We start from the raw sequence: 56,086 nt of genomic DNA, 5'->3' as shown, positions 1-56,086 counted from the left end.
GCACGTTTGGCCAGACGCTGTAACTGGTGGGGCAGCATGGGCGCATCGGTGGCGAGCACCACGATAATCGAGCCTTTTTCCTTGTTGTTGTGCAGGCTGTCGCCCGGCATCGCCTGACCGACAGGCACGCCGAGTACTTTCAGCCATGGACGCAGACCATGATTGGCCTGTACCAGTGCGCCGATGGTATAGGTCCGGCCGTCAACTTCGATCAGGCGCGAGGATGTGCCTGTGCCACCCTTGAATTCATACGCGATCATGCCGGTGCCACCACCAACGCACCCCTCTTCGGGTATGCCTGTGTCGGCCGCATCAATGGCGGCACGGGCATCTTCGGCGGTTACATGTTGGCCGTCGATGTCATTGAGCACGCCGTCGTAGGTCTCGGCGACGACCGGCATCGCCCAGAGATGGGTTCTCTGCCAGGCGTCGGCGTACTGATCGATCATCCAGCGCGTTGCGGCATGATGCGCCATGCCGACGCTGTGTGAATTGGTAATCATCATCGGGCCGACAAAGTAACCGCCGTCGCGTATCCAGTGGCTGCCGGTCATCTCGCCATTGCCGTTGAGTGCATGAATACCTGCCCAGACAGGTTTGGGGTCGTTGTCCCGTCCTCGGGGAAGGATGGCGGTGACGCCGGTATTCACCGGTTTACCCTCACGGACTTCGCGCAGGGTGCGATAACCCACAAGCAAGCCGGCCACATCGGTGATGGCGTTGTGCGGCCCGGGGGTGCCCGGGAAGGGCAGTCCAAGATCTCGCGCGCGGGGCTTGCGACGGGCGTTCGGATCGAGTGTGTGAGAGGCGTTTTTCATAGCAGCATCCGTTAAAACAGTGGCAAAGTCAGAGTCGTTTCTCACTGCGCGCACGCAGATATATTCCGAGAGAGGCAACGATGATCGAGAACATCAGCAGCATGCTGGCGATGGCATTGATTTCCGGTTTTACCCCGCGGCGAATCATGCTGAGGATGAAAACAGGCAAGGTGGTCGCGTCGACACCGCTGATGAAGTAGGTGATCACCAGATCATCCATCGAGATGATGAACGCGAGCATCAGGCCACCCATCACGCCGGGCAGTATTCGAGGCAAGGTGATGCGCCGGAATGTTGTGAAGGGTGTAGCGCCGAGGTCGGCTGAGGCTTCTTCGAGCGACGGGTCCATGCCGGCGAGCCGTGCGCTGACGATGATGAACACGTAGCTGATCAGGAAGGTGCAGTGGCCGATCATGATCGTGGTCACGCCCAGATCGATACCGATACTGACGAAAAATATCAGCAGTGCGATACCGAGCACGATGTCCGGCATCATCATTGGCGTCATCATCAGGGCCCGATAAAACCCCTCCAGACGCACGCGAAAACGGTAGAGTGCCAGCGCTGCGGCTGTGCCGAGCAGCGTGGACAGACTGGCGGCGACACTGGCCACGATCAGACTGTTCTGTACAGCTCCAATCAGTTGATCGGTGGATTCAACATAGAGAGTGGCTTCGGTCACCTCGGCGGAGAAGCCGAAAATGGTGCGGTACCAGTCGAAGGTAAAGCTCTGCCACACCATCATGTTGATCGGATTGCTGTTAAACGAGTAGACGAAAATCAGCCCGATCGGCAGGTAGATGAAAAGGAAAAACAGAACGCCGTAGAGGCTAAGTAGCCGTGTTGAAAAGGTAGAGTGCATGGTCAGACTCCTTCGCCGCGGCTTGCGCCGATACTGCGGGATTGCACACGAACATAAATCAGCAGAAGGAACAGCATCGCGGCCATTATCATGAACGAGAGCGCGGCGCCGAACGGCCAGTTGCGGGCATATAGGAACTGCTGCTCGATCAGGTTGCCCACCATCATCACCTTGGCGCCACCCAGCAGGCCGGGCACGATGAAGTTACCGAGGCTTGGAATAAACACGATGATCGCGCCAGAGATTACCCCTGGCAGCGTGAGCGGAAGAATCACCCGGAAGAAGGTGCGCACAGGGCTGGCGCCAAGGTCCTGAGACGCCTCGATGAGGCTGCCTGGCAGCTTCTCGATGCTGGCGTAGATCGGCAGGAACATGAAGGGCAGAAAGATGTAGGTCATGCCCACGATTACGGCGCCTTCGGTGTACATCATCTCCAGCGGCTCACTGATAAGGCCCAGCGACATCAGCAACTGATTGATCACGCCGGTGGGTCTTAAAATCAGCAGCCAGGCGTAGAGACGCACGATCATGCTGACAAAGAAGGGCAGCGTAATCAGGAACATGCAGATAGAGCGGGTGCGCGAGGGCAGTCGGCTGATCCAGAACGCGGCCGGATAGCAGATCAGCAGTGTAGTGGCGACCGTGATCAAAGCCAGGCGCACGGATTTGGCGAAGGTCTCGAGATAGATCGGGTCGAACTCTTCATACAGACCGTCTGCCCAGCCAAAGATGCGGCCGTAGTTCTGATCATAAAAAGTCCACTCGACACCGCCGTAGATACCCGGCTCCAGCAGGCTGTAGGTCACCATGATCGCCAGCGGGCCGCAAAAGAACACAAGCAGGAACAGTGTCGTGGGCGAGAGCAGCATGAGCGGTTGCAGCCACCGGGGCCGTGGGAGGTTTGACTTGATCATGCTGCGCCTCGCAGGGGGGTACTGCCGGCAATCAGGTGCAGCTGCTCGGGCGCGTAACTCAGACCGATGTTTTGTCCCACGCTCAGCGGTGTGTTGACGTCGGTAACCCGCACTTTGATCAGGCTTTGATCGTTCAGCGTGCAGATCAGCTGGTACTCCGTGCCGAGGAAGATCACCTCTGTAATGCGGGCATTGAGCTGCGCTTGAGGTGCTTCGGGCGCGCACAGGTGGAGATGTTCCGGGCGGATTACCGCTGTTACCTGACGGCCGTTGTCGAAGTTGCGAAGATCGAGTTGTTTGCTGCACAGGGGCAGCGGATTACCCGTCGAGCTGATCAGCGTCGCGTCGGCGATCTTGCCCGAGAACAGGTTGCTTTCGCCGATAAAGCGCGCAACGAACTCGCTGGCCGGGTGGTCGTATATCTCCCGCGGTGAGGCTAGTTGTTCGATGCGCCCGCCGTTGAAAATGGCGATGCGGTCGGACATGGTCAACGCCTCCTCCTGATCATGGGTGACGAACACGAAGGCGATGCCGAGTTCATGCTGGAGGCGCTTGAGTTCTATCTGCATCTGCTGACGCAGATTCCGATCCAGCGCGGAAAGCGGTTCGTCGAGCAGCAATAATCGTGGGCGGTTGACGATGGCGCGTGCCAGCGCGACGCGCTGCTGCTGACCGCCGGAAAGCTGTTCCGGGCGTCGCTGACCCATATCACCAAGGCCGACCATCTCCAGTGCCTCTTCTGAGCGGGCGATGCGTTCACGTCGGCCGACACCGGCAGCCTCAAGACCGTATCCTATGTTTTGCAAAACGGTCATGTGTGGGAAGAGAGCGTAGGACTGGAAGACAGTATTCACCGGCCGTTTGTGTGCCGGTCGGCGTGCCATGGACTCGCCACCGATGGCGATATCGCCGGAGTCCAGTCGTTCGAACCCGGATATGCAACGTAGAAGTGTGGTTTTGCCGCAGCCTGATGGGCCGAGCAGCGTGACGAATTCATTTTCGAAAATATCGAGATCGACCCCGCGCAGGGCGTGGACCTGCCCACCTTCGGGGGTTTTGAAACTACGATGAGCGCATTGAATGCTCAATACCACATCGTTGGTCGTGTTCGTCCTTGAGGCAGTTTGTTGTGCAGCTGGCATGGGTTTTCTCCAGGTCTTGATTGCCGGATCGGTAAAAATGAGGGGCACTGCTGCTGTTATTATGAGCGACGAACTTCCAGCGGCTACTGGCTGGTTTTGAAGCGGGTCCAAACGCGGTCGTACAGGCGAAGCCCCTTGCCCAAGTCGGTGAACATCTGCAACCGGGACATGGTGTCGGCCGCAGGGTTCACGTTGGGGTTGTTCTTCAAAGCGTCCGGCAGCAGTTCGATGGCGTCTTTGTTGGCAGTGCCGTTCATCTGCTGAGCCGTATTCAGTGCGGCTATCTCGGGTTGAGTGAAAAACTCCAGGAAGCGGATCGCGTTCTCCTTATTAGGCGCGGTTTTCAGAACGCACATGTTTTCCTGGTACTTGGTCGCGCCTTCGGCGGGGATCACATAGTCCAGCGTGTCCGGTGCCTGAGTGACATACATCATCGCGCCCACATACCAATGAGCAGCAGCGATATCGCCCGACTGGACCATCGGAATACTGTCGTATGTGAATGCGGCGATTCCCTGTTTGTAGGGTTCCAGGAAGGCGGCAGCTGCTTTTAGCTCGTCAGGATCGGTGCTATTGACCGAGTTGCCGTTCATGATCAGACCCACGCCGAGTGTTTCGCGCATGTCATCGAGCATCGTGACCTTCTGTCCCTTTTCCGTCAGTGCGAAAAAGTCCTTCCAGGAGGTCACCTTGCCGGCAAGCTTTTTGTTGTAGACGATGCCAACACTGCCCCACGCATAGGGCAGGCAATACTCGCCCTTGGGGTCGGTTGTGGCTGTCAGGAACGCCGGGTCCACATGGGAGAATCCGGTGTATTGGTTGATGTCGGTCTTCTCGAGCATGCCAAGGTGTGCCATGACATCCTGCATATGCACCGAAGGGAAGATGATGTCATACCCTTTGGCTCCCGCCTGCAGTTTTGCCAGCATCTCCTCGTTGGAACCGTAGGTGTCTAGGGTCACTTCGATACCGGTTTCAGCTGTAAATCGGGTGAGGACTTCCGGGTTTATATAGTCGCCCCAGTTGTACAGGTTGAGGCTTTCCTGAGCGGATACATGGGTGGGTAGAATAGTGACGGCAGAAGCTGCCATTACCGAGAGAGCAAGGCGTTTCAGGTCGCCACCCCTTGATGAGTTTTTCATCGTGGTTTACTCCTCTACAGCGCCTCCTGATGAGGCGATATTGGGTCGTTGAGTCCTCCTTAAATGTCGATGCGTGGTAATAATCTGTCAATAACAAAATATGGTACAAAAATACCATTGATGGTTTTGGGGGACGATAATGTCCGTTCTGCGTGATTATGGAAGAGGCATAAAAAAAGGCGCCGTCGGGCGCCTTTTTGAATAAGAACAGTAACTTATGCGAAGTTCTGGTTAACGAATTCCCAGTTAACCAGCGCCCAGAAACCTTTCAGGTAATCCGGACGTACGTTGCGGTAGTCGATGTAGTAAGCGTGTTCCCACAGGTCAACGGTCAGCAGTGCAGTCTGGCCGCTGGTCATCGGGGTGCCGGCGTTGCTGGTGTTGACGATCTCCAGAGAGCCGTCGGCGTTCTTGACCAGCCAGGTCCAGCTGGAACCGAAGTTGTTCACAGCCTTGTCGTTAAACTCTTCCTGGAACTTCTCGAAAGAGCCCCACTTGGCGTTGATCGCGTCAGCGATAGCACCAGTCGGCGCGCCGCCGGCGTTCGGTGCCAGGCAGTGCCAGTAGAAGGTGTGGTTCCAGATTTGGGCTGCGTTGTTGAATACGCCGCCTGCCGGAGCAGTCTTGATGATCTCTTCCAGAGACTTGCCTTCGAACTCAGTGCCCGGTACCAGACCGTTCAGCTTCACAACGTAGGTGTTGTGATGCTTGCCGTGATGGTATTCCAGAGTTTCTGCAGAGATGTGCGGCTCCAGGGCATCCTTTGCGTAAGGCAGTGCTGGCAGTTCAAAGCTCATAGTAATTCACCTTAAATGTTTGACAGGTTTCGAAAGCGCCGGGCTTTTGACCCACGGGCTTTCAAGCATAAAACCGGGTTGTTCTTCGCTCACCCTCGGCGGTCTGCTGATCATAGCACCCTTTTTGGGTCGGAATCATGGCACAGTCTGTACTGTTATTCCGACCTCGAGTGCGACTAATAGTTAGCTGAAACGCCGCCTCAGTGTACATAGAATGGGGGCTCTTATAACGATTACAAGGCTGGATGCAATGGGTAAAGTGTTTCTGTGGATGGGGGTGGTGCTGCTGGCAATCTATCTGGTGAAGTCCCAGTACCTGAGTTCGAAAACCTGGGGTCCCTTCCGTGATGGCTGTCTGGCCTCGGGCGGCGCCACAGAGGAGCAGTGCAGCTGTCTCTCCGATTATGTCCACGAGCGCTTCAGCGATCAGGAGGTGCAACGAATCATGGATACCCGCATCACTGATCCGGTATTCGCTGAAAAGGTCAACAAGACCGTAGTGGCCGGCACGCTGGCGTGCCGTAACCCCTGATCCTGTTTAGCAGTTTTCGTTTTCCAGCCAGTGCCGGGCCAGGTAGAGCGCGGCAATGGCCCGGCCTTCGGAAAAGTCATCGCGCAGGATAAGTTCCTCCAGTCGACTCAGCGGCCAGGGAACCCGTTCCAGCGGCTCTGGCTCGTCACCTTCGAGTTTGCTGGGATATAGGTCGCGGGCGAGAATCACATCGATGCTATGCCCCATGTAGTTTGGGGCCGATGACAGGTTCTTCAGCATTACCATCTCGCGGGCGCCGAACCCGACCTCTTCCTGAAGCTCTCGATTGGCCGCTTGCAGCGAATCTTCGCCAGGGTCGATCAGACCCTTGGGCAGGGTCAGCACGTAGTCATGCAGCCCGGCGGCGTACTCCCGGATCAGCTGGACATTCATCTCCTCGTCCAGTGCCACCACCATGACGGCACCCCGGCCGCGCAGTGCCAGACGTTCGAAGCGTCGTTCTGCGCCGTTGCTGAAGCGCAGGTCCAGCGCTTCGACATGGAACAGCCGACTCTCGGCTACCTTGGTTACCTTCAAAATCTCGGGCTTTCGCGGCATACTCACGTTCCGTTATTCGTCTCCATCCAAGCTGAGTGTTCCCTGATTATGGTGGATTGGCAAGCCGTGGATACCGTTCTGCTTGATATGGACGGTACTCTGCTCGACCTGCACTTCGACTCCCACTTCTGGCTCGAGTTTCTGCCGTTGCGATATGCACAGCGGCATGGGCTTGATGTGGAAACCTCACGCGACCCGCTGATCGAACGGATCATGGCGCAGCGTGGATCGCTGAACTGGTACTGTCTGGATTACTGGAGTCGCGAACTGGAGTTGCCGATTGCGGAGCTCAAACGCGAGGTTGCCGATCGCATCGCGTATCGAGCCGGTGTAGAGGCCTTTCTGGCCGCGCTGCGCCGCAGCGGCCGACGCACACTGATCGTGACCAATGCACACCGCGACAGTCTGAATTTGAAGATAGAGCGCACCGATATCGATCAACAGGTGGATCGGGTGCTGTGTTCCCACGATTTCGGTCTGCCCAAGGAGGATGTCGGCTTCTGGGCTAAGCTGAAAGAGGTGGAGCCCTTCGATGAGCAACGCACGCTGCTGATTGACGACAGTCTCCCGGTGCTGCACTCGGCGCAACGCTATGGCATTCGGCACCTGCTCTGCATTGCGCAGCCGGACAGCCGTCAACCTGCACGGGAGATCGAAGGGTTCGATGCAATAACCGATTTTGCCGAGGTGATGCCACCGAATGAGTAAACACGCCGATAAACACGAAGACCAGGACCACAAGATCCGTCTCGATAAGTGGCTTTGGGCAGCGCGTTTCTACAAGACCCGGGCGATTGCCAAGGCGATGATCGAGGGCGGTAAGGTGCACTATGACGGACAGCGCACCAAGTGCAGCAAGGTTGTCGAGATCGGGGCCAAGCTGCAGATCAGGCAGGGCAACGAGGAGAAAACCGTCGAGGTGCTGGCGTTGTCGGACCAGCGCCGTGGCGCACCGGAAGCGCAGAAATTGTATCGTGAAACACCCGAAAGCATCCGAGCCCGCGAAGAGTGGGCGGCCCAGCGCAAAGAGCTGGGCAGTGGCCCCGATCATCGCCCGAACAAGAAAAGTCGTCGTGAGTTACTGCGTATCAAGGGCCATTTCTGATTCAGCTGTGCTCAATCCTGGCGGCAGAAAAACGGCAGTCTGCCGAGTAGCGGAATGCGTCCGGCCAGACGGAACAGGGGGCCGGCCAGTTTAAGCAGCCCGCGGTTGATCCATTCCGCAACTGGTGAAGCGAATGCCCAGCTCAGCGTGATCAATGCCATCACCATTCCGCCAACGGCCACGTCGGCAAGCCAGTGGGCGCCCCCGATCAGCCGCGGCAGCACAAGCCATAGGGTGACGGCTGCCAACACCGATACCTTCAGCCAGCGGCGGGCGTTGAACGCCAGAAAGCCGAACCAGATCAGCAGTACGCTGGCGTGATCGCCGGGAAAACTGGTCGAGGCACTGTCCTTGGCGGGAATGTCGGGACGCAACTCGGAAAAGCGGTAGGCTGGCTCCAGCACGAGGGATGGGCTCTGCCCACTTAGCCCGTACGCCTGTGTGATCTCGCTCAACAGCTCGCGTGCCGGCAGCATCAGGATCATCAGACTGATAAACCCGCACAGCGCCGCCTGCAGACGCTCGCGCGGCAGCACCAGAGGGAAGGTCAGGAAAAGCAGCAGCAATACGCCTGTGGCCGCATCGACTTCGCGGGAGTTCATCCATGCCCAGAACCAGGTCCAGGCTCCGTTACCGGCCAGTGTACCGTTGAGGGCGTAAAACAGCGTGGCTCCCATCGACTGCCATGCCGCGTGCCCTGCGGGCAACACATAGCTGAGCAGCAGAAGAAGGGCTGCAACATGACCGGCAATCAGGCCGGACCAGTGCCAGCGAGTGGAAAAAAGAGGGCGCGGGGTGATCATTGAATACTCTATCGGTTAAAATCGGCTATTCATTCTAAACACCCGCGGGCTCCGGCTCCATAGTACAAGTGACCGGTGCCGATCCGAACCGGCACAACCGCCTGTTTTTCAGGCTTTTTAATAGGTGATACGTGAGTAACAGCGATCAGATTCAGCGCATCCTTTTCGACGAGATCGATGTCCGTGGCGTCGTGGCACGGGTGGAAGAGAGCTATGCGGAGGTGTTGTCCAGAGCCAGCTATCCGCCGGCGATTCAGCGCATACTGGGCGAGATGCTCGCGGCGGTCAGCCTGCTGAGCTCGAACCTGAAGTTTGAAGGACGTCTGATACTGCAGGCGCAGGGTGACGGCGCTTTGCGTGTTCTGATGGCCGAGTGCCGCCACCACCACGAGCTGCGTGCGATTGCGAGACTCGACGGCGAAATCGATGACGCCGCTGCATTTAACGAGTTGCTGGTCAACGGCCGACTGGCGATTACGATCGAACCGGATGTGGGGCAGCGTTATCAGGGCGTCGTACCATTGGAAGGCGCTACACTGGCGGCTTGTCTGGAGGCTTACTTCCGCCAGTCGGAACAGCTGGGCACATCGATCCGTCTGAGTGCCGACGGACAGCGTGCCGCTGGTATGTTGTTGCAGGTTCTGCCGGCGGCCGGAACCGGTGAAGACGACTGGCAGCGCATCAGCATGCTGGCGTCGACCCTTAGTGATGCTGAGCTGTTGGGGCTGGATAACGAGACTATGCTGTTCCGCCTGTTTCACGAGGAGCAGTGCCGTCTTTACGAGCCCGAGACGCTGGAGTTCAAATGCGACTGTACCCGTGCGCGCAGTGCCCATGCATTGCAGATGATGACGGAAGAGGAGCTGCTGAGTCTGGCCGAAGAGCATGACGGTGTAGTGGAAGTGAGTTGTCACTTCTGCAATATGCTATACAGCTTCGATACGGCGGATATAAAAGCGCTGTTCAGCAACGGCGGCCCGCTTGAGTCTCCGGGGCAGGTGCACTGAGTGCAGGCTAATCCGAAATGAGAAATCTTTCGGGTTATCCTGTTGGGCAAGATGTGCGATAATGCGCCTCCCCATAATAACGATTAACGTGGGTCGGACCCGGCTCGCGACAGAACTTATTGCTTTCAGGTAAATTTGGCGCGCAGCCAAGGGAATCAGGTAATGACCACAGAAAACGTCAATCGCGTACACGTGAATCCGTCCCCGGCCGAGTTGGTTGAACTGGCGATCTCACGCAACGAAGGTGTTCTGGCGGACACCGGCGCATTAGTCGTAACAACCGGCAAACGCACCGGCCGCTCCCCGATGGACCGTTATATCGTGGAAGAGCCGAGCACGGCCGATTCCATCGATTGGGGCAGCATCAACCGTCCGTTCGACGCGGACAAGTTCGATGATCTGTGGGATCGTGTGGAAGCCTATCTGGCCGATCAGGAGCATTATGTCTCCCATGTTCACGTTGGCTCCGATCCGAGTCACTACCTGCCGGTTAAAATGTCGACCCAGACTGCGTGGCAGAACCTGTTTGGTCTGAACCTGTTTATCCGCCCGCACGAGTATAACCCGAAGGGTAAAGAGGAGTGGCAGATCCTCAACGTGGCGGGCTTCGAGTGTGTTCCCGAGCGTGACGGCACCAACTCCGATGGCTGTGTCATCCTGAACTTCGCCAAACGCAAGGTGCTGATCGCTGGTATGCGTTACGCCGGTGAGATGAAAAAGGCGATGTTCTCCGTACAGAACTTCCTGCTGCCGGAAAAAGACGTGCTGCCGATGCACTGCTCTGCCAACATCGGTGAAGACGGCTCTACCACGCTGTTCTTCGGTCTCTCCGGTACCGGCAAGACCACCCTGTCTGCAGACCCGACCCGTTACCTGATCGGTGACGATGAGCACGGCTGGGGCAAGGGTGTAGTGTTCAACATTGAAGGTGGCTGCTATGCCAAGACCATCAATCTGAGCAAGAAGAACGAACCGATCATTTGGGACGCGATCCGTTTCGGTGCCATCGTTGAGAACGTTCACCTGGACGCCAAGCGTCACGCTGATTACAACGACACGCACCTGACCGAGAACGGTCGCTGCGCCTACCCGCTTGAGCATGTCGAGAAGCGCTCCGCTACCAACATGGGTGGCGAGCCGGATTCCATCGTGTTCCTGACCTGCGACCTGACAGGCGTGCTGCCGCCGGTATCGGTGCTGACCAAGGAAGCGGCCGCTTACCACTTCCTGTCCGGTTACACGGCGCTGGTTGGTTCCACCGAGATGGGCTCCGGCGGTGGTATCAAATCCACCTTCTCCACCTGCTTCGGCGCGCCTTTCTTCCCGCGTCCGGCCCATGTATACGCTGATCTGCTGATCAAGCGTATCGAAGAGTTCGGCTCCCGCGTATACCTGGTTAACACCGGTTGGACCGGCGGTTCTTACGGTACAGGTGAGCGTTTCAGCATTCCGACCACTCGCGGCATTATCAGCGCTATTCAGAGCGGAGCACTGAAAGACTGCGAAACCGAGTATCTGCCGGGTATCAACCTGTCTGTGCCCGTCGAGGTGCCGGGTGTTGACACGGCTCTGCTGAACCCGCGCAAAACCTGGGCTGATCCGGCAGCATACGATGCGGCAGCAGCCAAGCTGGTCGAGCAGTTCGTCACCAACTTCAAGAAGTTCGATGGTGTTTCTGAGGCGATTGTAGACGCGGGTCCGAAGTTCTAAGTCTATCCGTTTCAACATACAAACAACGCCCCGTGAGAACGGGGCGTTTTTGTTTGTGCAGGCAGTGGCGTTGGCTTAATGAATCTGCAGTTCGAAACTGATTGCGCGCAGGTATTCAGCTTCGTTCTCAAGGTCTGCACGGGTGAGGGGGTGATGCTCGAGCCAGCCGGCAGGGAAGCTCAGGTTTAGAGACTTCTCATCCACCTTCAGATGGATGCCCGGCAAGCGCGCGCCGCTGCGACTGCGATGCAGGACAACGGCCAGTCTCAGCAGAATGCAGAGCTTGCGATACGCGCTTTGACGATCCTCCGGAAGCAGTTTGAACTCATCCTTGGGGAACTTGCGACGGTGCCCGCGTGCCAGAAATGCCAGCAGCTGTTGCTCGGTATTGGTGAACCCGGGCAGGTCGGAGTGCTGTAGCAGATAGGCGCTGTGTTTGTGGAACTGGGTATGGGCGATAGTCAGGCCGATCTCGTGGGTGCGGGCGGCCCAGCTCAGCATGTCATGGTATTCGGTGTCCTCCAGCCCCCAGGCCTGCCGTGCCTGAGCCAGCAGATAGAGCGCCGTGGCCTCGATGCGCTGAGACTGTCCGGCATCGACGTGGTAACGCTTTTTCAGCGCTTTGATGGTCCGCTCACGCACGTCCTCGTGTCGTAACCGACCGGCCATGTCATACAGCAGTCCTTCACGCAGAGCGCCTTCGGAATAGTCCATCGCCTCGATGCCCAGCGATTCAAAAATCGCCAGCATGATTGCGACCCCGGAGGGGAGAACGGCACGTCGAGCAGGTTTTATCCCTTCGATTTCAATCTTATCCGCATGTCCGAATTCGATCAGTCGCTCTTTTAGTGCTGTCAGCCCCTTGTGAGTGATCTGATCGCCGAAGCCCATCGACAGGCACGCCTGGCGGATCGCTTTGGCGGTACCCGATGAGCCGATGGTGCTTTGCCAGCTAAGGCGTCGGTAATCCCGTCGAATGGACAGTAACTCGCGAGCCGCAGCGGTGCGGGCCCGGTTGAGGGCGTCCGAGGCGATCTTGCCGTCGGCAAAAAAGCGCTGGGTATAGCTGACACAGCCCATATGAAGGCTTTCAAGTTTCTGTGGTTCGAACCGCGACCCGATGATGAACTCGGTGCTGCCGCCGCCGATGTCGACGACCAGGCGCCGGTCATTGTCGTCCGAGAGGGTATGGGCGACGCCCAGATAGACAAGACGGGCCTCTTCGCGCCCTGCGATCACCTCTATCGGTTTTCCCAGAATCTGTTGTGCCCGGAGGATGAAGACATCTCGGTTCTTGGCCTCACGCAAGGCATTGGTGCCGACGATGCGTATCGCGCTTCGGGGCAGGTCTGCCACCCGTTGGGCGAAGCGGGCCAGGCACTCAAGCCCTCTTTGTTGGGCCTCTTCACTGAGGTGGCTATGTTCATCGAGGCCGGCTCCGAGCTGAACTTTTTCCGACATTACATCGATTGGCTTCAGCTCGCCGTCGGCGACGCGCGCCACTACAATATGAAAACTGTTGGAGCCCAAGTCGATTGCGGCCAACAGTTTGCCCTGTTGACCGCTATCCGCTGATTTGTCCTGTTCGAGCATGCTGAGGCGGCTCTCCGTTCGGTACTTCATCACCGGCACCGTGCCGGACCTGCGCTATACAGCCGCGGAAGAGGGGTCGCCGTGGTTGTGTGCGCACTTCGTGAGAGCGAAAGAGTACCAGAACTTGATAGTGGGTGCAGGCGCAAAAACCCCGCAGGGAGTGGGTTTAACAGGCTGTTCACATTGGTTTGATGCTGGTGGTATTATCACTGGTCAGATTTTTCAACGCACCAGGTGCACTGGAGAGCAGAGCTAATGAGCGAAAATATCGTAAGCGTCACCGATGCCAGCTTCGAAGAAGAGGTATTGAAAGCGGAAGGCGCGGTCCTGGTTGATTACTGGGCTGAGTGGTGCGGTCCATGCAAGATGATCGCGCCGGTACTGGAAGAGATCGCCAAGGAGTACGCGGGCCGCCTGAAGGTTTGCAAGCTCAACATCGATGAGAACAACGAAACTCCGCCGAAATTCGGTATCCGCGGTATCCCGACCCTGATGCTGTTCAAAGGCGGTAACGTGGAAGCCACCAAGGTGGGCGCGCTGTCCAAGTCCCAGCTGGCTGCCTTTGTAGACGCCAATCTCTGATCGATTGGCGGACAGACGCGATGGGCCGGACTCCGGCCATTGCGTTTTCTTAGTTCCCGTGCTGGACAGCTCTTTCCTTAGGCTTTATAGTGTTTTTCACTTATCTGTCCGGCCTCAGGGCCTGCTTCAGGCGTTGTAGCCTAAGCACTTAATATTTCTTCCGACTAACCTTTCCGGTCTCCATCCTGACTATCGGCCATCTTTGGGCTGTTTCCAAAAAACTATGAATCTAACCGAACTTAAAACGAAAAGTGTTCCGGAACTTCTGGATATCGCTACCGAAATGGGCCTTGAAAACATGGCTCGCTCCCGCAAACAGGACGTGATCTTCGCCATTCTGAAGAAACACGCCAAAAGCGGGGAGGATATCTATGGCGACGGTGTTCTCGAGATCTTGCAGGACGGCTTCGGTTTCCTCCGCTCTGCAGACTCCTCCTACCTCGCCGGTCCCGACGACATCTACGTTTCCCCCAGCCAGATCCGCCGCTTTAATCTCCGCACCGGGGATACCATTGCCGGTAAGATTCGCCCGCCGAAGGATGGCGAACGCTACTTCGCACTGCTGAAGGTCAACGAGATCAACTATGATCGACCTGAAAACGCGAAGAACAAGATTCTGTTTGAGAACCTGACGCCGCTGTTTGCGCAGAAACGCCTGCGCATGGAGATCGGTAACGGCAGTACCGAAGATATCACGGCGCGTGTCATCGACCTGGTCTGCCCGATGGGTAAAGGCCAGCGCGCACTGATCGTGTCACCGCCGAAGGCCGGTAAGACACTGATGCTGCAGAACATCGCCAACAGCATCACCCGCAACAACCCGGAGTGCTACCTGATCGTACTGCTGATCGACGAGCGCCCGGAGGAGGTGACCGACATGCAGCGCACGGTGCGCGGCGAAGTGGTTGCCTCCACCTTTGACGAGCCGCCCTCACGCCATGTACAGGTGGCCGAAATGGTGCTGGAGAAGGCCAAGCGCCTGACCGAGCACAAGAAGGACGTGGTGATCCTGCTCGACTCCATCACCCGTCTGGCGCGTGCCTACAACACCGTGATCCCGTCCTCCGGCAAGGTGCTGACCGGTGGTGTCGATGCCCATGCGCTGGAGCGTCCGAAGCGTTTCTTCGGTGCCGCACGTAACATCGAAGAGGGCGGCAGCCTGACCATCATCGCCACCGCGCTGGTCGATACCGGCTCGAAGATGGACGAGGTGATCTTCGAGGAGTTCAAGGGTACCGGTAACTCCGAGGTGCATCTGGATCGCAAGATCGCTGAACGCCGTGTGTTCCCGGCGATCAATATCCGTCGTTCAAGCACCCGTCGCGAAGACCTGCTGACCACCGAGGAGGAGCTGCAGCGGATGTGGATTCTGCGCAAGCTGCTCGACTCGATGGAAGATACCGCAGCAACCGAGTTCGTCATCGACAAGCTGAAGGACTTCAAGACCAACGACGAGTTCTTCATGTCGATGAAGCGCAAGTAACGTCGGCGGTCGACCCGTTCGTCAAGAGGGTGAGTAAGGGAGCCTGCAGCAGCGCTTCACTACTCGCCCTTTTTTATTTCTATTCCGGCAAAGAGTTTGATTGCTGATGAGTAACCCCAAGTACAAGGACCTGCGCGACTTCATCAAAATGCTGGAAGCGCGCGGTGAGCTTAAACGGATCAAGGTCGAGGTCGATCCCTATCTGGAGATGACCGAGATCAGCGATCGTACCCTGCGTGCCAAGGGACCTGCGCTACTGTTTGAAAACCCCAAGGGCTACAACTACCCGGTGCTGACCAACCTGTTTGGCACCCCCGAGCGCGTGGCGCTGGGCATGGGGGAAGAGTCGGTGACGGCGCTGCGTGAAGTCGGCAAGCTATTGGCCCAGCTGAAAGAGCCTGAGCCGCCCAAGGGGATGAAAGACGCCTGGGAGAAGCTGCCGATCTTCAAACAGGTGCTGAATATGGGGCCCAAGGTGGTCAAGAATGCGCCCTGTCAGCACACGCTGATCGAGGGTGATGATGTGGATCTGTACAAGCTGCCGATCCAAACCTGCTGGCCCGGCGATGCCGGTCCCCTGGTGACCTGGCCGCTGGTGGTGACGCGGGGGCCGGAGAAGCCGCGGCAGAATCTGGGCATCTACCGTCAGCAACTGCTCGGCCGCAACAAGCTGATCATGCGCTGGCTCTCCCACCGTGGTGGCGCGCTGGATTTTCGTGAGTGGAAGCTGGCCCATCCGGGCGAGCGTTTTCCCGTTGCGGTGGCGCTCGGAGCAGATCCTGCGACTATCCTCGGTGCCGTGACCCCGGTGCCCGATACCCTGTCGGAATATGCTTTTGCTGGCCTCTTGCGTGGCGGCAAGACCGAGGTGGTGAAGTGTCTGGGCAACGATCTTCAGGTGCCGGCCAGCGCGGAGATTATCCTCGAGGGCTATATCGACCCGGAAGAGATGGCCGATGAGGGGCCCTTTGGCGACCATACCGGCTACTACAACGAGGTGGACCGCTTCCCGGTATTCACTGTCGAGCGGATCACCCAGCGTGAGGTGCCGATCTACCACAGCACCTACACAGGTCGTCCGCCGGATGAGCCAGCGGTGCTCGGTGTGGCGCTGAACGAGGTGTTCGTGCCGATCCTGCAGAAGCAGTTCCCCGAAATCGTCGACTTCTATCTGCCGCCCGAGGGCTGCTCCTACCGCATGGCGGTGGTGACGATGAAGAAGCAGTATCCCGGGCACGCCAAGCGGGTGATGATGGGGGTCTGGTCGTTCCTGAGGCAGTTCATGTACACCAAGTTTGTGATCGTCTGTGACGACGATGTGAACGCGCGCGACTGGAACGATGTGATCTGGGCGATTACCACGCGTATGGATCCCAGCCGTGACACCCTGCTGATCGACAACACCCCGATCGATTATCTCGATTTTGCTTCGCCGGTGTCCGGGCTCGGGTCGAAGATGGGCATGGATGCCACCAACAAATGGCCGGGCGAGACCGACCGTGAATGGGGTGTGCCGATCGAAATGGATGCGCAGGTGAAGAGTCGCGTCGATCAGCTCTGGGATGAGCTGGGTATCTTCGATGACCGTTGAGCACTGGACGGTGTCGCTGCCGGAGGATGGCCTGGCGCTGACGCTGGCGGCGGATATTACCCTGTTGCAGGGGCTGCTCGACGCCGGGGTGGCCCTGCGCCATGCTTGCCGCAACGGGGTATGCGAGATCTGCGCAGCCTGGCTTATAAGCGGTGAGGTAGAGCAGCGTTATCCACAGGGGCAATTCAGTGGTTGCAAGCTGGATCCGCCGAGGATCCAGCTATGTACCGCGCAGGCACGCAGTGCTCTGGTATTGCGCCTGGCGCCTTACGCGCGGCTTAAGCGCGACGCTTGAGCAGGGCTGCTATTTACCACCAGGCAAAGGGCGCAGCCTAAGCATTCAACGGCGTCGCATCCGGCTCAGTGGTGCTTCTTGGTCAGCTTGTCCAGTATGCCCATGGCGAAGGCGGAGAGCACGAAGGTCAGGTGGATGATGACGTACCACATCAGTTGGTCGTTATCGTAGTTCTTGGCATCCATGAAGATCTTCAGCAGATGGATCGAAGAGATCGCCACGATCGAGGCGGCGACCTTGTTCTTCAGGCTGTTGGTGTCCAGTGTGCCCAGCCAGCTCAGCTTCTCGGCGCCCTCGTCGAGGTCGATACGGGACACGAAGTTCTCGTAGCCGGAGAACATCACCATAACCAGCAGTCCGCCGACCAGGGTCAGGTCGATCAGCGACAGCACCACCAGGACGATATCCGCTTCCCCGATCTCCAACACGTGGGGGAGAAGGTGGAACACCTCCTGAAAGAATTTGATGCCCAGTGCGATCAGCGCCAGGCTGAGCCCGAGATAGATGGGCGCCAGTATCCAGCGCGACAGGTACATCAGGCGCTCAAGCTGTTTTTCCATATTCTGTAAACCTCGAACTCTTGCTCATGGATCAGCCGATATGCGGCCGATTGAGCTCGAATTCAATCCCTTAATCGGTGCTGTTTTGCAAAGGCTTCGCCTCGGCCTCCGGTAATGGCAGGCTCGGCAGCGAACCGTTGACCAGCTCGAAGCCCCGGGTGGATGCGGCAGCGGCACGCTCCCGTTCGCCGAGGTGGCTGAGCAAGCGGCCCAGTTCGGCATAGGCTTCGGCGCTGGGCTGCAGCTCGAGGCTGCGTTCGAAGTGCTTGATTGCCGCGCCCCAGTGCTGGTTCTGCATCGACAGGCGGCCGAGCGTGAGTTCCAGCGCCGGGCTGTCATCATGCTTCTTCAGCCAGCCTTTGGCGACCTCCAACTGCTTGTGCGGTGAGCTGCCGGCGATTCGACCGTAGAGCGCGACCAGTTTCTCATCCCAGTTGCGCTTGATCTGCTCACGCAACATCTTTTCGGCTTCGTCTGCGCTGCCGGCCTGAATCATCAACTCGGAGTATTGCTCGATCAGCTGCTGGTTGTGGGTGCAGTTCGGCGGCAGTGACTGCCAGGTATGGGCCACCGCCTGCAGTCGGGTTTTGCTGTCCGCTTCCGCCGGTTGGTTGTTCAGGCTCTGCTTGAGGAGGTTTTCGGCAGCCGTCGACTCCAGCTTGCCGATTTGCTCATCCGGCAGCACCTGGTGGCGCTTTAGGTCGGGCATCAACTGGCTCAGGCTTGCCCAATCGTTCAGGCGGACATACACCTCTTTGAGCAGCTTAAGGACATAGCTGTGCTTGGGTGCCAGGTGCTTGAGGTGCAGCAGAGTCGCCAGCGCCGGTTCGTTCTGGCCCCGGGCGAGCTGAATCTGGGCCTGCACAATGCCGATGGCGACCTCCGCCTGGGGTGTGGATTCGCGGGCTTTCTGCAACAGGCTGTCGGCGGCAGAGGCATCGCCCTGTTCATGGGCGGCCTTGGCGGCGGCCAGATAGTTGATCAGCGGCTGTTCGCTGCGCTCGGCGGCCTGGCTCAGATAACGCTGGGCTTTCCACCAGTTGCCTTCTGACAGTGCCATCAGCCCTTTGAGGGTCTTCTTCTGGGCGATGCGATGGTTACGCTGTCCGCGCCAACTGCGCATGCGTCGCGCCGGGACGCGGGCCCGGCTGATCAGGTTGATCAGGGTATGCAGCACGGCAAAGGCGATGATCGCCATGAGCAGCAGCACCCACAGGCTGGTCTCGATGGTGGTTTCCTTGTAGGCCACCAGCACATAACCGGGATCCTGCACCATCAGCTGGCCGAGCCATGCGCCGGCCAGCAGCAGGATCAGCAGCAGGATAAAAAAGCGTTTCATTGCCCGGCCTCCTGTTTCAGCCGCGCCATCTCACGCAGGTGTTCCTTGAGTGCTTTCAGCGATCCGGAGATGTCCGGGAGTTCCGGTGCAATGTTCAGCGCCGAGAGTTCCTTCAGGGCGCGTAGCAGTGCTTGACTGGTCGCATCTTTTTCGTCGAAGTAGGTGTCAATCCAGCGGGACGCCTTGTCGAGGCTGGCGTCGAACGCCTGCTGCTTGCGTTGCAACAGTGCCAGCTGGGCCTGTTCCAGCATCAGGTGCAGGTTCTGTTGCAGGTAGTAGGTCTGCTCAGGCGACATTAGCGGTTCGATAGGCTCGTCGCGGTGCTGGATAACGACCAGCTTCTCGAACTTGTCCACAGCCCTGTTCCAGGCTGCGGCAGCGCCTTCGGTCCAGCTCTGTTCAACGGACTCGGGCGTGATCTCCTCCAGCATGGAGGGCAATTTGCGCTTGTCGGTGATCGGCGTGACGCGCAGATCGTCGACCTGACGGTTGAGGGCCGCGAGTTTCAGGTAGGTGCCTTCGGTATCCAGTAACGGCACCGCTTCCAGTGCCGCGATGTCCTCGGCCAGTGCCTGACGTACGTTGTACAGGGCAACATCATCGGACTCGCGCAGGATATTGTCGGTGGCCTTGAGGAGGCTCAGGGCGCCATTGGCTGTTTGCTCCATCAATACGCGCTGGTTTGCCAGACGCAGCAGGTACTCCGCCTCGGCCAGTAACCAGTCCTCCCGCGAGGTTTCACGGGTTGCGTTGACCTGCTTGATCGCATCGGTCAGGCGCTGCTGGAGTTGATCGATATTCTGTTTTTCCGCCTCGGCCTGGGCCTGTAGGCTGCCCAGTTGACGGGATACACCGCCAACACGGTCGGCAACGTCGGCGCGGGCATTGGCCAGAGCGGTCTCGACCTGCTGTGTCAGACTGCTCTGGTTGCTGGCATTGGTCTGTTTGAGCTGCCAGCCCTGCCAGAACAGATAGGCAACCCCCGCCAGTGCGACGATAGAACAGAATAGCGCCAGTTTACCTGCCCAGCCTGAACCCTGTCGGGGCGGGGTGGGGGGCTTTTTCGCCGGAGGGGATGGCTCACTGACCGGCTTGGTGCTGGTGGCGGGAGCGCTTTGGGTATCGGGTTTCTTGGTTGAATCCGTACTCGACTGGCTCGGTTCGCTAGTGCTAGCGGTCGCCGCAGCCGGCGGGGCGTCGGCGGTGCTGCCGACATCCTTTTCCGTATCGGTGGGCTGCTGGTCGGGCGTGTTGTCCTGGGTTTGTTCTTCGGGCTTGCGGGTATCGTTCATGCCATCAGTTCCAGTCAGTCGGCAGGTCGTATTGCGCGGATCATGGACGTGTCATCCGGTCCGTCCGCTATCCTGATTCGAGAAAAACCCCGCGCTTCGGCGATCCCTGCGATGCGCCGGCTCGGGACAATGAGTTCAGTGCTCAGTAGATCAGGCACCGGGCCTGCCAGTTCCAGCAGGTTTTCCAGAGCCTCGCCGCTGGTTATCAGAATAACGGATAACCTCTGCGCATAAATAGTACTTTTGATTTGCTCGCTGCTGTACTGCGGGCACTCGCGGCGATACAGATCAGCGTAGTCGATACTGGCACCGCGCGCGCTGAGTGTCTGGGCCAGCAGCTCGCGACCACCTTCGCCGCGGATGATCAGAAATCGCTGTCCGGCAATGTGCTGTAACAGCGGGTCGGCCAGCAGGGCTTCGGAGTCGAAGCCGCCAGCGACATGGTAGGCCGGGATATCCAGCTCGGCCAGTACCCCCGCCGTGGCGGCGCCGATCGCCAGCCAATGGACGCCCACGGGGAGTTGTGGCCAGTACTCGTCGATCCAGCGTGCACCTATACGGGCGGCGTTGGGGCTGACAAATATCACACCGGCGTAGAGGTCGATATCGAGAATCCGCGCCTTGATGTTGTGGAAGGCGGCAGCATCCGATTCATCCACTTCGACTATCTCCAGCAGCGGCAGGGCGATGGGCTCGGCACCCAGCGCCTGCAACTGCTCGATCTGCCCCCGGGCCTGATGTGCCGGGCGCGTGACCAGTACGCGAAGCCCCTGTAGCGGTCGATCAACCACGCTCTGCATAGACCTCTTGCAGTATGGTGTCGGCACCGGCTGCGAGCAGGCGTTCAGCCAGCGTAATGCCGAGTTGCTCGGCCTGATCGACCGGGCCGCGGATCTCGTCGCGCAGTACCTTGGTACCATCCGGTCGACCTACGAGGCCGCGAAGCCAAATCTCGTCACCGGATTCGTTCAGCGTGGCATAGCAACCGATCGGTACCTGGCAACCGCCCTCGAGCCGGCGGTTCATGGCACGCTCGGCAAGCACCCGGTATGCGGTCTCGGTGTGGTTCAAGGGCTTGAGCAGTTCGACCAGCTCGGCATCATCGGTTCGGCATTCGATACCCACAGCGCCCTGTCCGCCGGCCGGAAGGCTCTCCTCGGGCGGGATCTCCTGACGGATGCGCTCGCCTAGTTCAAGTCGTACCAGTCCTGCGGTTGCCAAAATGATGGCGTCGTAGTCGCCGGCGTCTAGCTTGCCAAGACGGGTTTGTACATTGCCGCGCAGGAAGCGTACCTGCAGGTCGGGGCGCCGTTCGCGTATCTGTACCTCGCGGCGCAGTGAAGAGGTGCCGACGACGGCGCCCTGAGGCAGGTCTTCAAAACGGGCGTAGTGGTTGCTGACGAAGGCGTCGGTGGGCTTCTCGCGCGGGCAGATAACAGCCAGTCCGAGTCCTTGCGGGAACTCCATCGGCACATCTTTCATCGAGTGAACGGCGATATCGGCGTCACCCTCGAGCATCGCGGTTTCCAGTTCTTTGACGAACAAGCCCTTGCCGCCGATCTTGGCCAGCGGGGTGTCGAGAATCTTGTCACCTTTAGACTCGATCTTGAGCAGTTCGACGGCGATTCCCGGGTGTAGGCGCTCCAGCTCGGCCTTGACATACTCGGCCTGCCAGAGTGCCAGCAGGCTGCGACGGGTAGCGATACGGATGATTCTGTTTTGAGCTGTAGTTTCAGTCACTCGCGATCTCTCCGGGGGCGGGACTTAGCCCCAAATACTGAACGTAAATGGGGCTAAGTGTATCAGAAATCGCTGCTGAATCGGCGCTGGGTGCGACCTTAGCTTTGCGCGGGCACTTGAATGATCTGCTCCAACTGGCGAGCGGCCTCACGCAGTTGAGGTTCGAACCTGAGCAGGTCCTCCAGCGAGCAGCGTATCACCGGTGCGTGGGTGAACAGGCAGGCAATCAGCCTGTTCCGGGCATCGCGCACGGGCACAGCAAAAGCGACCATGCCGTCGATGAACTCCTCGTTATCAACAGCGACTCCCAGCTGTTCGATATTGGCCAACTCGTCGAGAAGCTCTTCCGGGTCGGTGATGGTGTTGCGTGATAGCTGCTCAATCGGCAGATTCTCAAGCATCAAGCGGCGCTGAGATAACGGCAGACTCGCCAGATAAAGCTTACCACTGGCGGTACACCAACTGGGGGTATGACTGCCCACCGGCAGGTTGATCTGGAGTGGCCAGTTTGCCTGCACGCGATCAAAGTAGAGCATTTCGGTACCATCTGGAATGGCCAGTCCGCAGGTCTCGCCAACCTGATCGGACAGGTGTTCCAAGATAGCCCTGCGTTGGGCTTTGTAACGGCCGGCGTAGATGATGCCGAGGGCGGCTTGGTGAAGGCGTGCGCCCGGCACCACAAAGCCTCGCATATTGGTCTGAAGAAAGCCCTCTTTCTCCAGCGTCTGTACCAGCCGATGACCGGTTGCCTTGGGGATGTCGAGGTGATTGGCCAGCTCCGTCGGTGTCATTGGCTTGCTGGCGTTGGCGACCGATTCAATGATCTCCAGTACTCGCAGAATCGAAGAGCCCTTTTCCCGGCGTGTGTTGCTCATGGTAAGTGAGTTTCCGCTGTGGATAGATACCAGTGAGAGAGTATACAGGCATCGATCACGATATATATCGCCCTGTCGGACGATCACTGTTGGCGATCGCTGTAACCCTCTGCTGAAGCTATAAAAAAGCCGCCCACAGGGGCGGCAAATTCAGCACGGGCCAGGGAGCAGGGGTTTACTTCATGGTCGGCATGGAGAATTCGGCTCCAGCACGGATACCGGTAGGCCAGCGACGGGTTACGGTCTTCATGCGGGTGAAGAAACGTACACCGTCGGAACCGTGCATGTTGAGCGGTCCGAAGACGGAGCGTTTCCAGCCACCGAAGCAGTGGAATGCCATCGGTACCGGGATGGGGACATTGATACCGACCATGCCAGCCTGCACGTTCTCCTCGAACTGACGAGCGGTATCGCCGTCACGGGTAAACAGGGCGGTACCGTTGCCATACTCGTGGTCGTTGATCAGTTTCAGTGCGTCATCGAAGCTGTCAACGCGCACGACGACCAGTACCGGGCCAAATATCTCCTCCTGATAGATGCGCATCTCGGTGGTGACGTTGTCGAACAGGGTCGGACCGACAAAGAAGCCGTTTTCATGGCCGTCTACTTTAAAGCCGCGCCCGTCCACAACAAGGGTGGCGCCCTGTTCTACCCCACTGTCGATGTAGGAGATAATCTTCTGCTGGTGCTCACGGCTGACCACCGGTCCCATATGTGGTTCAGGCTCGACGCCAAGACCCGGCCCGACACGCATCTGGCGGATTTCGCTTTTCATCATTTCAACAAGGTTATCGGCCACTTCATCACCGACACAGACAGCTACGGAGATCGCCATGCAACGCTCGCCAGCGGAGCCGTACGCCGCGCCCATCAGCGAGCTCACCACCTGCTGCGGGTCTGCATCGGGCATGATAACCATGTGGTTCTTGGCGCCGCCGAGCGCCTGACAACGCTTGCCGTTTGCAGACGCGGTGGAGTAGATGTACTGCGCGATCGGGGTGGATCCAACGAAGCTGACCGCCTGCACCCGTTCGTCGGTGAGCAACACATCAACCGCTTCCTTGTCGCCATTGACCAGGTTGAAGACTCCTTCAGGCAGACCAGCTTCGGCCAGCAGTTCGGCGATGAACAGGGTGGCGCTCGGATCCTTCTCGGAGGGCTTCATGACGAAGGTGTTTCCGCAGGCGATGGCCACCGGGAACATCCACATCGGTACCATCGCCGGGAAGTTGAAGGGTGAAATGCCGGCGCACACACCCAGAGGCTGCATCAGCGAGTCGGAATCGATGTTGCGTCCCACATTGAGTGAGTGCTCACCTTTCTGCAGATGAGGAATTCCGCAGGCAAATTCAACAACTTCCATGCCGCGGGTAATCTCTCCCATAGCGTCGGAGAACACTTTGCCGTGTTCTGCGCTGATCAGCTCTGCCAGCTTGTCGCGATTCTGTTCGAGTAGCTCTTTGAATTTGAACATCACACGGGCACGCACAACTGACGGTGTCTTGGACCAGTTCGGGAAAGCTGCCTGTGCCGCCGCGATTGCTGAGCGGGTTTCATCGGCGGTGGACAGGGTCACAGTACCAGTCTGCTCGCCGGTAGCCGGGTTATATACCGGCGCTGTACGGCTTGACTCACTGTGAGTACGGGTGTTGTTGATAAAATTGGTGATGCTAGTCATGCGGGTGTTCTCCAGATCGGTATTATTCTTGGTTCCAGACGGCTGCATAGAGCTCAATCAGTTCATCGACAGTGGGGACGCGTGGGTTATTGCCCGGTGATCCGGACGCCAGAGCCTGTTCCGCCATGGTGGCGCGTAGTTCGAAATAACGACTTTCCTCGATACCGAACTCTGCGGGGCTCGGTACCTGCAGCTCCTTGTTCAAGGCGCGCAGTTCGGCAACGAGTTTGGCATTGGCGGCGTTTGTGTCATCGCTTTGCAGCGCGGCACCAATCGCCCGCGCGCAGTCAGCGTATCGATCCGGTGCGCTGGCCAGTGAAAACTCCGTCACCGTGGGTAGCAGCATCGCGTTCGACAGGCCGTGGGGGACGTGGAAGAACGCGCCGATAGGGCGACTCATACCGTGTACCAGTGCGACGGAAGCTGCTGAAAACGCAACACCGGCCAAGGTGGAGCCGAGCATCATCGCCTCGCGAGCATCGCGATCGTCCGGGGTGTGGTAAGCCCGGCGCAGGTTGGGGCCGATAAGGCGCATCGCCGCTAGTGCCTGTGAGTCGCTGTAGGCGTTGGCTTTTGCGCTGACATAGGCCTCTATGGCATGTGTCAGCGCGTCGATACCGGTGTCGGCGGTGACACGTGGCGGCAGCGTCAGCGTGAGTTCAAAATCGATCAGCGCGGCAACTGGCATGAAGCCTTGACCGACGCAAAGCATCTTCTCGTCTTTGTCCGCATCGGTGATGATGGTGAAGCGGGTCACCTCAGATCCGGTGCCGGCAGTGGTTGGGATGGCGATGATCGGCAGCCCCTGCTCACTGACATCACGGGGAAATTTATAGTCCCGCATCTGGCCGCCGAATTTGCCGAGTATCGAGATCGCCTTGGCTGAGTCGATCGGACTACCGCCGCCGAGCGCAATAATCGAGTCATAGCTGCCCTCCTTGACCCTTTCCACGCCAGCGACGATCGACGCTTCGGTGGGCTCGGGCAGAGTGTCGGCGAACAGGTCGCTTTGCAGGCCAGCGCCGCTCAGGACCGCCTGAAGCTTTTCGACATAACCCAGTTTGACCATCATCTGATCGGTGATGATCAGCGGGTTGGAGCATCCCAGTGCGGCCAGAACGTCTGGGGCCTTACCGCTAGCACCGGCTCCCACCTCCAGCAGGCGGGGTAGAATGATTCGGTTACTCATTGTTGTTCTCCGAAATAATCAGTTGGAGTAAGCCATTGAGGGCAGCCAGGTCACGATCTGCTGCCAGTAGAATACGATCGTCAATCCGAGCAACTGCATGGCAATAAAGGGTAGTACGCCGCGGTAAATGGTGCCGACGGTGATCCCCTCCGGTGCAACACCTTTCAAGTAGAAAAGCGCGAATCCGACCGGAGGTGTCAGGAAGGAGGTCTGCAGACAAACCGCGAACAGGATGGTGAACCAGACCAGGTCAAAGCCCAGTCCGCTAACGACCGGCGCCACCAGCGGCAGGATGATCAACGTCAGCTCGATCCAGTCGAGGAAGAAGCCCAGTACGAAGGTAATGGCAAGAATGGTGATGACGATCCCGGTGGGTCCGAACGGCAGGCCGGTCAGGGCTGATTCGATTAGTTCATCGCCGCCCAGTCCGCGCAGAACAAGCGAGAACGCGGTTGCACCAAGCAGCAGGGCAAATATGAAGGCCGTGGTTTTGGTCGTTTCGCGAGCGACTTCATACAGCACCTTCAGATCAACCCGTTTCTTGATCAGAGCCAACATAGTGGCGCCGAAAGCGCCTACGCCTGAGGCTTCCGTGGGCGTGGCAATACCGGCAAAGATAGAGCCAAGCACGGCCAGGATAAGCCCGGCAGCGGGCAACACGGTTATAAAAACCTTGGCAATCAGCAGGGGAGTTACCGGCTCAGCATCTTTGGGGGCCGGTGCCGAGTGGGGGCTGAGCAAGCCAACGGCGAAGATGTAACCGATGTAAAGGGCGGCGAGCAGAAGGCCTGGGAACAGCGCGCCCAAAAACAGATCGCCCACCGGTACGCCGAGGCGGTCGCCCATCATAACCAGCATAATGCTGGGCGGGATCAGAATGCCCAACGTACCGGTAGAGCACACAGTGCCGCAGGCCAGTTCATGGCTGTAACCCTGTCGCATCATCATGGGGATGCCGAGCAGTGCGAGTAGCACCACGGATGCGCCGATAATGCCGGTGGAGGCCGCCAGCAGCAGGCCCACGAAGGTGACGGTGATCGCCAGGCCGCCGCGTACCCGGCCGAACAGCCGCACCAGATTGGTCATCAGGTCCTCTGCGATACCGGAGCGGTCCAGCATCAGGCCCATGAAGACGAACATCGGAAGGGCAACCAGCACCCAGTTGGTCATCACGTCCCAAATACGGGGCACGACGATGGAAACATACTGCCAGTCGATACCGATCCAGGCATCCCACATCTGATCGGCGACCATGGAAATCATGGCAAACAGCAGTGCCACTCCGCCCAGCACCCAGGCCACAGGGAAGCCGGTGAACAGCAGAACGATGAAGCTGGAAAACATCAGGATTGCGAGGATCTCATTGATCTCCATTGCGAACCTCCTCTGTGGGCGCATTCAGAGCCCGGGGAAAGCGGAACAGCAGGGAACAGACACGGCTCAGGCGCGAGAGCATCGCTATCAGCAGTAATGCAAACCCTAAAACCAGTACGGCCTTGATAATCCAGCGATAGGGTAAACCGCCCGGCGCCATGGAGACCTCGTGCATCTCAAACGAGTACTGCACGAACGGCAGTGCGTACCACATTACGGTGGCGGCAAAGGGCAACAGGAGGAACAGGATGCCCAGTAGTTCGATTACGGCCTGGGTTTTGAGCCCCAGGTTTTCATGCAGCAGATCAACCCGGACATGGTCATCGGCCACGTAGCAGAAAGAGAGCCCAATCAGCCAGCCGATGGCGTACAGGTGCCACTGCAGCTCCTCCAGCTCGATATGTCCTTCGCCGAAGGCGTAGCGCAAGATGACGTTGAGCAGAATAACGGCCATCAGCACCACCCAGCTCCAATGCGCGACTGAGGCAACGGCATCGATGAAACGGTCGAAGCCACGCGAAAGCCGGGTGTGCGGCAACGCGGTGTGGTGCACCAGTTGCTCCAGGTCGAAGGCGTGCGGTGCCTGGACCTCTGCCGGTTGGGCTGAGGCCTGTTTAGTCAGTTGGTTCATACCGTGGTTCCGGTTGAGTCTTGTCGGATCGAAGGGGCGGGGTTATGACCCCGCCCTGAGTTGCTGAGCGCAGATCGCCCCGATCAGAGCGTGCCCAGCTTGTGCCACTTGCTGTAGGTCTGCTGGAAGCCTTTCATCGACTCGTACACCTCTTTGAACATCGGGTCGGAAGCGGATGTTTCCTGCATCACCTCGTTGGTGGCGCTTTCCAGTGCGGACATCAACTCGGGGCTGAGGCGGTGGGGAGTCACACCCTTGCTGTCGAAGGTTTCCAGTTCTGCACCCTGTAGTGATTCGCTGTAGGCCAGACCTCGGAACGTAGCGGCCGTGCAGGCCGTTTCGATCAGCGACTGCTTCGATTTGCTCAGTGCGTTCCAGACATCGGTGTTGACCACCAGGTGACTTGCGGTAAATGGCTGGTGCCAGCCGGGGAAGTAGTTGTGCTTGGCGACTTTGTCGAAGCCGAGCATCTCGTCGATAGCGGGGGTGGCAAACTCGGTGGCGTCGATGGCGCCCTTCTCCAGAGCCGGGAAGATCTCGCCGCCGGGGATAACGGTGACCGATGCGCCGAGTTTCTGCAGCACTTTACCACCAAGACCAGCGAAGCGGATTTTGAGGCCCTTAAGGTCCTCTGGCGTGTTGATCTCTTTGCGGAACCAGCCCGCGGTTTCGGCCCCGGTAATAGAACACAGAATCGGGTGGATATTGTGCTCGGCATACAGTTTTTCCGCCAACTGATGGCCGCCGCCCTCATACCACCAGGCACTATAGCCTAGCGGATCCATACCGAAAGGAACGGCCGCGAACAGCGCTGCAGCGGGCATCTTGCCTTGGTCATAAGCCAGCCAGGCATAACCGGCCGGAATCTGTTTGTTCTTCACCGCTTCGGTGATACCAAAGGGCGGCACAATTTTGCCCGGTTCAAACACCTTGATCTGAGCCTGGCCATCGCTGGCTTCGTTCAGCGACTCTTCGACCAGTCGGATCGGGTTGCCCAGACCGGGCCAGTTGGTATTGAACACCGCCTGTACTTTCCAGCGAACCTGATCGTCGGCAGCCACTGCTGTGGTTGAGAAACTTGCTGCCAAAAGAGCGCTGCTGAGCAGGCTGAGGGTGGCAGTGGCGAGACCGCGTTTGTTCAGCGTCATATCCTGTTCCTTTTGTTATTTTGGGACTAAATGTCTCGATATAAATAGTTTTGTTGGGCTCTGATGTCAAATAAAATGAGATCAAAAGTCTCAAAATAAGGCTTATGCCTAATGATGTCGTGTGTCTACAGAGTGCGAACGGGGAATTGAGCAGGTATGGGGGAGAACTGACAAACAGGCGCAAAAGGGCTGTATAATCTCGGCATCGAAAATTTCACCGGCTCTCGAACGCAGGGCCGACATTGCGCCAGTGAGGTAAAGGGTATGAGCAAAGAGACCAATCAGCAGTGGGGTGGCCGTTTCAGTGAACCGACAGATGCATTCGTGGCGCGTTTTACCGCCTCTGTCGATTTCGACCGCCGCCTCTATAAGCAGGATATTCAGGGCTCGATAGCGCATGCCCGCATGCTGGAAAAGGTTGGAGTGCTCAGCGACAAGGAGCGTGACGATATCATCCGCGGCCTGAGCGAAATCCGCATCGAGATCGAGCGTGGTGAGTTCGAGTGGTCGGTGGCACTGGAAGATGTGCACATGAACATCGAAGCGGCGTTGACCAAGAAGATCGGCATCACCGGCAAGAAACTGCATACCGGTCGCTCCCGTAACGATCAGGTGGCTACCGACATCCGTCTATACATGCGTGACGAGATCGATCTGATCCTGTCCGAGATCAGCCGTCTGCAGCAGGGTTTGCTGGATCTGGCCGAGCAAGAAGCCGATACCATCATGCCGGGCTTTACCCATCTGCAGACCGCTCAGCCGGTCACCTTCGGTCACCACCTGCTGGCCTGGTTCGAGATGCTGTCGCGCGATTACGAACGTTTCGCTGATTGCCGCAAGCGTGTGAACATCATGCCGCTGGGCGCGGCGGCGCTGGCCGGTACTACCTATCCGATCGACCGTCACTACACCGCTGAACTGCTGCAGTTCGACGCGCCGGCCGGCAACTCCCTTGATGCGGTATCTGATCGGGACTTCGCCATCGAGTTCTGTGCGGCGTCCAGCGTGTTGCTGATGCATATGACACGCATGTCAGAAGAGTTGGTGCTTTGGACCTCGGCTCAGTTTAACTTCATCAACCTGCCGGACCGTTTCTGTACCGGCTCGTCGATCATGCCGCAGAAGAAGAACCCGGACGTACCCGAACTGGTGCGCGGCAAGAGCGGCCGGGTATATGGCCACCTGATGTCGCTGCTGACACTGATGAAGTCGCAGCCGCTGGCGTACAACAAGGATAACCAGGAAGACAAGGAGCCGCTGTTCGACGCGGTCGACACCGTGAAGGGTTGTCTGCGTGCCTTCGGAGACATGGTCCCCGCTATCGAGTCACGCAAGGACCAGATGCGTGAAGCGGCACGCCGTGGCTTCTCTACCGCAACGGATCTGGCCGATTATCTGGTGCGCAAGGGCGTGGCATTCCGAGATGCCCATGAGATCGTCGGCCTCTCTGTGGCATACGGTATCAAGACTGGCAAGGATCTGTCCGACATGTCGCTTGAGGAGCTCCAGCAGTTCTCCGATGTCATCGGCGAGGACGTATTCGACGTTTTGACACTGGAAGGATCGGTCGCAGCACGTAACCATATTGGCGGTACGGCTCCGGATCAGGTGCTCGCGGCAGTTTCCCGCGGCCGCGATCTGCTGGCCGCGCGTGCAGACTGATCACCACCGACAAAACACCCGGTACCTGCGTCGTGAAATCCATGCCCTTATCGGGCGTCTAAGGAGCGGGGATGGAAAAGCGTTGGCAGGTGTTGGGTGCTGGTATTCTCAGTCTAATCGTGACCGTCGGCGTGGCGCGTTTTGCCTATACGCCCCTGCTGCCGGTCATGTTGGCGCAAACCCCTCTCGATACCGCTTTGGGCGGTTGGTTGGCAAGCTTCAACTACATCGGATACCTCGGGGGCGCCTTCACTGCCGCTGCGGTATCGGATCTGCGCCTTAAGGACAGACTTTACCGCCTGTGCCTGGTATTGGCGGTGCTGACGACTGCCGGTATGGCGTTAACCCAACACTATCTGCTCTGGTCAGTATTGCGCCTGATCGCCGGCTTCAGCGCGGCGGGCGGCCTGCTGCTGGCCAGCGCGTTGATTCTCAACTGGCTGATCCGTCATCAGTACCGTTCCGAACTCGGTATTCACTTTATTGGTATGGGCGTGGGTATCGCTCTGTGCTCAGTGATCGTGGAGCTGTTTAGCGCCTCGGCGATGGAGTGGCGTCATCAGTGGCTGGGGTTCGCGCTGCTGGCACTGCTGTTGGCCATACCGGCCTGGCGCTGGATGCCGCCGCCCGATACCGGAGGCAAGACCACCGCAGGGCAGTCACTTGTCGACCGTCCACCTGCGCCACTGTTCAACCGTCTGATGCTGGCAGCTTATTTCTGTGCTGGTTGGGGGTATGTGATCAGTGCCACGTTTATCGTCGATATCGTCGCCCGCCAGCCAGGTCTTGAGGGCAGCGGTAACTGGGCGTTTCTGATACTCGGTCTTGCGGCCGCTCCGGCGGTGATCGCCTGGGACCGGGTAGCGCGTCGGGTGGGGTATGTGCCGGCACTGTTTCTGGCCTATCTGCTGCAGCTTGTGGGCATCGTGTTGCCGGTGTGGGTGCCCACGCTTGCAGGCGCGCTGCTCGGTGCGGCGCTATTTGGCGGCACGTTTATTGGCTGTGTCGGCCTTGTGCTGACCATGGCAGGGCGTTTCTACCCGACTAAGCCTGCCAAGCTGATGGGGCGCATGACGCTGTCATATGGCGTCGCGCAGATACTGGCTCCGGCTATCACCGGCATGCTGGCAGCGGCGTCGGGAAACTACGATCTGGGGCTTTATATCGCCGCGGCGATGGTTGCGCTGGGGGCTGTACTGATGACGTTGCTGTGGCGGCTGGAGCAGCATGAGCCGGCTCTGCATCGCAGTACCGGCTCATGATCGGTCAATTCAGCGTGATGTCGACCATCAGGTCCGAGGCGATCGCCTCGAGTTTGTCCTGAAGCTCGTCCAGATCGACCGGCGTCGGTACCTGAAGTTCGGCGCAGGCCTTGAACAGCAGTTCGCCCGACATGGAACCGGAGGTCAGCTCAGTCTGCATCTTGTGTACGTTGATATGCAGCTCGGCCAGTGCACGCGAAATATCGCGTACGATGCCGGGTTTGTCGTGGCCGATTAGATCCAGAGTGACAGCGCGGGTAGATTCCGTGTCCTCGGTACTGTCGCTGCGCTCGACGCTTACCCTCAAGCCCTGTTGCTCAAGGTCCTTGAGTGCGCTGATCAGCGCGTCCTGCTCGGATTCCGGAACCTGTATCACCAGAATGCCTGCAAACTGTCCGCCCAGGCGGGACATGCCCGACTCCTGCCAGTTGCCCTTGTGCTCGGCGATGGTCTTCGAGAGCAGGCCAACCAGACCCGGCTTGTCGCGACCTATAAAACTCATTACCAGAGATGTCATTATAAGGGGCTCCATGTAGGCTTATTTACACCGTTGCCCGGTGTCCTATTCATTGTTCCCTGAGTATAAACAACTATGGACGGTATTCTCACTGCGCTTTGGCCACTGTTTGCATTGCTCTTGCTCGGTTATCTGGCAAGGCGGACCGATTTTCCCGGAGCGGCGTTCTGGCCACCTGCGGAGCGCGCGACCTACTACGTGCTGTTTCCTTCGCTGCTGGTCAGTCGCCTCAGTCGTGCCGAGCTAGGCGGTGCCCAGACCTTGCAACTGGTGCTGGCTGTGCTGGCTCTGCTGATAATCGGTACGCTCATTCTGTTGCTATTGCGGCTGGTGTTTCGTTTCCCCAACGCTCAGTTCACCTCGGTGTATCAAGGCGGGATGCGTTTCAATACTTATGTGGCACTGGCTGCCAGTGCCGCTTTGATACCGGGGCCTGGCGTGGCGCTGGCCGCTGTTGTGACAGCGGTGATGATTCCCACCCTTAACCTGCTGTGTGTGCTGGTGTTTGCCTGGTTCGGCCAGTCGCGGCCGACCCTGAAGGGGGTGCTCAGAACGCTGGCGACCAACCCGTTGATTCTCGCCTGTCTGCTGGGCATTGCGCTTAATCTGTCTGGGCTGGGGCTGCCAGGTCCGGCCCGGCCCGTTCTTGATCTGCTGGGCGGGATGGCATTGCCGTTGGGTCTGCTGGCGGTCGGTGCGGCGATCGATCTGCGCATGATAAGAGGCAGTGGTACACCGGTGTTGATAGCAATTGTCGTAAAGCTGCTACTCTTTCCTGTATTGGCGGTCGCGTTGTCGAGTCTGTTTGAGCTGGATCTGATGGCCAGTCAGGTGATGCTGATATTCACCGCGGTGCCCACGGCTACGGCTTCCTATATTCTGGCACGCCAGCTTGGAGGCGATGCGCCGATGATGGCGAATATCATCACCGCGCAGACACTAATTTCGATGCTGACGATGCCGATAATGCTGAAACTGCTGATCTGATCTGGCACAACCTGGAGCGTGTAATCGCCTTGAGTATTTGATGGCCGGTGCATAGCCTTAAATCAGGTAAGGTTTTTGGAGCGACTCGATGCGTTTGATTCCGCGCCTGTTTGTCTCAGTGCTGCTGCTCCTGGTATCGGCCCTGACTCACGCTCAGACGGTACTGGAAGAGGTGCGTCTGCAGCTGACATGGAAGCATCAGTTTCAGTTCGCCGGCTACTACATGGCGGTGGAGAAGGGTTTTTACCGGGATGCCGGGCTATCTGTCGAGTTGATCGAAGTCGATCCTGACCGGGCGCCGCTCGATCAGGTCATGAGTGGTCGTGCGGAGTTCGGCGTCGGGCGCTCTTCTCTATTGCTGGACAAGCTCCATGGCGTGGATGTCGTCGCACTAATGGCGGCTTTCCAGCACTCCCCTCTAATGCTGCTCACGCGGGCCGACAGCGGCATTGCCGATCCCGGCGGGTTGCGTGGCAAACGTATTATGGTGACGGATGATGCTGTCCAGGTATCGGAAGTTATCGCGATGATGCTCAAGTTCGGCATCACACTTGATGATATCCAGGTTCAGGAGCCCTCCTATGATATTGCGGACCTGATCGAGGGCCGAACCGATGCGATGGCCTCCTATGTATCCAATGAGCCGTTCCAGATGGAAAGACGGGGGATCGACTATAACCTGATCCATCCACAGGATTATGGCTTTCCGATGTACTCCGACATCCTGTTTACACGCGGCGATCTGGCCGATGCGCGTTTCGACATGGTGCTTAGATTCCGCGACGCTTCGATAAAGGGGTGGATGTACGCATTTGAAAACATTGAAGAAACTGCTGACGTTATTCTTGCGCATTACAACACTCAGCAGCGCAGCCGTGAAGCGTTGATCTTTGAGGGGAGCGCGTTGCGTGCGCTGGCGTTTGATGATCAGGGACGGTTTGGCACGCTAAGCCCGGATCGCTTCAACTCAATGGCCAGCATCTATCGGATTGCTACCAGTGTCGATCCAGATGCCGATTTAAGCGGAATGTTGTTGTGTTGCACGGCCAGCGCATCAATGCGTTTTACCCCCTTTCAGCGTTATTACTTGCGTAATTTCGGACCTGTAAGGGTGTGCGAAAATCGCGACTGGGAACCTTTGCAGTGGCTGAAAGATGAAAAATCGACGGGCCTGCTGGCCGAGTATGTTGAGCATATTATCTCGCGTATCGGGCTTGATTATCACGTGGTCAGCAGTGATTCCTGGCAGTCCTCCAGAAGGCTGCTTGCTGAGAATCGCTGCGATCTGATTGCCGGGATCATGTCCACTGTACCCTCCGGCGATCCGCTCTATTACTCGCGCCCGTTCATGACCACACCGATGGTTGCGGTGCTGGGTGAAGCAGTATCCGATGACGGGGGAACTATCGCACACCCAAAGCTGCTGCCGGGGCCGGTGGGCGTGTTGCGTCATCATGATCTTGATCGGTTACTGCTGAGGCGTTTCCCGGAGTTACAGGTCATGAGGGTAGAGACGGTTGAGGAGGGGGTGGAACAGGTACGCCAGGGACGGCTGTCCGCCTTTGTGGATGCCCGGCTAACACTGGAGCTGGAGATGCAACGCTCGGGGAGCGCGGGGCTGGTGCTCGATGCGGCGCTCAGCGACAGCTTCGAGTTGGGGTTTGCCGCTCACGGTGACCAAGCCCCGCTGATACGGTTGTTGGATATTGCGCTGACCGATGTTGGGCACGAGGAGCGTGAGCAGATTCTATCGCGCTGGCAGCCGGTCGAGGCCAGTGGTGGTATCGATGAGGCGTTGGTGCGAAACGTACTGATCGGGATTTTGGTGCTGGCGCTTCTGGCTGGATACCGTTTCTATCTTATCAGCGCGACAAACCGGCGGTTGGCCCGAATGGCCCGAGAGGACAGTCTGACCGGAATCAGCAACCGGCGAAATCTTGCGGCGCAGATCGAAAGCGCTATCGAGTTGGCCGAGCGAAGCGGGATACCGCTGGCGTTGATCTATTTCGATATTGATAACTTCAAGCAGGTAAACGATACCTTTGGGCATGCCAGCGGTGATGACGTGCTGGTCAGGGTCGTGTCCACCGTGCGCGAGCATATACGTCGTATCGACAGTTTTGGACGCTGGGGGGGAGAGGAGTTCCTGATATTGCTGCAGGATACCGATATCCAGGGTGGTCGGATGTTGGCTGAAAAACTGCGCAAGGCTATCGAGGAGCAGGTCATGATCGGCGGTCAGGCGGTTACCTGCAGTTTTGGCGTGGCCCAGTGGCGTATCGGCGAAAATCAGGAGCTGACGATCAGTCGAGCCGATTCTGCACTGTATCTTGCCAAAAACAGGGGCAAAAACCGGGTCGAGATTGATGAAAAACAGGAATTTGGCAAAAAGAGTTGATTTTTTACTCGATTCTGGAACACTTCCGCCGATTAAATGTCTATGTCGAACGCGTGTTAGAAAACCACCCTCTAATTAGATCGACGGAAGTACTCTGAAAAATGAAAAAAAGCCCTGATCTCGTGCTGGTGCTGGTATTGGTTTTTGTTGTCGGAGCAATCATGACGGGCGTGTCCCAGACCGACGTCCAATTTACGGCATTGGTACAGCAGGTTTTCAATAGCTGATTGTCAGCGGCGGCACAGATAGGCTGCCCTGTCGGTCACGATTCCGAATAGCGGTACATCCCAAGGTTGTACCGGCAACTCCCCGACTCTCTGAAAATCATGGGCAAGCCCAATCAGTCTTGCACCTTTGATACCTTTCTCTGCTCGTTTATAGCTGAAAGTGCGATCATAAAATCCGCCCCCCATACCCATTCTGTTCCCGGCAGCATCAAACGCGACCAGCGGTAACATCACCAGATCCATCGCCCAGCCCGGTCGGCGGGGGTGATATTGCAGCTTGGGTTCCAGTATGCGGAAACGGTTTTTACACATCGCCGTATGCCGGGTGTAGGGCAGGAACCACAGGCGGTTATGCCGGATCGGGTGCAACACGGGCAGATAAACGCGCTTTTTCATCTTCCAGCAGAGCTCGATCAGCAAGGAAGGATCTATTTCGCCGTCGTTGGGCAGGTAGAGCGCGATATGACGGGCTTTTAGGAACCAGAGTTGATGACGCACCTGACGCAAGAGGTTTGTCGCAGCGGCGCGTTGCTGGGCGGCACTCAGGGCGCGTCGGGTTCGGCGCATCTGCTGACGCAATGTGCGGCGCTGGGTATCGATGGTCGGGGGGGGTGAGTTCAAGGTGGGCCTCCCAGGATGCCGGCGTCGGTATTGGCCCTGAACCCTAAGGTTCAGAGTGGGGAAACCGACAGGCATATTAGGCTTTCCGAAGCACGGACATGCACACAACACCTGTAGGCCAACCCAGGTATTTGATTATCGGCTCGAGGGACTTAACCGACTATCGAACACCCCAGGAAGTGACCTTCATTATACGCCGGACGATTTGAATGTCAGCTCTTGTTATTTTTTACGTTTTTGCTACGCGCGTGTTAGCGCCTTGAAAAATATGGGTATTTTTCATCATGAGAGATTTTCAGGCGGGGTATCGGGCTGCTCCATCCGCTCTAGCGACTGATCGATCTTGTGTCCAAGGCGACGAAGCTGCATCTCGACCGAGGAGCGGCTCTGTTCACGGCTTCGAATCAGCTCGTGGGACATGTTCAGTGCAGCCATGACGGCGATACGCTCAAGCCCGACAATCTTGCCGCTGGTTTTGATCTCGCGCATTTTGGCGTCAAGGTAGTCTGCTGAAGCGAGCAGCTCCGCTTCGGCTCCATCGGGGCAACTGATGGTGTACTCCTTGTCGAGCAGTTTGACCGTAACTGTACGTGCATCCTGACTCATGATTGTTGCTCCAGTGCTTTAAGCCGGGAGATCATGCCTTCTACCTTATCCCGGGTTTGGTCGTGCAGTTGCAGAAGTTGGGCGCGCTCTTCGCGCAGCCGTGCCTCCTGGTCGCGTAGGTGGCCGTTCTCCCGTTCCAGCTGTTGCAGTCGGGTCAGCAGTCGATCGATTTTCTGTTCGAGTGCATTAAAGTAGTGTTCCGACATATCTTTGCCTCTGTGCCATCAGGTGGCGGACCGAAGTTAACGACGACCGTATTCACGGTGGCCGGCACTCCGGCGACTATAAACAGCGCCAACCTGGGGGTCAATTGAGCGCCTCGAAGCGGCGTGCTCGCGTGGCCCTGATCTGGGCGAGATGCTAGCATAGGAACGATTCGACGGACGCAGCCTCAGACCCCGATGGCTGAATTGCGTTCCGTATCCCATACCCGATCACAAAACTATCCCGAGCCTATGACCCGCGAATCCGACACCGCCGTTGTCCTGCCCGATTTCGACCTTGTTGCCAATCTGCTGATAGAGGAGGGCGTGCTGGCGGTATCGCCTGCTGAGCTGCACGGCCTGCTTGCCGGACAACTGGCCGCTGGAGCCCGTTTCGATGCCGATACGCTGCTGCGAGTGTTGCAGGAGCTGATGGATGTCAGTGCGCTGAAAAACGAAGCTACTAAACTGGGCCTGCTTGAACTGTATCAGCGTACCCTTGCTCAGTACGAGTCAGACGATTTCGGTTTCGAACTGCTGGTGCCGGATGACGAGCAACTCCTGGTGCAGCGCGCCGAAGCATTGGGCAGCTGGTGTAATGGTTTTCTGAGCGGCTTTGGTCTGCACACCCGTAAGGAGCAAAAGCTGTCGACCGAAGCGCAGGAGGGGCTGCAGGATCTGGCTCAGATTGCGCAGATCGCCGCTGACAGCGATGCCGATTCCGATGAGGACGAGGCTGACCTGATGGAAGTGCAGGAATATGTACGCATGGCCGCCATGCTGATGTTCAACGAGTGCAACCGAGTGCCAGAGGATGAGGCGAAGCAGACACCGCCTCCGACTCTGCACTGATCCCGTACGAAAGGAGCCGATAGCGGATATGAAAATCAGTCAGCAATGTTATGCCGAGCGTCGCCGCCGTTTGCTTGAGCAGCTGCCCGAGGGCAGTGTCGCGCTGGTGGCTGGCGCTTCGCTGGCGACCCGCAACCGGGATGCTGAATACCCCTTTCGGCAGAACAGCGATTTCTACTATCTGACCGGGTTTAACGAGCCGGATGCGCTGTTACTGCTAAAGCCCGGACGCGAGGAGGGGCAGGTTGTTCTGTTCTGTCCACCGCGGGACCCGGCGATGGAGATCTGGACCGGTTACCGGGCAGGGCCTGAAGGTTGTGTCGAACGCTTCGGCGCTGATCAGGCGTTCAATCTCGACGCGCTGGATGAGCAGATGCCGGTACTGCTGGATGGTGCCCGCCGGCTTTACTACGCACTGGGTAGCGATGATGCGCTCGATAGCCGCGTACGGGGCTGGTTGAACGCCGTGCGCGCCAAGGCACGCTTGGGGGCCGAAGCACCTGAGGAGCTGGTGCTGCTGGATAACATTCTGCACGAAATGCGACTGTTCAAGGACGAAGAGGAGCTGATAATCATGCGCCGCGCGGCCCAGATATCGGCGCAGGCGCACTGCGAAGCGATGAAAAGCGCCGTTTCGGCCGGATTCGAATATCGGCTTGAGTCCACCATTGTGAACCACTGCATGAATGCCGGCGCACGTTTTCAGGCTTACAGCCCGATTGTCGGTGGCGGCGAAAACGCCTGCATCCTGCATTACATCGAAAACGATGCACCGCTGAATGATGGCGATCTGGTGTTGATCGATGCCGGTTGTGAGCTGGATTGCTACGCCAGCGACATCACCCGCACCTTTCCCGTTAACGGGCGCTTCAGCCCGGAACAGCGCGCGTTATACGAATTGGTGTTGAAGACCAACGAAGCCTGTATCGAGAGCATCCGGCCGGGACTGCCGTGGAACGAGGTGCATGACCTGTCGGTTCGGCTGCTGACCGAAGGGCTGGTTGAGCTAGGTCTACTCGACGGGGAGGTCGATGTTCTGATCGAGTCCGGTGCCTATAAAGAGTTTTACATGCACCGTATCGGTCATTGGCTGGGTATGGATGTGCATGATGTGGGTAACTACAAGGTCAATGGCCAGTGGCGTCCGCTGGAACCGGGTATGGTCATGACCGTGGAACCCGGTCTTTACGTATCGCCCACCAATGAGAGCGTCGAGCCACGCTGGCGCGGCATCGGTATCCGCATCGAGGACGACGTGGTGGTGACCGAGCAAGGGTGTGAAGTGCTCACTGTTGGTGTACCCAAGGCGGTTGCCGATATCGAGGCGCTGATGGCGCAATCCGGAGCTTCAGAGCGAGGCTGATAGATGCGTAACGAGTATGATGTGCTGATCGTCGGTGGCGGTATGGTCGGGGCCAGTCTGGCCTGCGCCCTGCTGCCGGTTGCGGCGCAGCTTGAACTACGAGTGGCTGTCGTCGAGGCGGAGGCGATGCCGAAGTCCGGTGAGCCGGTCTTCCAGCCGAGCTACGATGCGCGCTCCACCGCTCTGGCCTTTGGTGTTCGCGCGGCATTCGAGCGGATGGGCATCTGGGAGACGCTGGCTGAGCACCTGACGGCGATCGAACACATCCACGTATCCGACAAGGGGCATTTCGGCTCAACCCGGCTCGATGCCGAGCGCGAGCATGTTCCGGCGCTTGGCTATGTGGTGGAAAACCACTGGCTGGGTCAGGTCCTGCTCAGTCGCCTGCGTCAGGATGGCGCGCCCTGGGTCGACTTTATCTCCCCGGCCGAGGTGCTCGATCTGGATAATCGGGCTGAAGGCTGCAAGGTCCTGCTGCGCAAAGATGAGTGCGAGCACGCAATCAGCGCGGATCTGGTCGTCATGGCCGATGGCGGCCGCTCGGCCTTGAGAGAAAAAATCGGTATCGGCTATCGCCAGAGCAGCTATGAACAGCATGCGTTGGTGGCCAATGTCAGTCTTGATCGCCCCCACCGAAATATCGCTTACGAGCGTTTCACCGATACAGGGCCTATAGCGCTGCTGCCGGGTGAGGATCTGGATGGTCAGGCGCGGTGCGGTCTGGTCTGGACGCTGCCTGAAGGTCAGGTCGATGAGATTCTGGCGCTCGATGAGCGTGTGTTTCTTGAGCGTTTGCAACAGCGCTTCGGTTACCGGGCGGGTCGACTGGTTCGCGTGGGCGAACGTTATCACTATCCGCTCAAGCTGGTGTTGGCCGAAGAGCAGGTACGTGCGGGGCTTGTTGTGCTCGGTAATGCCGCCCATGCCCTGCATCCCATAGCCGGGCAGGGATTCAACCTGGCGTTCAGGGGGGTGACGGCGCTGGCCGATCTGATCATCCAGCGTTCCAGGGAGAGCTTGCCCTTAGGGGAACTTCAGGCCCTTCAGGCATTCGAGGAAGCCCGTCGGTCCGATCAGTTTCGTACCATTCAGTTCAGTGATCGCACCATGAAACTGTTTACCAGCGAGCAGCCCATGCTGACGCTGACGCGTGATATCGGGCTGGCGCTACTGGATGTCTGCCCGTTGGCCAAGACACTGTTGGCGCGGGCGGCGATGGGGTTGGATCAGCCTGCGCCGCATCTGCGCTGATCGTCAGACGATACGGATTGGTTTAGTAAGGGGAACGCGGATGGCATCGGGAGCAGAGGGCTCACTGGACAAAAGTGATGTAGTGATCGTCGGCGGCGGTATGGTGGGTGTGGCGCTGGCATGTGCGCTGGCACCCAGTGGCTTGTCGATCCGTATATTGGAGAGTCGTGAGGGGTCGCCTCAGGCGCTGATCGATGCCTTGCCGGCGCTCGCTGAGCAGGGTTTCGATCCCCGGGTCAGTGCGCTCACCTGCGCATCCCAGCAATTTCTCACCCATGTCGGTGCCTGGCCTAACATGCAGGCGTCCCGTGTCTGTCCCTATACCGATATGGATGTCTGGGACGGTCGCGGAACCGGTGCCATTCAATTCAGCGCTGCCGAGCTGCATGAGCCTTGTCTGGGCCATATCGTCGAGAATCGGGTGACTCTGGCTGCACTCTACTCGGTGATGCTCGAGAGCGAGAATATCCGGTTCGACGCGGGGGTCAAAATCGAGTCCGTTTCACCGCCCGATCAGCAGGGTAAACGGACGATCCGTCTTGCGGGGGCTCAATCGCTGGAGACGGCCCTGTTGGTGGGGGCCGATGGTGCCCAGTCCCGTATTCGTGCGTTGACCGGTATGGGGGCAACCGAGTGGGACTACGGCCATCATGCGATCGTGACCACCATTGAAACCGAGAAGCCCCACCGCTTTACCTGCTGGCAGCGGTTCACCGAAGATGGGCCGCTGGCTCTGCTGCCACTGGCCGATCCGTCCGAGCGCAAAATGTCGATTGTCTGGTCCACCTCTCCGGCTCACGCGCGTGAATTGATGGCGCTTGAGGATGAGGCGTTCTGTGCTGAGCTCGGCCATGCCTTCGAGTATCGTCTCGGCGAGGTGCGTGCCTGCGATACACGTTTTCTGCACCCTCTGAGGCAGCGTCATGCCCAGCGTTACGTGCAGTCCGGGCTTGCGCTGGTGGGCGATGCTGCACACACCATCCATCCGCTGGCGGGGCAGGGTGTCAATCTGGGGTTGCTGGATGCGGCCGCTCTTGCTGAGGTGCTGCTGGATGCCCGCGCACGCGGAGAGTCACCGGGTGATGAGCGCGTGCTGCGTCGTTATCAGCGCATGCGCCGGGCCGCTAATCTGCAGACAGCCGCGGCAATGGAAGGGTTTCGCCGGTTGTTCGATGATCTGCCCGCCCCTGTGCGTCTGCTGCGCTCGGGCGGCATGAGTCTGGTAAACCGAATGGCGCCGGTTAAGCAGCACTTGATGTTGATGGCGATGGGGCTGCGTGGGGACGTGCCTCGTCTGGCGCGCCGTGGCCTTTCATAGAGGTTGGGGTCACGATTGAACTGGTCCCGTTTTGCCGATACATTGTCGGCCTTTTCGCAGCGCGAGAGCCAGGCGGCGAATTCAGGGACGGGCGTCTAAACTGGTTGGACTGGTGCCGCTGACAGCGCTGCAGTAGTGTATTGGATGCGCGTGGGCGTGAAGGGTTTTTCCTGAAGTTGACGACTAAGGATCAGAAGATGAGCAATGTCCCGAGTGAATTGAAATATGTTGCCAGCCATGAGTGGATCCGCGATGAAGGTGAGGGTGTCGTCACCATCGGTATCACCGACCATGCGCAGGAACTGCTGGGTGATGTCGTATTCATTGAGTTACCTGAAGTGGGTGTCGAAATAGCGGCCGGTGATGAAACCGGTGTCGTCGAGTCGGTAAAAGCCGCCTCCGATGTATACGCTCCACTCAGTGGCAAGGTGATTGCAGTCAACGAAGACCTCGAAGAGGCGCCTGAGCTGGTCAATAGCGACCCCTACGGCGATGGCTGGTTCTTCCAGATCAAGCTCAGTGATGCCGAAGAGCTGGATGATCTGCTGGACGCCGATACCTACAGCGAGCAGTGCGAAGCCGAATAGGGCTGAATCGTACTCGCTGATCCCTCTTATATCTGTCCCGGCGATGTCGGGACAGTCATCCTACCGAAACGACCGTTATGACTTTTAAACCTCTGGTGCTTCAGGCCAACGCGGACCGTCGTCTGCGTGCGGGCCACCTTTGGATCTACAGCAACGAAGTGGATAACCAGCGTTCGCCGCTGAAAGCGTTTGAGCCGGGTGAGCAGGTGCAGGTGCTCAATGCGCGTGGCAAATCGCTCGGGCTCGCCTACGTGAACCCCAATACGCTGATATGTGCCCGCTTGATCAGTCGTGACGATCATCCGCTGGATCGCTCGTTACTGGTGCACCGGATCAAGGTGGCGGCGTCGCTGCGTGAAGCCCAGTTCGACCAGCCCTGCTATCGACTGGTGTTCGGCGACTCCGATGGCCTGCCGGGTCTGGTGATTGATCGTTTTTTCGATATTTTTGTCGTGCAGATCTCCACCGCGGGCATGGAGCGCGTGCAGGATCAGGTGGTCGATGCCTTGAACAAGGTTTTCAAGCCTGCGGCAATCGTGTTGCGCAATGACAGCAAGATGCGCTCGATAGAGGGGCTGGAAACCTACGTTGAAGTGGTTCAGGGCGAGGTGCCCGAGCTGGTGCCGTTGGTGGAAAACGGTGTTCAGTTGCTGGCGCCGGTACTGACCGGGCAGAAGACGGGCTGGTTCTACGATCACCGTGAAAATCGCGCACGCATGCAGACGATGGTCAAGGGCAAGCGTGTCCTCGATCTGTTCAGTTATGTCGGTGGCTGGGGTGCCCAGGCACTGGCTGCGGGCGCGCAAGAGGTGTTTTGTCTGGATGCCTCGGCAGGTGCCCTTGAAGTGGCGGCCGAGAATGCGCGAATTAACGATGCCGAAAGCCGCTTCCGTGCCCTGCAGGGCGATGCGTTCGATCTGTGTAAGGCGATGGTCGCCGAGAAGGAGCGCTTCGATGTGGTAATCGTCGATCCGCCGGCGTTTATCCAGAAGCGCAAGGATGTGAAAAACGGTGAGCGGGCTTACGGCCGGATCAACAATTTCGCGATGCGGCTGCTCGCGAAGGACGGCATGCTGGTATCGGCTTCCTGCTCAATGCACCTGCAGCGCGAACGTTTAGTGGATATGCTCAGGGCCAACAGCCGTGAGCTTGACCGCAACGCGCAGATATTCGCACAGGGATATCAGGGGGCCGACCATCCGATCCATCCGGCGATCCCGGAGACGGAATATCTCAAAGCGTATTTTCTGCGCATCCTGCCGGCCAGCTGATAGCGGCCGGTTAACCCAGCCCAGAGAGAAGGAGAGGGAGTATGGAGTACAAGAAACTGGGACGATCAGACCTGAATGTGAGTCGGATTGCCCTGGGTACCATGACATTCGGGCGCACCAACACCGAGGCTGAGTCTTTCGAGCAGATGGACTACGCCTTGGCGCAGGGCATCAACCTGTTCGACGCTGCGGAGATGTACCCCGTTCCCACCGATCCGAAGTATCAGGGCAATACCGAACGCTACATCGGCAACTGGCTGAAGGCGAGGGGTACACGAGATAAGGTCGTGATTGCCACCAAGGCGGCCGGTCCCGGTGAGCAGGTCAGCTACATTCGTCCCGATCTGCATTTCGATCGCGCCAATCTGCGCAAGGCTGTCGAGGATTCGCTGAGCCGCTTGCAGACCGATTACATCGATCTCTATCAGCTGCACTGGCCGGATCGCTCGACCAACATGTTTGGTCGTCTCGGTTACGAACACAAGCCTGAGAGTGACGGCACGCCGATTCTGGAGACGCTGCAAGTGCTCAAGGAGCTGGTTGACGAAGGCAAGATCCGACATGTCGGTCTGTCCAACGAAACCGCTTGGGGGACCATGAAGTTCCTGCAGCTGTCCGAGCTGCATAATCTTCCACGACCGGTGTCAGTACAGAATCCGTATAACCTGCTCAACCGCTCTCTGGAGGTTGGCCTGTCGGAGGTGATGCTGCGTGAACAGGTGGATCTGCTGGCCTACTCGCCGATGGCATTCGGTGTGCTGAGCGGCAAGTATCTTGGCGGTGTACGCCCGGAAGGCTCACGCCTTGAGCAGTTCCCCCAGTTTGCACGCTACATGACCGACTCGGGCCTGGAAGCGACTGAAGCTTATGTCGATCTGGCCAAGCGTGTGGGAATGGAACCGGCCATGCTGGCGCTGGCGTTCGTAAACAGCAGGGACTTCCTGGGCTCGAATATCATCGGTGCGACACGCATGGAGCAGCTCAAGGCCGATATCGCCTCACTGGAGGTGCGTTTGAGTGCCGATCTACTCGCTGAAATTGAAGCGATTCATCGGCGTTATACCTACCCGTGTCCCTGATCAACTATTTCATGCGCTGACAGGAAAAAGCCGCGATCCTCTGCCACACTTTAGCTGCCGGGACACTAAAGAGGAGGGTGGATCGCATGCTACTTCAGAAGCAGGTGCGCGACTTGATGTTGCCTGTCGCGCGACCATTGACCGGCCAGATGGCGCTATCCGATGCGGTGGGGCTGATACTGGCCTCGGGTCAAATGGGGCTTCCCGTCATCGATGACCGTCACGCCGTGATCGGGTTTCTGTCCGAACATGACTGCCTGCGTTATCTGGTCAGCAGCAGCTACTACTGCGACAGTCGTATACAGGTGGCCGATATCATGCATCCGGATCCGCTGTGCGTAACTCCGGGCGATAGCGTGCTGGAGCTTGCCCAGCAGATGAGCAAGGTCAAACCGAAGAACTATCCGGTTGTGGAGCGTGGCAAGCTTGTTGGCCTGATCACACGTCGTCAGGTGATGACCGAACTCAACCGCATGTTGCGCGAATGCAAGGTGGCGATCTGAGTCGGTTGATCAGACTCGCAGGTCGAGAATCGGCCAATTGCGCTCGGTAGCGACTTCGCGCAGCCTGTCATCAGGGTTGACGGCATATGGCCGCTCCACCTGCTCCAGCAGGGGGAGGTCGTTGTGCGAATCGCTGTAGAAACTGCTGCCTGCCAGTGTATAGCCCGTCTCTTCAAGCCACGCATTGAGACGCACCACTTTGCCGCCCTGGAAGCAGGGGGTACCCGCTACGCGACCGGTAAAGCGATCACCCACCCGTTCGGGTTCGGTCGCCAGAAGTCCGTCAACGCCGAGGCGCGCGGCAATCGGTGCCGTGACGAAGCTGTTGGTTGCAGTGATGATCAGCAGGTAATCCCCGGCCTGCCGGTGTTGCTCAAGCAGCGCCTGAGCCGCTGGCAGCATCATCGGTTCTATACACTCCTGCATGAACTCGTCGTGCCAGCTCTGAAGTTGTTCAGGGGCGTGGTTGGCCAGTGGGCGCAGCGCAAAATTCAGAAATTCGTGAATATCCAGCGCACCGCTCTGGTACTGGCGGAAGAAGTGGTCGTTGGCGGCCCGGTATTCGGCCTCGTCAACGATGCCGCGCTGGCAGAGAAACTCCCCCCACGCGTGATCGCTATCGCCATTGATGAGGGTGTTGTCGAGATCGAAGATGGCTAAACGCACGTGCTGGAACCCCGTAATAGTCGCTCTGAGACAGGCTTGGATCAATTGGGAAGGCTAGGATAGAGGCTGGCGCGCCGCCATGCAAACAGCGCTTGCGCTGCGTTTCGCGCCAAGCTGGCAGGCTATTTGCTCGGCTCGGGATCTATGGAACAATAGCTGCATATTACTATAGTTATTTCGGGATTGAGATTTGATCGATTCAGATGGGTTCAGACCGAATGTCGGTATCATTCTGGTCAACGATCTGGGTCAGGTGCTTTGGGCAAGGCGCATCGGGCAAGATGCCTGGCAGTTTCCGCAGGGGGGAATTCAGGGCCGTGAAACCCCCGAGCAGGCTATGTTTCGTGAGCTGAATGAGGAGATCGGGTTATCGCCTAAGGATGTTGAAATTCTCGCGGTGACACGAGGCTGGTTGCGCTACCGGCTACCCAAACGCATGATCCGGCGCCATTCGCACCCTGTGTGCGTTGGCCAGAAACAAAAGTGGTTTCTCTTGCGCATGCTCAGTCATGACAGTGCAGTGAGAATAGATGAAACTGATTCGCCGGAGTTCGATGGTTGGCGTTGGGTCAGTTATTGGTATCCTCTGGGGCAGGTGGTGTCCTTTAAACGAGAGGTATACCGCAAAGCATTAAGAGAATTATCGCCGAAGCTGGTGCGTGTGCAGTCGGTTTCAGAGCGTTAAGACAGATTAAGGGGCTGTGTAGATGGCGGCGATGTTGAATGTGCTGCGCAAGATCGTACAGGAAGTCAGCGCGGCTCCGGATCTGGAGTCCGTGCTTGATCTTACGGTCAGGCGTATCCAGCGCGCCATGCATACGCAAGTCTGCTCAATCTATCTGCTTGATACGATCTCCCAGCGGTATGTACTGATGGCCACACAAGGGCTGAATCCCGAGTCGGTCGGGGTCGTCAGCCTTTCACCAACCGAGGGCGTGGTCGGTCTGGTCGGTCAGCGCGCAGAGCCGATCAATCTGGAAGATGCCTCGGTGCATCCTTCCTACATCTATCTCCAGTCGACTGGTGAAGAGCGATATCACGCGTTTCTGGGCGTGCCGATCATTCATCAGGGCGAGGTCCTTGGCGTACTGGTCGTGCAGCAGTTCGAGCGTCGCCGCTTCGATGAATCAGAAGAAGCGTTTCTGATTACGGTGTCGGCTCAGCTGGCCGGCGTCATAGCTCATGCCGAGGCGACTGGCTCCATTCAGCCGGTCGGGAACCATAGTGGCGGTGGTGCACCCCTGCCTGAGGATCGCCGTTTCAGCGGCGTTGCAGGTGCGCCGGGCGTGGCAGTCGGACAGGTATTTGTGGCGACGCTGCCTGCTGATCTTGAAGGTGTGCCCGACAAGCCGGCGCGGGATATCGATCTCGAGCTTGAGAAGTTCACCACTGCGCTGGAAGCGGTACGCAACGAGATTCGTGAGGTCAGCCGAATGCTGGCTCAACGTCTGCGCAGTGATGAGCAGGCGTTGTTCGATGTCTATATGCGGATGCTCGAGGATAATGCTCTGGCCGGTCAGGTGGCCGAGCGTATCCGTGCCGGAAACTGGGCGCAGGGCGCGCTCAGGGAGGTGGTGGATGAGCATGTGCGCCAGTTCTCCTCCATGGAAGACCCCTACCTGCGTGAACGTGCCACCGATATTCGCGATCTGGGTCGCAGGGTCCTCAGTCATCTGCAGGAAAACGCCGGCTCAGGCGAGGTGGAGTTCCCCGACAATACGATTCTGGTTGCCGACGATCTTTCACCGACCATGCTGGGTTTGGTGCCGGAGGACAAGCTGGTCGGACTCGTCTCTGTCAGTGGATCGGGCAACTCTCATGCCGCGATTCTGGCCCGATCCATGGGTATACCGACCGCCATGGGGGTCGTCGATCTGCCCTTTACCCGCCTTGAGGGGCGGGACATGATTCTCGATGGGTACACGGGACGCGTCTATGTAAACCCGTCGGAGGATCTGAAGAATGCCTTTCGCGAGATACTGCGCGAAGAGCAGATGATCGCGGCGGGGCTTGAAACTTTGAAGGATCTGCCTGCCCAGACCACCGACGGCTATCGCATGCCGCTGTGGGTCAATACCGGTCTGGTCAGCGATGTGGAGCGCTCGCTTGAGCGCGGTGCCGAGGGCATCGGTCTGTATCGAACCGAGATCCCCTTCATGACCCGAGACTTTTTCCCCAGCGAGCAGGAGCAGCTGAAGATCTATCGTCGCCAGCTTGAGGCATTCGCGCCGCGGCCGGTAACGATGAGAACGCTGGATATCGGCGGCGACAAGTCACTGCCCTATTTCCCGATTGAAGAGGAAAACCCTTTCCTGGGCTGGCGTGGCATTCGCGTGACGCTTGATCACCCCGAAATCTTTTTGGTGCAGGTGCGGGCCATGCTGCGCGCCGCTCAGGGGTTCAACAATCTGCGTATCATGCTGCCGATGGTCACCAGTATGCATGAGATCGAGGAGGCCAGTGCCCAGATCGATCGTGCTGTGCGTGAGTTGCAGGAGGAGGGGCTCGATGTCGAGAGGCCACCAGTCGGCATCATGGTGGAGGTTCCAGCGGCGGTCTATCTGACACGACGCTTTGCACGCAAGGTGGACTTTATTTCGGTGGGTTCAAACGACCTTACGCAATATCTGCTGGCGGTGGATCGAAACAACCCTCGGGTGGCAGACCTCTATGCGCCTTATCACCCGGCTGTGTTAAAAGTGCTGCATTTCGTCGCGCAGGAGGTGCGAAAGGAGCACAAGCCGGTGTCGATCTGTGGCGAGATGGCCTCGGACCCGGGCGGAGCGTTGCTACTGATGGCTATGGGGTACGACGTATTATCGATGAACTCCAATAACCTGCCCAAGGTGAAATCTGCCATTCGCGGTACCAGTCTGGCAAAGGCGAACGCGCTGTTGCAGCGGGTCATGCGCATGGACGACGCCGACGCTATCCATCAATACCTGAGAGCCTCGTTGAAAAGCATGGGGCTTGGGAATCTTACGCGGCCGGCGTTGCCCGGCCGTGACTGAGGTTATACACCCAGCGGTTTTATCCACAGCGTGAAGTCGGTTCGGCCGATTGGGCCTGATCTGTCCATGCGTTGTTCGACAATGCGGGTAAGGCCGCTCTTGGCCTGCATGATCAGTGTTGTGGCCCGGGTGCCGTAATTGGGGCTGCGGATCAGGCAGCTCGAGAGCATTTTTTCCTTGTCGTGCGGAATGCCGGTGTCCGGTAATTGGCTGTCCTGTGCAGGAGACTCATCGGCCAGCACGCTCACCAGCGCTTCAGTATCCAGGCTTGGGCTGCTCAGCGTTTTGGCCATCAGCTGGCGCGCCAAACGCGTTTTCGGCCATTCGCTCTCCAGAAGTGCATTGCTCAGGGTGTGTATGCCATTGCCCAGTCGTTCCAGCTGCCCGCCGCGGTTGCCGCTGTAGTACAAGCCGTTGTGGTCTCCACGAATCAGGTTGTAGCCAGAGGTGACGTCGTCCGGTGGGCGGTACTCCGCTGCAGGCGTCTCGTTCAGAAGGTAGTGGGCGACCAGTTGTCCACGGGAGGCGCCGGGACGATAGGGTTCGCGGCCATCGCGATAGTTGGTCAGCGCCGCGAAGCGTCCATTGCGGTTGAAGCCCATCCAGGTACCGCCGGCTTCCAGGTCACGGCCGCCAATGATTGGTGCGTCCGGCCAGAACCCCAGTGCGCGGGTCGGGCGGGCGTAAAATTCATCCCGGTTCGCAACCAGTAGTAGTGGCCAGTCAGGGTGTTGATTAACGGCAATAACGATCAGGCACATATCGTTGGGCTCCAGCCGGCTTCTTGTCCATGAGCGCGTGCGGGGATGTTCACTCACTCCCTTAAGCCCTACTATAGTGCACTTTTCTGCTGACGGGACAGGACGGATGCTGCTTACGTTTGCGCTCTATCTCTTGCTCGGTGCGATAGCCGGCTTCGTCGCCGGGCTGTTTGGTATCGGCGGAGGGCTGTTGATCGTACCGGTGTTGATATTCACATTTGGCCTGCAAGGTATGGCGCCGGAGGTTTTGACTCATGCGGCGGTGGCCACATCACTTGGCACCATCGTGTTCACCTCCATAGCCTCGGTGCGTGCACATCATCAAAAGGGCGCTGTGCGCTGGAACCTTTTTCCCTACTTGTCGGTCGGTATTCTGGCTGGAGCGCTGGGCGGTGTCTGGATAGCCGGCGCGCTGAGTGGGTCGGTGCTTCAGTTGCTGTTTGGTTGCTTCACGCTGACTGTTGCCGCGCAGATGATATTTGATCTGCGGCCCAGCGCCGGTGGCCGGGACCCGGCGACGCCTGAGCTTGCTGTAGCCGGTGGTCTGGTCGGTTGCGCATCGGCGATTTTCGGTATCGGCGGCGGTACCCTGACCGTTCCTTATCTGCATTGGCGTCGGTCGAGCATGCAGCAGGCGGTGGCGACATCGGCGGCCTGCGGATTACCAATCGCGCTGGTCGGTGCGCTTGGGAATATCTGGACGGGCTGGGATGTGCCGCAGATGCCGGGTTGGCATCTGGGATATATCTATCTGCCAGCGTTGATCGGCATCGTGCTGACCAGTTCCTTCGCGGCGCGTTTTGGTGCCCGTTTGGCGCACAGCCTACCTCAGCGCAGATTGAAGGTCGTGTTTGCAATGCTGTTGACCGTGGTCGGTCTGCGCTTTCTGTTGATTAATCTGTTTTCGAGGATGTAAATAACGTGTGGGTGCATGATATCAATCCGTTGGCGCTGGATCTGGGGCCGCTCAAGGTGCATTGGTACGGCTTGATGTATCTGGTTGGCTTTGCGTCGGCGTGGGCTTTGGGTGGTTGGCGGGCACGTCAGCCGGGCTCCGGCTGGACCGAACAGCAGGTCTCGGATCTCGTGTTCTGGGGGGCTTTGGGCGTCATTCTCGGTGGTCGGTTTGGTTATGTTCTATTCTATCACTTCGACTATTTCGTTGATGACCCGCTTTGGCTGTTTGCCATATGGGAAGGAGGAATGTCTTTCCATGGCGGGCTTATCGGTGTGTTGGTTGCCATCGCCTGGTTCTCCCACCAGCACGGCAAGCGCTTCTTTGAGTTAAGTGATTTTGTCGCACCCTTGATCCCGATTGGCCTGGGCGCTGGACGGATCGGCAACTTTATTGGCGGAGAGTTGTGGGGGCGTCCTACCGATCAGACTTGGGGCGTTATCTTTCCCCGCGCGGCCGATGGTTTGGGGCGTCACCCCTCGCAATTGTACGAAGCGGCCCTTGAGGGGGTGGTGATGTTTGCCATTCTCTGGTGGTACTCGGCGAAGCCGCGGCCACGCATGGCAGTATCGGGACTGTTTTTGCTTCTGTATGGAGTGTTCCGATCCGCAGTCGAGTTCTTCCGCGAGCCCGACGCGCATCTGGGATTCCTGGCATTTCACTGGTTGACCATGGGGCAACTGCTGTCGCTGCCGATGATCCTGGTCGGTGTGCTGCTGATGGCATGGGCCTACAGCAGAGGACAATCGAGCGGTGCGTCAGGCACGCTAAAACGTTAAAGTATGGGTTTCCTCCGGTATTAGAGACGAAAAAGCAGTATGCAACAGTATCTCGATCTGATGCGTGAGATCGCCGAGCAGGGCGTCGATAAGGGTGATCGCACCGGCACCGGTACCCGCTCATTGTTCGGGCGTCAGCTCCGGTTTGACCTCAGTCGCGGCTTTCCGTTGTTGACCACCAAGCGGGTGCATCTGAAGTCCATCATCTATGAGCTGCTCTGGTTTCTCTCGGGTAGCACCGATAACAACTGGCTAAACGAGCGGGGAGTCACAATCTGGGATGAGTGGGCGCTGGAGAACGGCGATCTCGGTCCTATTTATGGCAAGCAATGGCGCTCATGGGCGTGCCCGGATGGGCGTACCGTCGACCAGTTGTCTGAACTGCTGGCGCAGATACGGCGTAACCCCGATTCGCGACGGCTGATTGTCAGTGGATGGAACCCGGCTGATCTGCCGGACGAGTCGGTCAGTCCCCAGGATAACGTGCGCAACGGCAAAGCCGCATTGCCGCCCTGTCACACGCTGTTTCAGTTTTACGTGGCCAACGGGCGCCTGAGCTGTCAGCTCTATCAGCGCAGTGCCGACTATTTCCTGGGTGTGCCGTTCAATATCGCCAGTTACGCACTGCTGACGCACATGGTTGCGCAGCAATGTGATCTTGAAGTGGGTGACTTTGTGCACACCTTTGGCGACCTTCACTTGTATGCCAATCACCTCAGTGATGAATCGATCGTCGCTGAGCAGCTCTCGCGCACGCCGCGGGCACTGCCGCAGTTGAAGATCAGGCGTAAACCTGCGTCGCTATTTGAATATGAGTTCGAGGATTTCGAGATCGAAGGTTACGATCCGTATCCGGTCATCCGTGCACCCATAGCGATCTGAGGAGACTCCATGCGTGTGGCTGTAATAGTGGCTCAGGCTGAAAACCGGGTCATTGGCAGTGAAAACAGGCTGCCCTGGCATCTTCCCGAGGATTTGCGGTATTTCAAGCAGGTCACCATGGGTAAACCGATCATCATGGGGCGCAAAACCTTTGAGTCGATTGGTCGGCCGTTGCCAGGTCGGTGCAATATCGTGATCACCCGTGACGCTAGCTGGAGTGCTCCAGGTGTGGTTGTGGTGTCCTCGCCGGAAGAAGCTATCGAACGCGCCTCTGCACAGGCTGAAATCGATGGAGTGGATGAGGCGATGGTGATCGGCGGCGCTGAGATTTATCGCCAGATGCTTCCGCTATCCGACCGGCTCTACCTGACGCAGGTTCATGCCGACGTTGAGGGTGATGCCCGTTTCCCGGAATTCGATCTCGCTCAGTGGCGTGAGCTGGGGCGAGAGGATTTCGCGGCCTCGGAGAATAATCCCTACAACTATAGCTTTATAGTGCTGCAGCGTGCAGCTCAAGAGGGTGTGCGCGGATGACGATGGGAAAGCTGCTGACTCTGCTCAGTGACGGTGCGTTTCATTCGGGCCGGGAGCTTGGGGAGCAGCTGGGCATCAGTCGGTCTGCTGTATGGAAACAGATTCAGCGCCTTGAAACGCTGGGTGTTGAGGTCTACAGCGTCAAGGGACGCGGCTACCGGATACCCTCGGGGTTGGACCTGCTTGATCAGGAGCGCTTTTCGCAAGCGTTGTCGCCAGAGGCAAGAGGGCGGCTTGAGCAGCTGGTGTTCGAGCGAGAGGTATCCTCTACGAACGTGCTGGCGCTGGAGGCGCTCAAGTCTGGAGCACGTAACGGGCTGTTCGCGGCGGAGTACCAGAGTCAGGGACGTGGCCGAAGGGGGCGTGAGTGGGTCAGTCCCTATGCGGCGAACCTGTGTTTCTCGCTGGCTTGGCGTTTTTCGGCGGGACTTGCCGCTCTTGAGGGGTTGAGTCTGAGTGTGGGCCTTGCGCTGCGCGAAGGATTGCAGCGTCTGGGTGTCGACGATGTGCAATTGAAGTGGCCCAACGACCTGCTTAGCCAGGGGCGCAAGCTCGGCGGTATTCTGGTCGAGATAAGCGGCGATGCCGCTGGCGAATGTGAGGTGGTGATCGGGGTCGGTATCAATGTATCGATGCCTGCCGCCCAGTTGGAGCAGATTGGGCAGCCCTGTATAGATGTAGCAGGGTTGGTGTCTGGTCACCCCGGGCGCAATGTGTTGCTGGCGACGTTGGTAGAGTCACTGTTGCAGACGCTGGATCGGTTCGAGTGTCAGGGGTTTGCAGTGATGAAAGATCAGTGGCAGCAGGCAAATGCACATCGGGATGCGCCGGTGCGCCTGATCAGTGGCAGTCACGAGGTGGAAGGCATCTGTCGTGGTGTCGATGATCGCGGTGCCCTGTTGCTTGAGTCCGATGGCCGGCTTCAGGCGTATTATGGCGGCGAAATCAGCGTGCGTGCCCAAGCGTGAGCTTCTGAATGATTCTAGAGATCGATGTTGGCAATACCTTCCTGAAATGGCGCATAACGGCGTCCTGCGGTGCGCTTGTGTCGAGTGGGCGGGTCGGAAGTCGCGACGCGTTTGATACGTTGGCACTGGAGTGGGTGGGGCCCATTGAAACTGTGCGTGTCGGATCCGTTGCATCTGATGATGTTAATTCCCGTTTAAATGCGCTGATCGAAAGCGCGGGTCTTCCGAAGCCGCTCTTTGCTGCCGCCGCACGTTCAGCTGCCGGTGTTCTCAACAGTTATTCCAACCCCGAAGCGATGGGTGTAGATCGCTGGTTGGCGATGTTGGCAGCCTGGCGGCGTGTCGGTGGAGCCTGTTGTGTGGTTGATTGCGGTAGCGCGATCACGATCGATTACCTGTCGGGTGCAGGCCATCATGTGGGGGGGTATATCCTGCCCGGCATGAGATTGCTTCAGCAGGCCTTGTTGGGTAATACGGCGCGGGTGTTCGTTGATCGACCGGTGAGTGCTTTTGATTCTTCGCCCGGCTGCAATACCAGCGATGCAGTAACTCATGGTGCGGACTTTCTATTCGAAGCAATACAGTTGCGTGTCAGACACAGTCTTCCATCAGGGGCGCAGCTGCTGGTGACGGGGGGTGACGGAGAGCTCTTTCAGCATCTGATGGGGGAGGGTGAGTGGGTACCTGACCTTGTCCTGGATGGTCTGGTTCTGGCGGTGGGGGAGTAACCGTGTTGCGTTGGCTTTTCCTGTTGCTGCTGTTGGCCAATACCCTGCTGTTCTTCTGGTATGCACAGCAACACGCTGCCACCCCTAAATGGGCTGGTTCGGAGCGTCCAGGGGTGGGGCTGCGCCTGCTCTCCGAGTTGGAGCCTGGTGAGGTGTTGCCCGCGCGGGAGAGGCTTTGTCTGCTTTATGCGCCCTTGAATTCTCGTTATGAGGCGCAGCGTCTGATGTCGGTGTTGGCATCCGAGCCGGTTGGTACAGAGGTGGTCAGTTTACCTCCGGCTGTCATTGGGTGGCAGCTGGTGTTGCCGCTGCCTGCCGATGCGTCTGAGCGTATAGCGTTACTGGATGCGCTGGCCGTTCAGGGGTGGGTGCCTGAAAGTCGCGGTGGGCAGTTGTCGTTCGGTCGCTTTGCTGATCGTGCCGCGCTGGATGAAGTTCGTACGGGTCTGCCGACCGCGTTGCGTGGCAAAGTGAGGGTCGAGCAGATTCGGGCTGAAGATTCCGCTTGGGCGGTGCGTGTTACCCATTTGGCTGGTTATGAAATATCCAGTGAAATCAATCAGCTGATCGCTGCAAGCTGGCCTGGAATAAAAATTGAAAAAAATGATTGTGAGGGGGTTGCAAGCCCTTAAGTCGATCAGTAAGATACGCCCCACTTCGTTGCCAAGGCCGGTATAGCTCAGTTGGTAGAGCAACTGACTTGTAATCAGTAGGTCCGGGGTTCGACTCCTCGTGCCGGCACCAGTTGAATAAGCGAAGTGATGTGGTGGGATTCCCGAGTGGCCAAAGGGATCAGACTGTAAATCTGACGCGCGAGCTTCGGTGGTTCGAATCCACCTCCCACCACCATCAAAAGTCAGCTGGTATTGGCGGGTATGGTATAGTGGCTATTACCTCAGCCTTCCAAGCTGAAGAGGCGGGTTCGATTCCCGCTACCCGCTCCAATCACGTTGTGCTCATGTAGCTCAGGGGTAGAGCACACCCTTGGTAAGGGTGAGGTCGGCGGTTCAAATCCGCCCATGAGCTCCATATTAAGAAGGGTAGATATAGTGATATGTCTACCCTTTTTCGTATTTGGCGACTCTGGCATCAATCGAACAGGTTGGGAATTCAAAATGGCTAAGCAATCATTTGAACGTAACAAGCCGCACGTCAACGTCGGCACCATCGGTCACGTTGACCACGGCAAAACCACCCTGACTGCGGCGCTGACCCGCGTATGTTCAGAAGTATGGGGCGGCGCAGCCGTTGCTTTTGATGGTATCGACAAGGCACCGGAAGAGCGTGAGCGCGGTATCACCATCAACACCTCGCACGTAGAGTACGAGTCTCCGA

General features: G+C 58.2%; 57 protein-coding genes, 4 tRNA genes and 1 other RNA gene (1 of these 62 cut by a window edge). 35 read left to right on the top strand and 27 right to left on the bottom strand.

Annotation, left to right across the window (positions count from 1 at the left end):
- The 6 genes from ADIMK_RS11425 to sodB all read right to left on the bottom strand — a co-directional run.
- Positions 1-818: the 5' portion of a DmpA family aminopeptidase gene (locus tag ADIMK_RS11425; RefSeq protein WP_051692878.1), read on the bottom strand. 319 nt of this gene lie to the left of the window's left edge; 818 of the gene's 1,137 nt are visible here — the first part of the coding sequence; the start codon lies at positions 816-818; its stop codon lies off the left edge, out of view.
- A 28-nt stretch (positions 819-846) separates the two neighbouring features.
- Positions 847-1,680 (bottom strand): ABC transporter permease, encoded by an 834-nt coding sequence (locus tag ADIMK_RS11420; protein ID WP_036188021.1) that lies wholly within the window; start codon positions 1,678-1,680, stop codon positions 847-849.
- A 2-nt stretch (positions 1,681-1,682) separates the two neighbouring features.
- Positions 1,683-2,594, bottom strand: a complete 912-nt coding sequence (locus tag ADIMK_RS11415) for an ABC transporter permease (protein WP_036188019.1) — start codon at positions 2,592-2,594, stop codon at positions 1,683-1,685.
- Positions 2,591-3,736 carry an ABC transporter ATP-binding protein gene (locus ADIMK_RS11410; protein WP_051692877.1) on the bottom strand — a complete coding sequence of 382 codons (1,146 nt, stop codon included), beginning with the start codon at positions 3,734-3,736 and terminating at the stop codon, positions 2,591-2,593. Before ADIMK_RS11410 ends, ADIMK_RS11415 begins: the two co-directional genes overlap by 4 nt.
- Positions 3,737-3,819: 83 nt before the next feature.
- Entirely contained in the window at positions 3,820-4,878 is a 1,059-nt protein-coding gene (locus ADIMK_RS11405) for a polyamine ABC transporter substrate-binding protein (protein ID WP_036188016.1), read from the bottom strand.
- Between the two features lie 215 nt (positions 4,879-5,093).
- Positions 5,094-5,675 (bottom strand): superoxide dismutase [Fe], encoded by a 582-nt coding sequence (gene sodB / locus ADIMK_RS11400; protein ID WP_036188014.1) that lies wholly within the window; start codon positions 5,673-5,675, stop codon positions 5,094-5,096.
- A gap of 250 nt (positions 5,676-5,925) precedes the next feature.
- Here sodB and ADIMK_RS11395 point away from each other — a divergent pair, with 250 nt between their 5' ends.
- Complete coding sequence (locus ADIMK_RS11395; RefSeq protein ID WP_036188011.1) at positions 5,926-6,207, top strand: hypothetical protein; 282 nt, start codon at positions 5,926-5,928, stop codon at positions 6,205-6,207.
- A gap of 6 nt (positions 6,208-6,213) precedes the next feature.
- Here ADIMK_RS11395 and nudE read toward each other — a convergent pair whose 3' ends face one another.
- Positions 6,214-6,765: an ADP compounds hydrolase NudE gene (gene nudE, locus ADIMK_RS11390; protein WP_036188008.1), complete on the bottom strand. Its 552-nt coding sequence runs from the start codon at positions 6,763-6,765 to the stop codon at positions 6,214-6,216.
- 48 nt (positions 6,766-6,813) lie between these two features.
- Between nudE and yrfG the strand changes: the two genes are divergently transcribed.
- Both yrfG and hslR read left to right on the top strand, forming a co-directional pair.
- The gene (gene yrfG / locus ADIMK_RS11385; RefSeq protein ID WP_036188006.1) at positions 6,814-7,473 is read left to right on the top strand and encodes a GMP/IMP nucleotidase; all 660 of its coding nucleotides are present in this window, start codon (positions 6,814-6,816) and stop codon (positions 7,471-7,473) included.
- Entirely contained in the window at positions 7,466-7,870 is a 405-nt protein-coding gene (gene hslR, locus ADIMK_RS11380) for a ribosome-associated heat shock protein Hsp15 (protein WP_036188003.1), read from the top strand. Before yrfG ends, hslR begins: the two co-directional genes overlap by 8 nt.
- 11 nt (positions 7,871-7,881) lie before the next feature.
- Here the strand turns inward: hslR and ADIMK_RS11375 are convergent, their stop codons facing one another.
- Positions 7,882-8,673: a phosphatase PAP2 family protein gene (locus ADIMK_RS11375; protein ID WP_036188000.1), complete on the bottom strand. Its 792-nt coding sequence runs from the start codon at positions 8,671-8,673 to the stop codon at positions 7,882-7,884.
- Between the two features lie 131 nt (positions 8,674-8,804).
- On the opposite strand from ADIMK_RS11375, the gene hslO reads away from it, so the two are divergent.
- Positions 8,805-9,680, top strand: coding sequence for an Hsp33 family molecular chaperone HslO (gene hslO / locus ADIMK_RS11370; protein WP_036187997.1), 876 nt, complete (start codon positions 8,805-8,807; stop codon positions 9,678-9,680).
- Between the two features lie 135 nt (positions 9,681-9,815).
- Complete coding sequence (locus ADIMK_RS11365) at positions 9,816-11,390, top strand: phosphoenolpyruvate carboxykinase (protein WP_255344277.1); 1,575 nt, start codon at positions 9,816-9,818, stop codon at positions 11,388-11,390.
- A 75-nt stretch (positions 11,391-11,465) separates the two neighbouring features.
- Here ADIMK_RS11365 and ppx read toward each other — a convergent pair whose 3' ends face one another.
- The gene (gene ppx / locus ADIMK_RS11360; RefSeq protein WP_438267748.1) at positions 11,466-13,013 is read right to left on the bottom strand and encodes an exopolyphosphatase; all 1,548 of its coding nucleotides are present in this window, start codon (positions 13,011-13,013) and stop codon (positions 11,466-11,468) included.
- 225 nt (positions 13,014-13,238) lie between these two features.
- Between ppx and trxA the strand changes: the two genes are divergently transcribed.
- The 4 genes from trxA to ADIMK_RS11340 all read left to right on the top strand — a co-directional run bounded on the left by trxA (position 13,239) and on the right by ADIMK_RS11340 (position 16,934).
- Positions 13,239-13,565 carry a thioredoxin TrxA gene (gene trxA / locus ADIMK_RS11355; protein ID WP_036187991.1) on the top strand — a complete coding sequence of 109 codons (327 nt, stop codon included), beginning with the start codon at positions 13,239-13,241 and terminating at the stop codon, positions 13,563-13,565.
- A gap of 223 nt (positions 13,566-13,788) precedes the next feature.
- Positions 13,789-15,048 (top strand): transcription termination factor Rho, encoded by a 1,260-nt coding sequence (gene rho / locus ADIMK_RS11350; protein ID WP_036187988.1) that lies wholly within the window; start codon positions 13,789-13,791, stop codon positions 15,046-15,048.
- A 106-nt stretch (positions 15,049-15,154) separates the two neighbouring features.
- A complete protein-coding gene (gene ubiD, locus ADIMK_RS11345; protein WP_036187975.1) occupies positions 15,155-16,639 on the top strand; it encodes a 4-hydroxy-3-polyprenylbenzoate decarboxylase in 1,485 nt (494 codons plus the stop codon).
- Positions 16,629-16,934, top strand: coding sequence for a 2Fe-2S iron-sulfur cluster-binding protein (locus tag ADIMK_RS11340; RefSeq protein WP_036187973.1), 306 nt, complete (start codon positions 16,629-16,631; stop codon positions 16,932-16,934). Before ubiD ends, ADIMK_RS11340 begins: the two co-directional genes overlap by 11 nt.
- A gap of 65 nt (positions 16,935-16,999) precedes the next feature.
- On the opposite strand, the gene ADIMK_RS11335 is transcribed toward ADIMK_RS11340, so the two are convergent.
- The 11 genes from ADIMK_RS11335 to ADIMK_RS11285 all read right to left on the bottom strand — a co-directional run bounded on the left by ADIMK_RS11335 (position 17,000) and on the right by ADIMK_RS11285 (position 28,760).
- Positions 17,000-17,494 (bottom strand): TIGR00645 family protein, encoded by a 495-nt coding sequence (locus ADIMK_RS11335; protein WP_036187971.1) that lies wholly within the window; start codon positions 17,492-17,494, stop codon positions 17,000-17,002.
- A gap of 70 nt (positions 17,495-17,564) precedes the next feature.
- Positions 17,565-18,833 (bottom strand): heme biosynthesis HemY N-terminal domain-containing protein, encoded by a 1,269-nt coding sequence (locus ADIMK_RS11330; protein WP_036187970.1) that lies wholly within the window; start codon positions 18,831-18,833, stop codon positions 17,565-17,567.
- Positions 18,830-20,125: a uroporphyrinogen-III C-methyltransferase gene (locus tag ADIMK_RS11325; protein WP_036187968.1), complete on the bottom strand. Its 1,296-nt coding sequence runs from the start codon at positions 20,123-20,125 to the stop codon at positions 18,830-18,832. Before ADIMK_RS11325 ends, ADIMK_RS11330 begins: the two co-directional genes overlap by 4 nt.
- 14 nt (positions 20,126-20,139) lie before the next feature.
- Positions 20,140-20,925: a uroporphyrinogen-III synthase gene (locus ADIMK_RS11320; RefSeq protein ID WP_036187966.1), complete on the bottom strand. Its 786-nt coding sequence runs from the start codon at positions 20,923-20,925 to the stop codon at positions 20,140-20,142.
- Positions 20,909-21,865: a hydroxymethylbilane synthase gene (gene hemC, locus ADIMK_RS11315; RefSeq protein WP_036187964.1), complete on the bottom strand. Its 957-nt coding sequence runs from the start codon at positions 21,863-21,865 to the stop codon at positions 20,909-20,911. Before hemC ends, ADIMK_RS11320 begins: the two co-directional genes overlap by 17 nt.
- A 98-nt stretch (positions 21,866-21,963) precedes the next feature.
- Positions 21,964-22,740, bottom strand: coding sequence for an IclR family transcriptional regulator (locus ADIMK_RS11310; RefSeq protein ID WP_036187962.1), 777 nt, complete (start codon positions 22,738-22,740; stop codon positions 21,964-21,966).
- Positions 22,741-22,915: 175 nt separating this feature from the next.
- Complete coding sequence (locus ADIMK_RS11305) at positions 22,916-24,418, bottom strand: CoA-acylating methylmalonate-semialdehyde dehydrogenase (RefSeq protein WP_036188321.1); 1,503 nt, start codon at positions 24,416-24,418, stop codon at positions 22,916-22,918.
- Positions 24,419-24,440: 22 nt separating this feature from the next.
- Positions 24,441-25,607, bottom strand: coding sequence for an iron-containing alcohol dehydrogenase (locus ADIMK_RS11300; protein ID WP_036187960.1), 1,167 nt, complete (start codon positions 25,605-25,607; stop codon positions 24,441-24,443).
- Between the two features lie 18 nt (positions 25,608-25,625).
- A complete protein-coding gene (locus ADIMK_RS11295) occupies positions 25,626-26,981 on the bottom strand; it encodes a TRAP transporter large permease (RefSeq protein WP_036187957.1) in 1,356 nt (451 codons plus the stop codon).
- Positions 26,968-27,612 (bottom strand): TRAP transporter small permease subunit, encoded by a 645-nt coding sequence (locus ADIMK_RS11290; RefSeq protein ID WP_036187954.1) that lies wholly within the window; start codon positions 27,610-27,612, stop codon positions 26,968-26,970. Before ADIMK_RS11290 ends, ADIMK_RS11295 begins: the two co-directional genes overlap by 14 nt.
- Positions 27,613-27,695: 83 nt before the next feature.
- Positions 27,696-28,760, bottom strand: a complete 1,065-nt coding sequence (locus tag ADIMK_RS11285) for a TRAP transporter substrate-binding protein (RefSeq protein ID WP_036187950.1) — start codon at positions 28,758-28,760, stop codon at positions 27,696-27,698.
- A 264-nt stretch (positions 28,761-29,024) separates the two neighbouring features.
- Between ADIMK_RS11285 and argH the strand changes: the two genes are divergently transcribed.
- Both argH and ADIMK_RS11275 read left to right on the top strand, forming a co-directional pair.
- On the top strand, positions 29,025-30,422 hold the full coding sequence (gene argH / locus ADIMK_RS11280; RefSeq protein WP_036187947.1) for an argininosuccinate lyase: 1,398 nt from the start codon (positions 29,025-29,027) through the stop codon (positions 30,420-30,422).
- A 71-nt stretch (positions 30,423-30,493) separates the two neighbouring features.
- Positions 30,494-31,684 carry a YbfB/YjiJ family MFS transporter gene (locus ADIMK_RS11275; protein WP_036187944.1) on the top strand — a complete coding sequence of 397 codons (1,191 nt, stop codon included), beginning with the start codon at positions 30,494-30,496 and terminating at the stop codon, positions 31,682-31,684.
- Between the two features lie 4 nt (positions 31,685-31,688).
- On the opposite strand, the gene ADIMK_RS11270 is transcribed toward ADIMK_RS11275, so the two are convergent.
- Positions 31,689-32,201 (bottom strand): glycine cleavage system transcriptional repressor, encoded by a 513-nt coding sequence (locus ADIMK_RS11270; RefSeq protein WP_036187941.1) that lies wholly within the window; start codon positions 32,199-32,201, stop codon positions 31,689-31,691.
- A gap of 75 nt (positions 32,202-32,276) precedes the next feature.
- Between ADIMK_RS11270 and ADIMK_RS11265 the strand changes: the two genes are divergently transcribed.
- A complete protein-coding gene (locus ADIMK_RS11265; RefSeq protein ID WP_036187938.1) occupies positions 32,277-33,188 on the top strand; it encodes an AEC family transporter in 912 nt (303 codons plus the stop codon).
- 88 nt (positions 33,189-33,276) lie between these two features.
- The gene (locus ADIMK_RS11260; RefSeq protein ID WP_036187935.1) at positions 33,277-35,586 is read left to right on the top strand and encodes a transporter substrate-binding domain-containing diguanylate cyclase; all 2,310 of its coding nucleotides are present in this window, start codon (positions 33,277-33,279) and stop codon (positions 35,584-35,586) included.
- A gap of 230 nt (positions 35,587-35,816) precedes the next feature.
- Here the strand turns inward: ADIMK_RS11260 and ADIMK_RS11255 are convergent, their stop codons facing one another.
- The 4 genes from ADIMK_RS11255 to ADIMK_RS11245 all read right to left on the bottom strand — a co-directional run bounded on the left by ADIMK_RS11255 (position 35,817) and on the right by ADIMK_RS11245 (position 37,246).
- Complete coding sequence (locus ADIMK_RS11255) at positions 35,817-36,434, bottom strand: 5-formyltetrahydrofolate cyclo-ligase (protein ID WP_255344276.1); 618 nt, start codon at positions 36,432-36,434, stop codon at positions 35,817-35,819.
- Between the two features lie 3 nt (positions 36,435-36,437).
- A non-coding RNA gene (ssrS, locus tag ADIMK_RS21705) (6S RNA) lies at positions 36,438-36,616 on the bottom strand.
- Between the two features lie 100 nt (positions 36,617-36,716).
- Entirely contained in the window at positions 36,717-37,040 is a 324-nt protein-coding gene (locus ADIMK_RS11250; RefSeq protein WP_036187932.1) for a cell division protein ZapA, read from the bottom strand.
- A complete protein-coding gene (locus tag ADIMK_RS11245) occupies positions 37,037-37,246 on the bottom strand; it encodes a TIGR02449 family protein (protein WP_036187929.1) in 210 nt (69 codons plus the stop codon). The genes ADIMK_RS11250 and ADIMK_RS11245 overlap by 4 nt, the downstream gene beginning before the upstream one ends.
- A gap of 195 nt (positions 37,247-37,441) precedes the next feature.
- Here ADIMK_RS11245 and ADIMK_RS11240 point away from each other — a divergent pair, with 195 nt between their 5' ends.
- From ADIMK_RS11240 to ADIMK_RS11205, 8 genes are all read left to right on the top strand, one after another.
- On the top strand, positions 37,442-38,095 hold the full coding sequence (locus ADIMK_RS11240) for a UPF0149 family protein (protein WP_156042893.1): 654 nt from the start codon (positions 37,442-37,444) through the stop codon (positions 38,093-38,095).
- A 28-nt stretch (positions 38,096-38,123) separates the two neighbouring features.
- Positions 38,124-39,458: a Xaa-Pro aminopeptidase gene (gene pepP, locus ADIMK_RS11235; protein WP_036187926.1), complete on the top strand. Its 1,335-nt coding sequence runs from the start codon at positions 38,124-38,126 to the stop codon at positions 39,456-39,458.
- A 3-nt stretch (positions 39,459-39,461) separates the two neighbouring features.
- Positions 39,462-40,709, top strand: coding sequence for a 2-octaprenyl-6-methoxyphenyl hydroxylase (ubiH, locus tag ADIMK_RS11230; protein WP_036187924.1), 1,248 nt, complete (start codon positions 39,462-39,464; stop codon positions 40,707-40,709).
- Between the two features lie 40 nt (positions 40,710-40,749).
- Positions 40,750-42,027, top strand: coding sequence for an FAD-dependent monooxygenase (locus ADIMK_RS11225; RefSeq protein ID WP_051692876.1), 1,278 nt, complete (start codon positions 40,750-40,752; stop codon positions 42,025-42,027).
- Between the two features lie 197 nt (positions 42,028-42,224).
- Complete coding sequence (gene gcvH / locus ADIMK_RS11220) at positions 42,225-42,614, top strand: glycine cleavage system protein GcvH (RefSeq protein WP_036187921.1); 390 nt, start codon at positions 42,225-42,227, stop codon at positions 42,612-42,614.
- Between the two features lie 77 nt (positions 42,615-42,691).
- On the top strand, positions 42,692-43,885 hold the full coding sequence (locus ADIMK_RS11215) for a class I SAM-dependent rRNA methyltransferase (protein ID WP_036187918.1): 1,194 nt from the start codon (positions 42,692-42,694) through the stop codon (positions 43,883-43,885).
- 41 nt (positions 43,886-43,926) lie between these two features.
- Positions 43,927-44,964, top strand: a complete 1,038-nt coding sequence (locus ADIMK_RS11210) for an NADP(H)-dependent aldo-keto reductase (RefSeq protein WP_036187916.1) — start codon at positions 43,927-43,929, stop codon at positions 44,962-44,964.
- Positions 44,965-45,050: 86 nt separating this feature from the next.
- Complete coding sequence (locus ADIMK_RS11205; protein ID WP_051692875.1) at positions 45,051-45,467, top strand: CBS domain-containing protein; 417 nt, start codon at positions 45,051-45,053, stop codon at positions 45,465-45,467.
- A 9-nt stretch (positions 45,468-45,476) separates the two neighbouring features.
- Here the strand turns inward: ADIMK_RS11205 and ADIMK_RS11200 are convergent, their stop codons facing one another.
- Positions 45,477-46,133, bottom strand: a complete 657-nt coding sequence (locus ADIMK_RS11200; RefSeq protein ID WP_036187915.1) for a histidinol-phosphatase — start codon at positions 46,131-46,133, stop codon at positions 45,477-45,479.
- A gap of 190 nt (positions 46,134-46,323) precedes the next feature.
- On the opposite strand from ADIMK_RS11200, the gene ADIMK_RS11195 reads away from it, so the two are divergent.
- Both ADIMK_RS11195 and ptsP read left to right on the top strand, forming a co-directional pair.
- Positions 46,324-46,818 (top strand): RNA pyrophosphohydrolase, encoded by a 495-nt coding sequence (locus tag ADIMK_RS11195; RefSeq protein ID WP_036187912.1) that lies wholly within the window; start codon positions 46,324-46,326, stop codon positions 46,816-46,818.
- 31 nt (positions 46,819-46,849) lie between these two features.
- Entirely contained in the window at positions 46,850-49,144 is a 2,295-nt protein-coding gene (ptsP, locus tag ADIMK_RS11190; RefSeq protein ID WP_036188306.1) for a phosphoenolpyruvate--protein phosphotransferase, read from the top strand.
- A gap of 2 nt (positions 49,145-49,146) precedes the next feature.
- Here ptsP and ADIMK_RS11185 read toward each other — a convergent pair whose 3' ends face one another.
- The gene (locus ADIMK_RS11185) at positions 49,147-49,905 is read right to left on the bottom strand and encodes an NRDE family protein (RefSeq protein ID WP_036187909.1); all 759 of its coding nucleotides are present in this window, start codon (positions 49,903-49,905) and stop codon (positions 49,147-49,149) included.
- Positions 49,906-50,011: 106 nt separating this feature from the next.
- On the opposite strand from ADIMK_RS11185, the gene ADIMK_RS11180 reads away from it, so the two are divergent.
- The 12 genes from ADIMK_RS11180 to ADIMK_RS11125 all read left to right on the top strand — a co-directional run.
- Positions 50,012-50,821: a sulfite exporter TauE/SafE family protein gene (locus ADIMK_RS11180; protein WP_036187906.1), complete on the top strand. Its 810-nt coding sequence runs from the start codon at positions 50,012-50,014 to the stop codon at positions 50,819-50,821.
- A 5-nt stretch (positions 50,822-50,826) separates the two neighbouring features.
- The gene (lgt, locus tag ADIMK_RS11175) at positions 50,827-51,639 is read left to right on the top strand and encodes a prolipoprotein diacylglyceryl transferase (RefSeq protein ID WP_036187903.1); all 813 of its coding nucleotides are present in this window, start codon (positions 50,827-50,829) and stop codon (positions 51,637-51,639) included.
- Positions 51,640-51,678: 39 nt separating this feature from the next.
- Positions 51,679-52,521 carry a thymidylate synthase gene (locus ADIMK_RS11170; RefSeq protein ID WP_036187901.1) on the top strand — a complete coding sequence of 281 codons (843 nt, stop codon included), beginning with the start codon at positions 51,679-51,681 and terminating at the stop codon, positions 52,519-52,521.
- 9 nt (positions 52,522-52,530) lie between these two features.
- Positions 52,531-53,055 carry a dihydrofolate reductase gene (locus tag ADIMK_RS11165; RefSeq protein WP_036187899.1) on the top strand — a complete coding sequence of 175 codons (525 nt, stop codon included), beginning with the start codon at positions 52,531-52,533 and terminating at the stop codon, positions 53,053-53,055.
- Positions 53,052-54,023, top strand: a complete 972-nt coding sequence (birA, locus tag ADIMK_RS11160) for a bifunctional biotin--[acetyl-CoA-carboxylase] ligase/biotin operon repressor BirA (protein ID WP_036187897.1) — start codon at positions 53,052-53,054, stop codon at positions 54,021-54,023. The genes ADIMK_RS11165 and birA overlap by 4 nt, the downstream gene beginning before the upstream one ends.
- 8 nt (positions 54,024-54,031) lie before the next feature.
- Positions 54,032-54,751: a type III pantothenate kinase gene (locus tag ADIMK_RS11155; RefSeq protein ID WP_036187895.1), complete on the top strand. Its 720-nt coding sequence runs from the start codon at positions 54,032-54,034 to the stop codon at positions 54,749-54,751.
- 2 nt (positions 54,752-54,753) lie between these two features.
- Positions 54,754-55,383, top strand: a complete 630-nt coding sequence (locus ADIMK_RS11150; RefSeq protein ID WP_036187890.1) for a hypothetical protein — start codon at positions 54,754-54,756, stop codon at positions 55,381-55,383.
- A gap of 36 nt (positions 55,384-55,419) precedes the next feature.
- A tRNA-Thr gene (locus ADIMK_RS11145) sits at positions 55,420-55,495 on the top strand.
- A 21-nt stretch (positions 55,496-55,516) separates the two neighbouring features.
- A tRNA-Tyr gene (locus ADIMK_RS11140) sits at positions 55,517-55,600 on the top strand.
- A gap of 20 nt (positions 55,601-55,620) precedes the next feature.
- Positions 55,621-55,695, top strand: a tRNA-Gly gene (locus tag ADIMK_RS11135).
- Between the two features lie 10 nt (positions 55,696-55,705).
- Positions 55,706-55,780, top strand: a tRNA-Thr gene (locus tag ADIMK_RS11130).
- 86 nt (positions 55,781-55,866) lie between these two features.
- Positions 55,867-56,086, top strand: a 220-nt coding sequence (locus ADIMK_RS11125) for a GTP-binding protein (protein WP_036187879.1), incomplete at its 3' end; no start/stop codon positions are given.

Source organism: Marinobacterium lacunae (assembly GCF_000705555.1).
GTDB classification, from domain to species: Bacteria; Pseudomonadota; Gammaproteobacteria; order Pseudomonadales; family Balneatricaceae; genus Marinobacterium_D; species Marinobacterium_D lacunae.
Note: the sequence above shows the minus strand (reverse complement) of the source record. Positions and strands in the feature narration are given on the sequence as shown.

Coding starts and splice junctions, on each gene's coding strand:
- ADIMK_RS11420 (WP_036188021.1), bottom strand. CDS start 1,680: ATGCACTCTACCTTTTCAACACGGCTACTTAGCCTCTACGGCGTTCTG.
- ADIMK_RS11415 (WP_036188019.1), bottom strand. CDS start 2,594: ATGATCAAGTCAAACCTCCCACGGCCCCGGTGGCTGCAACCGCTCATG.
- ADIMK_RS11410 (WP_051692877.1), bottom strand. CDS start 3,736: ATGCCAGCTGCACAACAAACTGCCTCAAGGACGAACACGACCAACGAT.
- ADIMK_RS11405 (WP_036188016.1), bottom strand. CDS start 4,878: ATGAAAAACTCATCAAGGGGTGGCGACCTGAAACGCCTTGCTCTCTCG.
- sodB (WP_036188014.1), bottom strand. CDS start 5,675: ATGAGCTTTGAACTGCCAGCACTGCCTTACGCAAAGGATGCCCTGGAG.
- ADIMK_RS11395 (WP_036188011.1), top strand. CDS start 5,926: ATGGGTAAAGTGTTTCTGTGGATGGGGGTGGTGCTGCTGGCAATCTAT.
- nudE (WP_036188008.1), bottom strand. CDS start 6,765: ATGCCGCGAAAGCCCGAGATTTTGAAGGTAACCAAGGTAGCCGAGAGT.
- yrfG (WP_036188006.1), top strand. CDS start 6,814: ATGGTGGATTGGCAAGCCGTGGATACCGTTCTGCTTGATATGGACGGT.
- hslR (WP_036188003.1), top strand. CDS start 7,466: ATGAGTAAACACGCCGATAAACACGAAGACCAGGACCACAAGATCCGT.
- ADIMK_RS11375 (WP_036188000.1), bottom strand. CDS start 8,673: ATGATCACCCCGCGCCCTCTTTTTTCCACTCGCTGGCACTGGTCCGGC.
- ppx (WP_438267748.1), bottom strand. CDS start 13,013: ATGAAGTACCGAACGGAGAGCCGCCTCAGCATGCTCGAACAGGACAAA.
- trxA (WP_036187991.1), top strand. CDS start 13,239: ATGAGCGAAAATATCGTAAGCGTCACCGATGCCAGCTTCGAAGAAGAG.
- rho (WP_036187988.1), top strand. CDS start 13,789: ATGAATCTAACCGAACTTAAAACGAAAAGTGTTCCGGAACTTCTGGAT.
- ubiD (WP_036187975.1), top strand. CDS start 15,155: ATGAGTAACCCCAAGTACAAGGACCTGCGCGACTTCATCAAAATGCTG.
- ADIMK_RS11340 (WP_036187973.1), top strand. CDS start 16,629: ATGACCGTTGAGCACTGGACGGTGTCGCTGCCGGAGGATGGCCTGGCG.
- ADIMK_RS11335 (WP_036187971.1), bottom strand. CDS start 17,494: ATGGAAAAACAGCTTGAGCGCCTGATGTACCTGTCGCGCTGGATACTG.
- ADIMK_RS11330 (WP_036187970.1), bottom strand. CDS start 18,833: ATGAAACGCTTTTTTATCCTGCTGCTGATCCTGCTGCTGGCCGGCGCA.
- ADIMK_RS11325 (WP_036187968.1), bottom strand. CDS start 20,125: ATGAACGATACCCGCAAGCCCGAAGAACAAACCCAGGACAACACGCCC.
- ADIMK_RS11320 (WP_036187966.1), bottom strand. CDS start 20,925: ATGCAGAGCGTGGTTGATCGACCGCTACAGGGGCTTCGCGTACTGGTC.
- ADIMK_RS11310 (WP_036187962.1), bottom strand. CDS start 22,740: ATGAGCAACACACGCCGGGAAAAGGGCTCTTCGATTCTGCGAGTACTG.
- ADIMK_RS11305 (WP_036188321.1), bottom strand. CDS start 24,418: ATGACTAGCATCACCAATTTTATCAACAACACCCGTACTCACAGTGAG.
- ADIMK_RS11300 (WP_036187960.1), bottom strand. CDS start 25,607: ATGAGTAACCGAATCATTCTACCCCGCCTGCTGGAGGTGGGAGCCGGT.
- ADIMK_RS11295 (WP_036187957.1), bottom strand. CDS start 26,981: ATGGAGATCAATGAGATCCTCGCAATCCTGATGTTTTCCAGCTTCATC.
- ADIMK_RS11290 (WP_036187954.1), bottom strand. CDS start 27,612: ATGAACCAACTGACTAAACAGGCCTCAGCCCAACCGGCAGAGGTCCAG.
- ADIMK_RS11285 (WP_036187950.1), bottom strand. CDS start 28,760: ATGACGCTGAACAAACGCGGTCTCGCCACTGCCACCCTCAGCCTGCTC.
- argH (WP_036187947.1), top strand. CDS start 29,025: ATGAGCAAAGAGACCAATCAGCAGTGGGGTGGCCGTTTCAGTGAACCG.
- ADIMK_RS11275 (WP_036187944.1), top strand. CDS start 30,494: ATGGAAAAGCGTTGGCAGGTGTTGGGTGCTGGTATTCTCAGTCTAATC.
- ADIMK_RS11270 (WP_036187941.1), bottom strand. CDS start 32,201: ATGACATCTCTGGTAATGAGTTTTATAGGTCGCGACAAGCCGGGTCTG.
- ADIMK_RS11265 (WP_036187938.1), top strand. CDS start 32,277: ATGGACGGTATTCTCACTGCGCTTTGGCCACTGTTTGCATTGCTCTTG.
- ADIMK_RS11260 (WP_036187935.1), top strand. CDS start 33,277: ATGCGTTTGATTCCGCGCCTGTTTGTCTCAGTGCTGCTGCTCCTGGTA.
- ADIMK_RS11250 (WP_036187932.1), bottom strand. CDS start 37,040: ATGAGTCAGGATGCACGTACAGTTACGGTCAAACTGCTCGACAAGGAG.
- ADIMK_RS11245 (WP_036187929.1), bottom strand. CDS start 37,246: ATGTCGGAACACTACTTTAATGCACTCGAACAGAAAATCGATCGACTG.
- ADIMK_RS11240 (WP_156042893.1), top strand. CDS start 37,442: ATGGCTGAATTGCGTTCCGTATCCCATACCCGATCACAAAACTATCCC.
- pepP (WP_036187926.1), top strand. CDS start 38,124: ATGAAAATCAGTCAGCAATGTTATGCCGAGCGTCGCCGCCGTTTGCTT.
- ubiH (WP_036187924.1), top strand. CDS start 39,462: ATGCGTAACGAGTATGATGTGCTGATCGTCGGTGGCGGTATGGTCGGG.
- ADIMK_RS11225 (WP_051692876.1), top strand. CDS start 40,750: ATGGCATCGGGAGCAGAGGGCTCACTGGACAAAAGTGATGTAGTGATC.
- gcvH (WP_036187921.1), top strand. CDS start 42,225: ATGAGCAATGTCCCGAGTGAATTGAAATATGTTGCCAGCCATGAGTGG.
- ADIMK_RS11215 (WP_036187918.1), top strand. CDS start 42,692: ATGACTTTTAAACCTCTGGTGCTTCAGGCCAACGCGGACCGTCGTCTG.
- ADIMK_RS11210 (WP_036187916.1), top strand. CDS start 43,927: ATGGAGTACAAGAAACTGGGACGATCAGACCTGAATGTGAGTCGGATT.
- ADIMK_RS11205 (WP_051692875.1), top strand. CDS start 45,051: ATGCTACTTCAGAAGCAGGTGCGCGACTTGATGTTGCCTGTCGCGCGA.
- ptsP (WP_036188306.1), top strand. CDS start 46,850: ATGTTGAATGTGCTGCGCAAGATCGTACAGGAAGTCAGCGCGGCTCCG.
- ADIMK_RS11185 (WP_036187909.1), bottom strand. CDS start 49,905: ATGTGCCTGATCGTTATTGCCGTTAATCAACACCCTGACTGGCCACTA.
- ADIMK_RS11180 (WP_036187906.1), top strand. CDS start 50,012: ATGCTGCTTACGTTTGCGCTCTATCTCTTGCTCGGTGCGATAGCCGGC.
- ADIMK_RS11170 (WP_036187901.1), top strand. CDS start 51,679: ATGCAACAGTATCTCGATCTGATGCGTGAGATCGCCGAGCAGGGCGTC.
- ADIMK_RS11165 (WP_036187899.1), top strand. CDS start 52,531: ATGCGTGTGGCTGTAATAGTGGCTCAGGCTGAAAACCGGGTCATTGGC.
- birA (WP_036187897.1), top strand. CDS start 53,052: ATGACGATGGGAAAGCTGCTGACTCTGCTCAGTGACGGTGCGTTTCAT.
- ADIMK_RS11155 (WP_036187895.1), top strand. CDS start 54,032: ATGATTCTAGAGATCGATGTTGGCAATACCTTCCTGAAATGGCGCATA.